The 57671-nt window shown below is 34.2% G+C and carries 49 protein-coding genes (1 of these 49 running past the window's edge); 19 read left to right on the top strand and 30 right to left on the bottom strand.

Annotated elements, in window-relative coordinates:
• The 9 genes from ACFX5F_RS06300 to ACFX5F_RS06260 all read left to right on the top strand — a co-directional run.
• Positions 1-568, top strand: the final stretch of a protein-coding gene (locus ACFX5F_RS06300; RefSeq protein ID WP_379850991.1) for a porin family protein. 1253 nt of this gene lie to the left of the window's left edge; only the last 568 of its 1821 coding nucleotides appear in the window; the start codon falls outside the window, past its left edge; the stop codon is at positions 566-568.
• A gap of 113 nt (positions 569-681) precedes the next feature.
• Positions 682-1131, top strand: coding sequence for a hypothetical protein (locus ACFX5F_RS06295; RefSeq protein WP_379850989.1), 450 nt, complete (start codon positions 682-684; stop codon positions 1129-1131).
• A gap of 200 nt (positions 1132-1331) precedes the next feature.
• On the top strand, positions 1332-3008 hold the full coding sequence (asnB, locus tag ACFX5F_RS06290) for an asparagine synthase B (RefSeq protein WP_379850987.1): 1677 nt from the start codon (positions 1332-1334) through the stop codon (positions 3006-3008).
• Positions 3009-3186: 178 nt separating this feature from the next.
• Entirely contained in the window at positions 3187-4812 is a 1626-nt protein-coding gene (locus ACFX5F_RS06285) for an amidohydrolase (protein WP_379850985.1), read from the top strand.
• A 380-nt stretch (positions 4813-5192) separates the two neighbouring features.
• Entirely contained in the window at positions 5193-7136 is a 1944-nt protein-coding gene (gene gyrB, locus ACFX5F_RS06280; RefSeq protein ID WP_379850983.1) for a DNA topoisomerase (ATP-hydrolyzing) subunit B, read from the top strand.
• 115 nt (positions 7137-7251) lie between these two features.
• Entirely contained in the window at positions 7252-8187 is a 936-nt protein-coding gene (gene mdh, locus ACFX5F_RS06275) for a malate dehydrogenase (RefSeq protein WP_379850980.1), read from the top strand.
• Positions 8188-8409: 222 nt separating this feature from the next.
• Positions 8410-11382, top strand: coding sequence for a protein translocase subunit SecDF (secDF, locus tag ACFX5F_RS06270; protein ID WP_379850978.1), 2973 nt, complete (start codon positions 8410-8412; stop codon positions 11380-11382).
• Positions 11383-11471: 89 nt separating this feature from the next.
• A complete protein-coding gene (locus tag ACFX5F_RS06265; RefSeq protein WP_379850976.1) occupies positions 11472-11588 on the top strand; it encodes an acyloxyacyl hydrolase in 117 nt (38 codons plus the stop codon).
• A 229-nt stretch (positions 11589-11817) separates the two neighbouring features.
• Positions 11818-13479: a T9SS type B sorting domain-containing protein gene (locus tag ACFX5F_RS06260; protein ID WP_379850974.1), complete on the top strand. Its 1662-nt coding sequence runs from the start codon at positions 11818-11820 to the stop codon at positions 13477-13479.
• A gap of 87 nt (positions 13480-13566) precedes the next feature.
• Here the strand turns inward: ACFX5F_RS06260 and lgt are convergent, their stop codons facing one another.
• From lgt to ACFX5F_RS06235, 5 genes are all read right to left on the bottom strand, one after another.
• Complete coding sequence (gene lgt, locus ACFX5F_RS06255; protein WP_379850972.1) at positions 13567-14493, bottom strand: prolipoprotein diacylglyceryl transferase; 927 nt, start codon at positions 14491-14493, stop codon at positions 13567-13569.
• Positions 14494-14559: 66 nt separating this feature from the next.
• Positions 14560-14799, bottom strand: a complete 240-nt coding sequence (yidD, locus tag ACFX5F_RS06250; RefSeq protein ID WP_379850970.1) for a membrane protein insertion efficiency factor YidD — start codon at positions 14797-14799, stop codon at positions 14560-14562.
• 70 nt (positions 14800-14869) lie between these two features.
• Complete coding sequence (cysS, locus tag ACFX5F_RS06245; RefSeq protein WP_379850968.1) at positions 14870-16348, bottom strand: cysteine--tRNA ligase; 1479 nt, start codon at positions 16346-16348, stop codon at positions 14870-14872.
• Between the two features lie 119 nt (positions 16349-16467).
• Positions 16468-17139, bottom strand: coding sequence for a GTP cyclohydrolase I FolE (gene folE / locus ACFX5F_RS06240; RefSeq protein ID WP_379850966.1), 672 nt, complete (start codon positions 17137-17139; stop codon positions 16468-16470).
• A 241-nt stretch (positions 17140-17380) separates the two neighbouring features.
• Positions 17381-18601: a pyridoxal phosphate-dependent aminotransferase gene (locus ACFX5F_RS06235; protein ID WP_379850964.1), complete on the bottom strand. Its 1221-nt coding sequence runs from the start codon at positions 18599-18601 to the stop codon at positions 17381-17383.
• Between the two features lie 125 nt (positions 18602-18726).
• Here ACFX5F_RS06235 and ACFX5F_RS06230 point away from each other — a divergent pair, with 125 nt between their 5' ends.
• Complete coding sequence (locus ACFX5F_RS06230; RefSeq protein WP_379850962.1) at positions 18727-20061, top strand: PDZ domain-containing protein; 1335 nt, start codon at positions 18727-18729, stop codon at positions 20059-20061.
• A 58-nt stretch (positions 20062-20119) separates the two neighbouring features.
• On the opposite strand, the gene ACFX5F_RS06225 is transcribed toward ACFX5F_RS06230, so the two are convergent.
• Positions 20120-20509, bottom strand: a complete 390-nt coding sequence (locus tag ACFX5F_RS06225) for a DUF1573 domain-containing protein (RefSeq protein WP_379850960.1) — start codon at positions 20507-20509, stop codon at positions 20120-20122.
• A 161-nt stretch (positions 20510-20670) separates the two neighbouring features.
• On the opposite strand from ACFX5F_RS06225, the gene ACFX5F_RS06220 reads away from it, so the two are divergent.
• Positions 20671-23304 (top strand): valine--tRNA ligase, encoded by a 2634-nt coding sequence (locus ACFX5F_RS06220; protein WP_379850958.1) that lies wholly within the window; start codon positions 20671-20673, stop codon positions 23302-23304.
• Positions 23305-23368: 64 nt separating this feature from the next.
• Here the strand turns inward: ACFX5F_RS06220 and ACFX5F_RS06215 are convergent, their stop codons facing one another.
• The 12 genes from ACFX5F_RS06215 to ACFX5F_RS06160 all read right to left on the bottom strand — a co-directional run bounded on the left by ACFX5F_RS06215 (position 23369) and on the right by ACFX5F_RS06160 (position 37778).
• Positions 23369-23677 carry a hypothetical protein gene (locus ACFX5F_RS06215; protein ID WP_379850956.1) on the bottom strand — a complete coding sequence of 103 codons (309 nt, stop codon included), beginning with the start codon at positions 23675-23677 and terminating at the stop codon, positions 23369-23371.
• Between the two features lie 172 nt (positions 23678-23849).
• Positions 23850-25166 (bottom strand): APC family permease, encoded by a 1317-nt coding sequence (locus ACFX5F_RS06210; RefSeq protein WP_379850954.1) that lies wholly within the window; start codon positions 25164-25166, stop codon positions 23850-23852.
• Positions 25167-25330: 164 nt separating this feature from the next.
• On the bottom strand, positions 25331-25879 hold the full coding sequence (locus tag ACFX5F_RS06205; RefSeq protein ID WP_379850952.1) for a PepSY-associated TM helix domain-containing protein: 549 nt from the start codon (positions 25877-25879) through the stop codon (positions 25331-25333).
• 61 nt (positions 25880-25940) lie between these two features.
• Positions 25941-28151 carry a TonB-dependent siderophore receptor gene (locus ACFX5F_RS06200; protein WP_379850950.1) on the bottom strand — a complete coding sequence of 737 codons (2211 nt, stop codon included), beginning with the start codon at positions 28149-28151 and terminating at the stop codon, positions 25941-25943.
• Positions 28152-28512: 361 nt separating this feature from the next.
• The gene (locus ACFX5F_RS06195) at positions 28513-30687 is read right to left on the bottom strand and encodes a TonB-dependent receptor family protein (RefSeq protein ID WP_379850948.1); all 2175 of its coding nucleotides are present in this window, start codon (positions 30685-30687) and stop codon (positions 28513-28515) included.
• Between the two features lie 26 nt (positions 30688-30713).
• A complete protein-coding gene (locus tag ACFX5F_RS06190) occupies positions 30714-31811 on the bottom strand; it encodes a cytochrome-c peroxidase (protein ID WP_379850946.1) in 1098 nt (365 codons plus the stop codon).
• Between the two features lie 190 nt (positions 31812-32001).
• Positions 32002-32481 (bottom strand): DUF6265 family protein, encoded by a 480-nt coding sequence (locus ACFX5F_RS06185; RefSeq protein WP_379850944.1) that lies wholly within the window; start codon positions 32479-32481, stop codon positions 32002-32004.
• Between the two features lie 242 nt (positions 32482-32723).
• Positions 32724-35015 (bottom strand): DNA topoisomerase 3, encoded by a 2292-nt coding sequence (locus ACFX5F_RS06180; protein ID WP_379850942.1) that lies wholly within the window; start codon positions 35013-35015, stop codon positions 32724-32726.
• Between the two features lie 330 nt (positions 35016-35345).
• Complete coding sequence (locus ACFX5F_RS06175) at positions 35346-35774, bottom strand: hypothetical protein (RefSeq protein WP_379850940.1); 429 nt, start codon at positions 35772-35774, stop codon at positions 35346-35348.
• Positions 35775-36033: 259 nt separating this feature from the next.
• Entirely contained in the window at positions 36034-36312 is a 279-nt protein-coding gene (locus ACFX5F_RS06170) for a hypothetical protein (protein WP_379850938.1), read from the bottom strand.
• Positions 36313-36529: 217 nt separating this feature from the next.
• The gene (locus ACFX5F_RS06165; RefSeq protein ID WP_379850936.1) at positions 36530-37114 is read right to left on the bottom strand and encodes a DUF4468 domain-containing protein; all 585 of its coding nucleotides are present in this window, start codon (positions 37112-37114) and stop codon (positions 36530-36532) included.
• A gap of 37 nt (positions 37115-37151) precedes the next feature.
• Positions 37152-37778: a DUF4145 domain-containing protein gene (locus tag ACFX5F_RS06160; protein ID WP_379850934.1), complete on the bottom strand. Its 627-nt coding sequence runs from the start codon at positions 37776-37778 to the stop codon at positions 37152-37154.
• 420 nt (positions 37779-38198) lie between these two features.
• Between ACFX5F_RS06160 and prfA the strand changes: the two genes are divergently transcribed.
• Entirely contained in the window at positions 38199-39275 is a 1077-nt protein-coding gene (gene prfA / locus ACFX5F_RS06155) for a peptide chain release factor 1 (protein WP_379850932.1), read from the top strand.
• 47 nt (positions 39276-39322) lie between these two features.
• Complete coding sequence (locus ACFX5F_RS06150) at positions 39323-39694, top strand: four helix bundle protein (protein ID WP_379850930.1); 372 nt, start codon at positions 39323-39325, stop codon at positions 39692-39694.
• Positions 39695-39748: 54 nt separating this feature from the next.
• On the opposite strand, the gene ACFX5F_RS06145 is transcribed toward ACFX5F_RS06150, so the two are convergent.
• From ACFX5F_RS06145 to ACFX5F_RS06105, 9 genes are all read right to left on the bottom strand, one after another.
• A complete protein-coding gene (locus tag ACFX5F_RS06145) occupies positions 39749-40018 on the bottom strand; it encodes a hypothetical protein (protein ID WP_379850928.1) in 270 nt (89 codons plus the stop codon).
• 271 nt (positions 40019-40289) lie between these two features.
• Positions 40290-40619, bottom strand: a complete 330-nt coding sequence (locus ACFX5F_RS06140) for a hypothetical protein (RefSeq protein WP_379850926.1) — start codon at positions 40617-40619, stop codon at positions 40290-40292.
• 10 nt (positions 40620-40629) lie between these two features.
• Positions 40630-40839, bottom strand: a complete 210-nt coding sequence (locus ACFX5F_RS06135; RefSeq protein WP_379850924.1) for a hypothetical protein — start codon at positions 40837-40839, stop codon at positions 40630-40632.
• A complete protein-coding gene (locus ACFX5F_RS06130; RefSeq protein ID WP_379850922.1) occupies positions 40839-41159 on the bottom strand; it encodes a hypothetical protein in 321 nt (106 codons plus the stop codon). The genes ACFX5F_RS06135 and ACFX5F_RS06130 overlap by 1 nt, the downstream gene beginning before the upstream one ends.
• A gap of 80 nt (positions 41160-41239) precedes the next feature.
• Entirely contained in the window at positions 41240-41542 is a 303-nt protein-coding gene (locus tag ACFX5F_RS06125) for a YtxH domain-containing protein (RefSeq protein ID WP_379850920.1), read from the bottom strand.
• Positions 41543-41570: 28 nt separating this feature from the next.
• Positions 41571-41714: a lmo0937 family membrane protein gene (locus ACFX5F_RS06120; RefSeq protein WP_139259973.1), complete on the bottom strand. Its 144-nt coding sequence runs from the start codon at positions 41712-41714 to the stop codon at positions 41571-41573.
• Between the two features lie 579 nt (positions 41715-42293).
• On the bottom strand, positions 42294-44078 hold the full coding sequence (locus tag ACFX5F_RS06115; RefSeq protein ID WP_379850917.1) for a CHASE3 domain-containing protein: 1785 nt from the start codon (positions 44076-44078) through the stop codon (positions 42294-42296).
• A gap of 1 nt (position 44079) precedes the next feature.
• Complete coding sequence (locus tag ACFX5F_RS06110; RefSeq protein WP_379850915.1) at positions 44080-44526, bottom strand: response regulator; 447 nt, start codon at positions 44524-44526, stop codon at positions 44080-44082.
• 11 nt (positions 44527-44537) lie between these two features.
• Positions 44538-45101 (bottom strand): helix-turn-helix domain-containing protein, encoded by a 564-nt coding sequence (locus ACFX5F_RS06105; RefSeq protein ID WP_379850913.1) that lies wholly within the window; start codon positions 45099-45101, stop codon positions 44538-44540.
• A 263-nt stretch (positions 45102-45364) separates the two neighbouring features.
• On the opposite strand from ACFX5F_RS06105, the gene pyrF reads away from it, so the two are divergent.
• Positions 45365-46204, top strand: coding sequence for an orotidine-5'-phosphate decarboxylase (pyrF, locus tag ACFX5F_RS06100; protein WP_379850911.1), 840 nt, complete (start codon positions 45365-45367; stop codon positions 46202-46204).
• 172 nt (positions 46205-46376) lie between these two features.
• Entirely contained in the window at positions 46377-47177 is an 801-nt protein-coding gene (locus tag ACFX5F_RS06095; protein ID WP_379850909.1) for an ABC transporter substrate-binding protein, read from the top strand.
• On the opposite strand, the gene ACFX5F_RS06090 is transcribed toward ACFX5F_RS06095, so the two are convergent.
• Positions 47172-47321, bottom strand: a complete 150-nt coding sequence (locus tag ACFX5F_RS06090) for a hypothetical protein (protein WP_379850907.1) — start codon at positions 47319-47321, stop codon at positions 47172-47174. The genes ACFX5F_RS06095 and ACFX5F_RS06090 overlap by 6 nt on opposite strands.
• Positions 47322-47426: 105 nt before the next feature.
• Between ACFX5F_RS06090 and ACFX5F_RS06085 the strand changes: the two genes are divergently transcribed.
• Positions 47427-48212: an alpha/beta fold hydrolase gene (locus tag ACFX5F_RS06085; RefSeq protein ID WP_379850905.1), complete on the top strand. Its 786-nt coding sequence runs from the start codon at positions 47427-47429 to the stop codon at positions 48210-48212.
• 585 nt (positions 48213-48797) lie between these two features.
• Positions 48798-49454, top strand: a complete 657-nt coding sequence (locus ACFX5F_RS06080) for a VOC family protein (protein WP_379850903.1) — start codon at positions 48798-48800, stop codon at positions 49452-49454.
• Positions 49455-49645: 191 nt separating this feature from the next.
• Here the strand turns inward: ACFX5F_RS06080 and purU are convergent, their stop codons facing one another.
• Both purU and ACFX5F_RS06070 read right to left on the bottom strand, forming a co-directional pair.
• Complete coding sequence (purU, locus tag ACFX5F_RS06075; RefSeq protein ID WP_379850901.1) at positions 49646-50500, bottom strand: formyltetrahydrofolate deformylase; 855 nt, start codon at positions 50498-50500, stop codon at positions 49646-49648.
• A 124-nt stretch (positions 50501-50624) separates the two neighbouring features.
• Positions 50625-51332 carry a DUF4197 domain-containing protein gene (locus ACFX5F_RS06070; RefSeq protein WP_379850899.1) on the bottom strand — a complete coding sequence of 236 codons (708 nt, stop codon included), beginning with the start codon at positions 51330-51332 and terminating at the stop codon, positions 50625-50627.
• Between the two features lie 289 nt (positions 51333-51621).
• Between ACFX5F_RS06070 and ACFX5F_RS06065 the strand changes: the two genes are divergently transcribed.
• The gene (locus ACFX5F_RS06065; protein WP_379850897.1) at positions 51622-55074 is read left to right on the top strand and encodes a methylmalonyl-CoA mutase family protein; all 3453 of its coding nucleotides are present in this window, start codon (positions 51622-51624) and stop codon (positions 55072-55074) included.
• Between the two features lie 881 nt (positions 55075-55955).
• Positions 55956-57671: SprB repeat-containing protein (locus ACFX5F_RS06060; protein WP_379850895.1), on the top strand; the 1716-nt coding region annotated here is incomplete at its 3' end.

The following is a 57671-nucleotide window of genomic DNA, read 5'->3' as shown; positions in this document are numbered from 1 at the left end:
TTATAATGTTAGAGGTTCTTATCTTAATGAAAGAAATAAAGCTTTGTTTAGAAGCAATGATTACACAGAAAGAAGCACAAATGAAAATTATGCATTTGGGAATTCCTTGCAAGTGGTTTATGATGATATGAGAACTTTGAGTTTTTATGGTGAGCTAAAAGCTGATTTTTCACAGAATGTGACTTTTGGAATCAATGGAACTTTTAGCACTTATACCAATGATTTAGAAAGCGAAGCTTGGAATTTACCAAAAATAAAAGTGAATTCAAACATCGATTTTGCTATAACTAAAAAATGGTTTGCTGGTGTCAATGTGTTTTATGTAGGGGAACGTAAGGATTATAAAACGAATACGGATATAGTTTATATCGTTGCTCCAAGTCAAAATCCAATTGTATTGAAATCTTATTTTGATTTGAATGCTAACGTTGGATTCAAATACAATGAAAGATTTACTGCTTTTCTAAGAGCAAATAATATTACTAACAAAGCCTATGAAAAATGGTTGAACTATTCTGTTCAGGGTTTTCAAATAGTGGCAGGAGTAAATTATAAATTTGATTTTTAATTTTTTTTTAATTGCAAATCGATTAAATAAAGCGCAGAGTTCACAAAGATTTTGATTTATTTTTTTGTGAACTTTGCGTAAAACTTTACGAACTTCGCGGTTAATCCCATCAAATGACTTTCAAACAAAAAATACATCAATATTACCTGCAATTAGTTCAAGACCGTATCGACATTTTCAAAGATATGATCGTAGCGCTTACCGAGGATTCTAAAAACGATGCTAAAGGTTCTGCCGGAGACAAACATGAAACCGCTTTGTCGATGATGCATATCGAGCAGGAAAAACTGAATACTAAATTAAGAGAAGTACTGGCTCAAAAAGCAGTTTTGGATAAAATAGACGCTGCTAATGTATCTAAAAATATTATTGTTGGAAGTTTGATTCGAGCAAATGGAATTTACTTGTACTTAAGTGTCGCGCTTCCAAAAATAACTGTCGATGAAATAAGTATTATTGCCTTGTCACCACAATCTCCTTTGGGCAATAAATTGTTGGGCAATGAAGTTGGATTTACTTTCGAAATTAATTCAACCAAATATCTGATTGAGGAAATTTCATAATCTTTAAGAACTTTAATTTGCCCTGAATTAAGAATTGCAATCAAATTACTATTTTGTACTTTGAAATAGTTGTATTTTTATAGTAAAAATCATTTTTTAGTTTTAAATTATAACTGAAATAACTATTAGTGTTTTTCAATTGTAACTGTTATTGCATCTTTGCCCTATCAAAATAAATAAAACATCAAAAATATATAGTTATGTGTGGAATAGTATGTGCCTTTGACCTAAAACAAAAAGCGGAAGTTTTAAGACCACAAGTATTAGAAATGTCTAAAATTATCCGTCATCGTGGACCGGACTGGAGTGGGATTTTCAGTAATGAAAAAGCGATTATGTCTCATGAGCGTTTGGCAATTGTTGATCCGGCTTCCGGGAAACAACCTTTATTCAGTGAAGATAAACAACTGATTTTGGCCGCAAATGGTGAAATTTATAACCACAGAGAACTGCGTAAACAATTTGAAGGTAAATACAACTTTCAAACCGAAAGTGACTGTGAAGTTATTTTGGCACTATACAAAGAAAAAGGACCTCATTTTATAGATGAAATGAACGGGATTTTTGGATTTGCCATTTATGATGTAGAAAAAGATGAGTATTTTGTTGCGCGTGATCATATGGGAATTATTCCGTTATACATTGGTTGGGATGAACATGGAACTTTTTATGTGGCTTCAGAATTGAAAGCATTAGAAGGCTATTGTACTAAAATCCAATTGTTTCCTCCGGGACATTATATGACCAGCAAAGACGGTGAGTTTGTACAATGGTATAAAAGAGAGTGGACTGAATATGATGCTGTAAAAGACAACGTAACCAGCATTGACGAAATTAAAGTGGCGCTGGAAGCAGCAGTTCACAGACAATTGATGAGTGATGTGCCTTATGGAGTATTGCTTTCTGGAGGTTTAGATTCTTCAATTACTTCGGCTGTAGCCAAAAAATATGCGCAAAAACGTATTGAATCCGGAGATGTTGCTGATGCATGGTATCCTCAATTGCACTCGTTCTCAGTGGGATTAGAAGGTTCTCCAGATTTAGCGGCAGCTCAAATAGTGGCGGATCATATTGGAACCATTCATCACGAAATAAAATTCACTATCCAAGAAGGATTGGATGCGGTTAAAGATGTGATTTACAACTTAGAAACGTATGATGTGACTACGATTAGAGCATCAACACCAATGTGGTTAATGGCAAGAGTTATTAAATCTATGGGTATCAAAATGGTGTTATCAGGTGAAGGAGCGGATGAACTTTTTGGAGGATACTTGTATTTCCACAAAGCGCCAAACGCTAGAGAATTTCATGAAGAAAACGTACGTAAATTAGGTAAATTGCACATGTACGATTGTTTGCGTGCTAACAAAAGTTTAGCTGCATGGGGAATTGAAGGACGTGTACCGTTTTTAGATAAAGAGTTTATGGATGTGGCGATGAGAGTTAATCCACAAGATAAAATGATCAATACAGAACACCCAATGGAAAAATGGATAGTTCGTAAAGCTTTTGAAGATATGTTACCGCCAAGTGTAGCTTGGAGACAAAAAGAACAATTTAGTGATGGTGTAGGATACGGTTGGATTGATACCTTAAAAGAAGTCGTAGCGGTAGAAGTTTCGGATGAACAATTAGCAAATGCGAAATACAAGTTCCCTTTACAAACGCCAACTTCAAAAGAGGAATATTATTATCGTTCTATTTTTTATGAGCATTTTCCAAGTGATGCAGCTGCTTTGTGTGTTCCACAAGAAGCAAGTGTGGCGTGTAGTACAAAAATCGCTTTAGAGTGGGATGAAGCGTTCAAAAACATGAATGATCCTTCCGGAAGAGCGGTGGCTAGTGTGCATGATGACGCGTATGTAAAGGCATAAGTAGGATTCATTTAAGATTTTATAAATAGACTGAGACGTTCTCCATTAGGAGAGCGTCTTTTTTTTGGAAAAATATCATTTGTCGGAAAATATGGAATTATAAAAAAATTTTTATAATTGTACATTATTTAAATAATTGGTTGCAGTTTTTTATATTAGCCTAATTAAACATCCTTCTATGAAACGCTATATTTTAATTATTGCTTTATTTTCACTTGTTTCTTGTCTTAAAAAAAATAAGACCACTGTTGATTTGATTGTTACAGGCGCAACTATTTATAAAGTGGATAATACATTTGGCACTGCAACTGCTATGGCTGTGAGTAATGGAAAAATTGTAGAAATTGGTTCCAATGAAGAGATAATAAATAGGTATGAATCTAAAAATACGGTGGATGGTAAAGGGAAATTTATATACCCTGGTCTGATTGATGCACATTGTCACTACTATGGCTTTGGACTCAGCTTGCAAGAAGTTGATTTGCGTGGGACGAAGAGTATGAAGGAAATAATTACGCGTATAAAGACTTTTCAAAAAGAAAAAAATCCCAATTTTATTGTTGGTAATGGTTGGGATCAAAATGATTGGGAGGTAAAGAAATACCCAACAAAAGCAGATTTAGATGATGAATTTCCAAATATTCCCGTTGTTTTAAATAGAGTCGATGGCCATGCAATACTTGTGAATACTAAAGCGTTACAATTAGCAGGAATTACAAAAGATACAAAAGCAGTTGGTGGACAGATCGAAATGGCAAATGGTGAACTAACGGGAATTTTAGTGGATAATCCAATGGACTTAGTTTTTAAAATAATTCCGAAGCCAAGCCGTAAAATACAAATTTCCGCTTTATTGGATGCCGAAAAAGTGATGTTTGATTATGGACTGACAACCGTAAATGATGCTGGTTTAGATCCGGATATTATTAATTTGATGGATAGTTTGCAAAAAGTAAAAGCAATGAAACTTAATGTGTATGCAATGATTAGTGCAAACAAAAAAAATATCGATTTGTATCTGAAAAAAGGAATTTATAAAACAAATAATTTAGATGTGCGTTCCTTTAAAATGTATGGAGATGGCGCTTTGGGTTCCCGCGGTGCTTGTATGCACAAGCCTTATTCAGATATGCCAAAACAATTTGGAGCGTTACTATCACCTATTTCAGAATTGAAATCTATTGCTAGACAAATTGCAGCTTCGCCTTTTCAACTGAATTCTCATGCAATTGGCGATTCGGCAAATACGGTTTTGTTAAAAATATACAAAGAAGTTTTGGCTGGTAAAAAAGACCGACGATGGAAAATCGAACATGCTCAAGTCCTACGGGAAGAAGATTTTGATTATTTCAAAGTAGGAATTATTCCTTCAGTGCAACCCACGCACGCCACTTCGGATATGTATTGGGCGCGAGATAGATTAGGAAAAGAAAGACTGAAAAATGCTTATGCTTATAAAAAACTACTTCATAAAGCAGGGATTATAGCTTTGGGTACTGATTTTCCTGTAGAAGAAGTAAATCCGATGCTGACTTTTCATGCTGCAGTATTCAGAAAAGATATTAACAACTATCCAAAAGGAGGTTTTCAGAAGGAAAATGCATTAACCAGAGAAGAGACTTTAAAAGGAATGACTATTTGGGCGGCCTATTCAAATTTCGAAGAAAAAGAAAAGGGAAGTTTAGAAGTGGGTAAGTGGGCTGATTTTGTTATGTACGATCAAGATTTAATGAAGATTAATGAGAATCAAATCGTAAAAATGAAGCCTGTAAGTACTTATTTAAAAGGTGAAAAAGTAAAGTAATACTTAAGTTTAAAAGAAAGACCTGTCATTTTTACGTATTCAATTATCAAAGCTACCTGTTTTTATAGATTATTATTTCAAAGTAATATTTTTAAAAGACGAATTCTAAATAGGTACAAAAACTACGATGTAACATGTGTCAAAAATGATAAAGAATTTCAAGGATAGGGTAAAATTGCAAAAGCAGGAATTATTGGGTAAAAGAATCGGATTACAAATAAATAAGAACGTTCTCTATTTTGAGAGCGTTTTTTTATGTTTAAAAGTCAACAATATGTTAATAACTTAACAGCTTAAAATTTGATTTTAACGGTTATATAAATTGTGTTTTTATATATTTGCGTGTTAGACAAAAATTACATTTTTTTAGATTAAAATATATGAGCGAAGAAATCAAGAAGGACAATTATTCAGCAGATAGTATTCAAGCATTAGAAGGAATGGAGCATGTAAGAATGCGTCCATCGATGTATATTGGAGATGTAGGTGTTCGAGGACTGCATCATTTAGTTTATGAAGTTGTAGATAACTCAATCGATGAGGCAATGGGAGGCCATTGTGATACGATAATAGTTGATATAAATGAAGACGGATCTGTATCTGTGGAGGATAACGGACGTGGTATTCCAGTAGGAATTCATAAAAAAGAAGGAGTTTCGGCTCTTGAGGTTGTAATGACAAAAATTGGTGCCGGAGGAAAATTTGATAAGGATTCTTACAAAGTTTCCGGAGGACTTCACGGTGTTGGGGTTTCGGTAGTAAATGCATTGTCAAATCATTTGATAGCAACAGTTCATAGTAGTGATGGTAAAGTATACCAACAGGAGTATGAAAAAGGGAAAGCACTTTATCCTGTTAAACAAATTGGGGAAACTACAAAAAGAGGTACGATAGTTACTTTTTACCCTGATGAAACGATATTTACTCAAACTACAGAGTTCACTTATGATACGTTGTCAGCGCGTATGCGGGAGTTATCATATTTGAACAAGGGAATCACAATTACTTTTACAGATAAAAGAGAATTAGATAAAGACGGAAATTTTGTTTCAGAAGTATTTCATTCTGATGAAGGTTTAAAAGAATACATCCGCTATTTAGATGGAAATCGTGAGCCAATTATAGCACACGTTATTTCAATGGATAATGAAAAAGGAGAGATTCCAGTTGAGGTTGCCTTGATCTATAATACGAGTTACACAGAAAATATTTTTTCTTACGTAAACAATATCAATACGCACGAAGGAGGAACGCATTTACAAGGTTTTAGAACTGGTCTTACCAGATCGCTTAAGAAATATGCAGATGCATCTGGAATGTTAGATAAATTAAAGTTTGATATTTCAGGAGATGACTTCCGTGAAGGATTGACGGCAATTATTTCTGTAAAAGTTGCTGAGCCACAATTTGAGGGACAAACCAAAACGAAACTAGGAAACAGAGAAGTTGTTTCACCAGTGAGTCAAGCGGTGAGTGAAATGATTGAAAATTATTTGGAAGAAAATCCAAATGATGCGCGGATCATTGTTCAAAAAGTTATCCTTGCGGCTCAAGCGCGTCATGCAGCTAAAAAAGCACGTGAAATGGTACAACGCAAAACCGTAATGGGTGGCGGAGGATTACCAGGAAAATTATCAGATTGTTCAGAACAAGATCCTGCAAAATGTGAAGTATATCTTGTCGAGGGAGATTCGGCAGGTGGAACGGCTAAACAAGGTCGTGATCGTGCATTTCAGGCTATTTTGCCATTACGTGGTAAGATTTTGAATGTCGAGAAAGCGATGCATCACAAAGTTTTTGAAAATGAAGAGATTCGAAATATTTTTACAGCACTTGGTGTAACGATTGGTACAGAAGAGGATAGTAAAGCTTTGAATATTTCAAAACTCCGTTATCATAAAGTAATTATTATGTGTGATGCCGATGTCGATGGTAGTCATATTTCTACTTTGATTTTGACGTTCTTCTTTAGATTTATGAAAGAATTAATCGAAGAAGGTCACGTATATATTGCAGCGCCACCTTTATATTTAGTTAAAAAAGGAAATAAGAAAGAATACGCTTGGAATGACGTGCAACGTGATCAGGCGAATGAAAGAATGGGCGGAAGCGCAGGAATTCAACGTTATAAAGGTCTTGGGGAGATGAATGCGGAACAATTATGGGAAACTACAATGGATCCAAGTTTCAGAACGTTACGTCAAGTCACTATAGACAGTTTGGCGGAAGCCGACAGAGTTTTCTCTATGCTAATGGGTGATGAGGTTCCGCCTAGAAGAGAATTCATTGAGAAAAATGCAGTTTATGCTAAGATTGACGCTTAATAAAGCTTAACTGTTTATTTGGTTAATTGTCTGGTGATAAACTAAGCGATTAATCGAATAAACAATTGAGCGATCAACCATAAAAATTAACTAATAACCGAATAAATTTTATAATATGAAAGTTACCATTGTAGGAGCAGGAAATGTAGGTGCAACCTGTGCAGACGTAATTTCTTATCGAGGGATTGCAAGTGAAGTAGTATTATTGGATATCAGAGAAGGTTTTGCTGAGGGAAAAGCTTTAGATATCATGCAATGTGCTACCAATACCGGTTTCAATACTAAAGTATCGGGTGTAACTAATGATTATTCAAAAACGGCAGGGAGTGATGTAGTGGTAATTACATCAGGAATTCCTAGGAAACCTGGTATGACACGTGAGGAATTAATAGGTATCAATGCTGGAATTGTAAAAACGGTTGCTGAAAATGTGCTGAAACATTCCCCAGATACTATTATTGTTGTAGTTTCTAATCCTATGGATACAATGACTTACTTAGCATTGAAATCTACTGGATTGCCAAAAAATAGAATTATTGGAATGGGTGGAGCGTTAGATAGTTCTCGTTTTAGAACCTATTTATCATTAGCTTTAGACAAACCTGCAAATGATATTTCGGCAATGGTGATTGGTGGACATGGTGATACAACCATGATTCCATTAACACGATTAGCTTCTTATAATGGAATTCCGGTATCTCAATTTCTTTCAGAAGAAGCATTGCAAAAAGTAGCTGCTGATACAATGGTTGGCGGAGCTACACTTACAGGTCTTTTAGGAACTTCTGCATGGTATGCTCCTGGAGCTTCTGTTGCTTTTTTAGTAGATAGTATTTTGAATGACCAAAAGAAAATGATAGCTTGTTCTGTTTTTGTAGAGGGAGAATACGGTCAAAATGATATTTGTATTGGTGTTCCTTGTATCATTGGTAAAAATGGAGTAGAAGAAATTCTTGATATTAAGTTAAATGACCAAGAAAAAGCATTATTTGCTAAAAGTGCTGATGCAGTCAGACAAATGAATGATGCATTAAAATCGATATTAGCATAATATTTTAATTATAAAAGAGGGAAGACTGCATTATTGCAGTCTTTTTCTTGAGATTAATCCATAAATAATTTGTTAATCTTAACCTAAATTATATATTTGCTCGGTTTAAAAAAATGATGTAGTTCGGGATATTCGTTTTTTGTATTAAAAATCGATGTCAGGGCTTATTTTATGGGGTTAAAACAAAAATAAATAAATAAAAATAATTAATTTTTAGTAATAATGCAGAATAAAGGACTTATTAAATTTTTCGCAATTCTATTTGCATTGGTAAGTATTTACCAACTTTCTTTCACTTTTGTTTCAAGCAAAGTAAAAAATGATGCAAAATCTTTTGCTGGTGGAAATCCTGAAAAAGAAGTTAAATATTTAGATTCCATTGGAAAAGAAAAAGTATTTAATCTTGGGTTTACTGATTTTACTTTCAATGAAGTAAGTGACAAACAAATCAATAAAGGTCTTGACTTAGAAGGTGGTATTAATGTAATACTTCAAATCTCTGTTAAAGACATATTGAAAGGATTATCTAATAATTCTAAAAACCCAGTTTTCAATAAGTCTTTGGCTGATGCTACTGCAGATTTACAAGGTAATAAATCGTACTTAGATAAGTTTTTTGATGCTTTTGAAGCAAATTCAAAAGGAACAGTAAAATTAGCTTCTCCTGATATTTTTGCGAACAGAAGTTTGCAAGGTGAGGGTGGAGTAGATTTTCAAATGACAGATGCACAAGTAAAAAAGGTAATCTCCAGAAAAGTAGATGAGTCTGTCGAAAGTGCTTTTGGCGTTTTAAGAAAACGTATCGATAAATTTGGTGTAACACAACCTAATATTCAAAAATTAGGAGAGTCTGGACAAATTCTTGTAGAACTTCCAGGGGCTAAGGATGTAGATAGAATCAAAAAATTATTGCAAAGTACTGCTCAATTAGAGTTTTGGGAAACCTACAAAATTGATGAAATTGGAAACTTTTTGATGGCTGCCAATGAGTCATTGAAAAAAACTGAAATTAATAAAGTTGAAACTAAAACGGTTGTTAAAGACTCTTTGAGTGCTTTGTTAACTGACGGTAAAGATTCTGCAGCGACAAAAAAAGGGAATAATCCTTTATTGGATAAAATGATAGGTCAAGGTGGTGGACCGGTTTTAGGTCTTTTCTCACCAAAAGATACTGCTGTTGTAAATGGATATTTAAAAAGAGCAGATATCAAAATTCTATTAGCAGGAGATCAACGTTATGCTAAATTTGTTTGGGGTATTCCTTCAGTTATTAAGGATGCAAAAGGGAAAGATGTTGATGCGGTAGAATTATATGCTTTAAAAGGGAACAGAGACAATATTCCTGCAATGGCAGGTGGCGTAGTTACGGATGCATCAGATACTTTTGATCAATCAGGAAAACCAGCTGTTTCTATGCAAATGAATGGCCAAGGAGCAAAAGTATGGGAAGAATTGACAGGTAGAGCTTATACGCAAAAAAGCAATATCGCTATTGTTTTGGATGATATTGTATATTCTGCACCAGGAGTTTCTAGTGGTCCAATTGCTGGCGGTAGATCTGAAATTTCAGGAACTTTTGATGTAACTCAAACTAAAGATTTAGCAAATGTTTTAAGAGCAGGTAAATTGCCAGCTGCAGCAGATATTGTTCAATCAGAAGTGGTAGGTCCATCCTTAGGTCAGGAAGCAATTGATAACGGAACAACTTCTGCACTTATTGGATTGCTTTTAGTATCACTTTGGATGATCGTTTATTATGGAAAAGCAGGTTGGTATGCGAATATTGCATTGGCAGTTAACTTATTATTCTTGTTCGGAATTTTAGCAAGTTTAGGTGCTGTACTGACATTGCCAGGTATTGCAGGTATCGTTTTAACGATGGGTACTGCGGTAGATGCGAATATCATTATTTATGAAAGAGCAAAAGAAGAATTACGAGAAGGAAAAACATTGAGCGAAGCAGTTGTTGCGTCTTACAGTTGGAAAGGTGCGATGCGATCTATTGTAGATGCAAACGTTACGCATATTTTAATTGGAACAGTATTGTTTATTTTTGGTTCAGGACCAATAAAAGGTTTTGCTACAACATTACTTATTGGTATTGTTACTTCTTTATTTACTTCAATATTTATTGCAAGAATTTTTATAGATAAGAATATTGCTGGAAAGAATGATTTGACTTTTACCACTAATTTTTCTAAAAATTTCTTCACGAACTTTCATTTTGATTTCTTAAGAGTAAAAAAATGGACGTATGCTTTTTCTACAATTGTAGTTGTTGTTAGTTTTATTTCTTTATTTACAAATGGTTTAGATCAAGGTGTAGACTTTGTGGGAGGAAGAACTTTTCAAGTTCGTTTTGAAAAACCAGTTAGTGCTGAAGTTGTAAAAGCGGAATTGTCTAATGTATTTGATGGAAGTGCCGAAGTAAAAATATTTGGTAATAATAACCAATTAAAAATCACTACTAAATATAAAGTAGAAGAACACGGAACTCAAGCTGATGAAGAAGTAAATAAATTATTATATAATAATTTAAAACAACATTTCTCTGCAGGTTTAACGTATGATAAATTTGTAAATGCTTACGAAGGTAAAAACTTTGGTATTTTACAAGCTTCAAAAGTGGGGCCAACTGTAGCAGAAGATATTAAAACTAATGCATACTGGGCGGTTCTTGGAGCGATGCTAATTGTATTTTTATATTTGTTTATCAGTTTCAGAAAATGGCAATATGGTTTAGGAGCGATTGCTGCTGTAGCGCATGATGTTATTTTTGTATTGGGAATCTATTCTTTATGCTACAAATTCATGCCTTTCGGAATGGAAATTGACCAACATTTTATTGCTGCGATTCTTACTGTTATTGGGTACTCTATGAATGATACTGTAATTGTATTTGACAGGGTTCGTGAATTCTTAGACGGGAAAACTAAAGGTAACTTTGGCGAAATTGTAAACAAATCAATTAATTCAACTATGTCAAGAACGATCAATACTTCATTAACAATGATTGGTGTTTTATTAATCATGTTTATTTTCGGAGGAGATTCTATTAGAGGATTCATCTTTGCAATGTTAGTTGGTATTGTTGTAGGAACTTACTCATCATTGTTTATCGCTACACCAGTATTGGTTGATACGATTTCTAAAGAAGATAAAAAGTTAATCGAACAGCATCATCAAGAAGTTTAATTTATTATTCAACTTATTATAATTGAGAAAGATCCAACGAAAGTTGGATCTTTTTTTTTGTTTAAATTGAAAAGTGTTTTAAATAAATAATGATTAATTTTAAAGTTAAAAGATTTGAATTTGATGTACGGCCTAATATCCGTCATGTTTCTAATGCAGGTCTTTCAAGTCCCAATATTGGGTTTAACACTAAAAATATTGAGTAAGGTGTTTCTTTGCATTTTTAGATCATTCGAGAATATTTGTTTATGTAATATTTTACACCATTTTTTAATTAAGATTACAGTTTATTTTGTTGTTAGTCAATGAATTGATTTTTGAAATTGAATATTTTTTTTAAAAATAAATCTTTAATAATTTCTAATTTTATATATTTACTAAGCTTTGTAGTATAGTCCCAATTGATATTTGAAGTTATTTTATAATGCTAAAACAATGGAAAAATTTACTAAACTATTATTATTGGTTTATTTGTTTATTAATGTTAATCTTTATGCTTTTGATATTAGTAATAAATTCAATTTTGTAAATGGGATTAGCACTGTTAATTGTAAGTTAGATAACACGACATATTCAGTTGAGAGTATGTTTAATCATGGAATTTTGCTAAAAGCAAATTCTAATTTGTTTCTTTCCAATATTGCTACTGTTCCTCCAACAGTTACTTCTCAAATTTATTTTTGCCAAAATAGTGTTGCAGCACCGTTAGCTGCAGCTGCCAGTGCAGGGGGAATATTGAATTGGTATGGAACCAATGCTATAAGCGGGACGGCGTCCGCAACAGCTCCAACTCCTTCAACAACTACGGTAGGGACTATTTCATATTATGTTAGTCAAACTGTGAGTGGAATAGAAAGTTCACGATCAAAGATTGATGTAATTGTAGTTGCTGATAATGGGGCAAATATTTTGAACTTTAGATGTGATCCATCGCAAATAGCAGCTGCTGATAAAGCTTCCTCCGTATTTTTTGATTGGGCAAATAATCCCCTAATCTCTAATACTTATAATTATACCTATACAATTCAAGGAGGCCCCCCAGTTACCGGAATCACAAATGTCTCACATGTTCAAGTATTTGGGATGGTGCCGGGACAATCTGCTACATTAATATTAACATCAGCAACACATCCTTGTGTCCCTTCAAAAACTTTAACGTGCTATGTGCCTTGTGGAGCAGTATCTATAATACCGACGTTTTCGGCAATCCCAACTTCCTTTTGTATAAATGAAGCGCCGCCAAGTTTACCCACAACATCTACAAATGGTCCTACAATTGCCGGAACGTGGAGTCCATCAGCGATAAATACAACAGCAGCGGGTACAACTAATTATGTCTTTACGCCAGATCCGGTTTTATCGCCATGTGCAAAGACTAAGACATTGAGTGTGACAGTAGGACCCGTTGCGCCTAATTTTAGCGATTTTTCAATCTGCTCTGGGGATGTAGTGGCTAATTTGAATTTTACTTCACCTAATGGTATTAGCGGAACTTGGTCTCCGTCAAATATTGTTAATACAACAACTAGTGCTTCCTATACTTTTACTCCAGTTGCAGGTCAACCTTGTGCGCCAACTGTTAAAACTATTAATGTCACTGTAAATCCTTCAAATGCAATTGTAAATTTAGATTGGACGGTAACAGATGCATTCGCCAAAAATAAAATAGTTACTGTCACAGACCCTGTGGGAGTTGATTATTTATATCGATTAGATGATGGGCCGTTTCAAGAAAGTCCTATTTTTGAATATGTTTCTTTGGGAACTCATGCACTTACAGTCGCAAATAAAAATGGATGTAGTACATTAACTGTAAATAATGTTTTAGTGATTGATTATCCTAAATATTTCACTCCAAATAGTGATGGTTTTCATGATACTTGGAACATCTTTAGTTTAGAAGATCAAACAGATTTCAGGATTCTAATATTTGATCGTTATGGGAAATTCTTAAAAGAAATTAGACCTAAAAGTTTGGGATGGGACGGCATGTATAATGGAAATCCTATGCCGGCAAATGATTATTGGTTTAGTGTTGAATATGCAGAGCAGAATATTTCTAAAATATTCAAATCTCATTTTTCTTTAAAGAGGTAGTAATAGAAATACCCCCAAATAGCATCTAGCTTTTTGAGGGCAGGTCAAGTTTGTTTTTATCTATTTTAACCGGTAATAGATTTTTTTTTAAATTCTAACAGGCTTTTCGGCAGTGAAAACAAAGTACAATCCGATTAATATAAATGGAATACTTAACCACTGTCCAGTAGATAGTAATCCTAAAGAATTTTCAAATCCGCCTTGGCTTTCTTTTACAGATTCCACAACAATACGGACGGAGAATAAAAGTACTAAGAACAATCCAAATAAAAATCCTGATTTTTTTCTGGCATCCGTTTTCCAGTATAAGAAAAACAAAATTGCGAAAACAAAAATATAGCAAAAGGCTTCATATAATTGTGTAGGATGCTTTGCAGGAACTTGTTCTAATAAAGCGGCAAATTTTGGGTCAGTAGCTATAGCATGATAAGCATCATTTGGGTTAGCTATCTGAGTTGCATTTGTGGCATCATTTGGACTAAATTTATCACGTATAAAACGGATCCCAAATGAAGAGGTAGTTTCTTTTCCAACAATCTCAGAATTGAAAAAATTCCCTAGTCTTACAAAAATAGCTCCACTCGCGACAGGAATCACGACTCTGTCTAAAATCCATAATTGCGGTCTTTTCAACACATTTTTACTATAAAAATACATCGCAATTATTATAGATATAGCAGCACCGTGACTGGCTAAACCCTGAAATCCTGTAAATTCAAAAGTAGGAGAGAATCGAAATGGCAGAAATATCTCCAGCAAATGATTGCGGAAATATTCCCAATCATAAAATAAAACATGTCCTAAACGGGCTCCGATTAATGTAGCCAGTACGGTCCATATAAACAATGAGTCTAATTTTTCTATCGATTCTCCTTCACGTTCAAATATATTTTTCATGATATACCATCCTAATCCAAAGGCGATTACAAACATTAAACTGTAATATCTAATTACAAAAAAACCTAAATCAATTCCTTCTGATGGATTCCAAATTATATTTAAAGCGTGTGTCATAGATGATTATTTTTTTTATGTTTTGTAAAAATAAAGAATTAAAGTAAAATCCGTACCAATAAAAGGTTAATGTTCGTGATTACATTTTTTTTCGGGAACAGGGTCATAGCCGGTTCTGCCCCAAGGATGACAGCTCAAAATTCTTTTCAATCCTAAATATCCCCCGTAAAATAATCCATGTTTTTGCAGCGCTTCAATCATGTAAGAAGAACAAGTAGGTTCAAATCTACAGGCAGAAGGTGTAAATGGGGATATTGCGGTTTGGTAAAAACGCACTAATAAAACAAAAGGCGTGGTTATTTTCATGATTAGATTAGCTAATATGTCAATTAGAAAATGGCTAATTAATTAATTTTCTAATTGAAAAATTATTCCATTATATTGTAAAAGTAGTGCCTTCCTTTCCGTCTTTCAACTGAATTCCTAATGCAATTAATTGGTCTCGAATCTGATCAGACAATGCAAAGTTTTTATTATCTCTAGCTTGTTTTCTCATTTCGATTAACATATTTACAGTTCCTTCTAATTTATCATTATTGCTGTCTGAAAGTTTCTCGTCTTCAAGACCCAAGACATCAAATACAAAAGCTTGCATTGCTATAGAAAAATCCTTTAAATCAGTTGCAGTCAACGTTTCTTTTCCTTCTTTTAGCAGATTGATAAATCGAACTCCTTCAAATAATTGGGCAATCAAAATCGGAGTATTAAAATCATCATTCATCGCATCATAACAAGACTGTTTCCAGCTCGAAATATCTAATGTGCTATTGGAGTTTGAATCTAATTCTTTCAATGATTCTGCGGCTTCCATCAATCTTTTGTATCCTTTTTCGGCGGCTACGATGGCATCGTCAGAGAAATCAAGAATACTTCTATAATGCGCCTGCAGCATAAAAAATCGAGCTACAGATGCGGAGAAAGCTTTGCTCAAAATGCTGTTGTCACCCGTTAAAATCTCTCTTGGCAAGATATTGTTTCCGGTTGATTTGGCCATTTTTTTGCCATTCAAGGTTAGCATATTGGCGTGCATCCAATAATTTACCGGAGTTTGGCCCGTACAAGCTTCATTCTGTGCGATTTCACATTCATGATGTGGGAATTTCAAATCCATTCCACCTCCGTGAATGTCAAAATGATTGCCCAGATATTTAGTGCTCATGGCAGTACATTCTAAGTGCCAACCCGGAAAACCATCACTCCACGGGGAAGGCCAACGCATAATGTGTTGTGGTTCGGCTTTTTTCCAAAGTGCAAAATCTTGTGGATTTCTCTTGTCAGATTGCCCGTCAAGATCACGCGTATTGGCAAGCATATCCTCAATATTACGGCCGCTTAATCTACCATAGTGATTGGTTTCATTGAATTTTACCACATCAAAATAAACAGAGCCATTGGCTTCATAACCAATTCCTTTGTCAATTATAGTCTTTATAATTTCTATTTGCTCAATAATGTGTCCCGTTGCTGTAGGTTCAATACTTGGAGGTAAAAAGTTAAAAGTATTCAAAATATCATGAAAATCCACCGTGTAACGTTGCACAACTTCCATCGGTTCCAGTTGTTCTAAACGTGCTTTTTTAGCAATTTTATCCTCACCCTCGTCGACATCGTCCACGATATGGCCTACATCCGTAATATTACGAACGTAACGCACTTTGTATTCTAAATATAAAAAATACCTAAATATCACATCAAATGACATAAATGTTCGCACATTACCAAGATGCACATTACTGTAAACCGTAGGTCCGCATACATACATCCCAACATTTCCTTCATGGATAGGCTTGAATGTTTCTTTTTCTCCCGAAAGAGAATTGTATATTTTTAGGGTTTGAGATTTGTATAATGGCATTTATGTTTGTTTTTTTGGAGCTATTTCCTGCTTTCCGTTTCAATCCACGCCAAAAAGCGTGGGATTTCCTCTTCAATCAGGGCTAGGGCTTTGTCGGTTAAATAGAATTTATTTGTATTTTAGAACTTCGTCTCTAACTTAATGTAATCTAGAAATTCTCTTCGCGTTTGATCATTTTTAAATTTACCGCCAAATTCAGAAGTTACAGTACTACTTTCAATATCACTTATTCCTCTTGAATTTACACAAAGGTGTTTCGCGTCAATTACGCAAGCAACATCCTCGGTACCCAAAGCAATTTGCAATTCTTGAACAATTTGCATAGTTAAACGCTCTTGAACTTGAGGTCTTTTGGCGTAATATTCTACAATTCGGTTCATTTTAGAAAGCCCAATTACTCTTCCATTAGAAATATAAGCTACGTGAGCTCTTCCTATGATTGGCAGTAAATGATGTTCACATGTAGAATAGACAATAATGTTTTTCTCTACTAGCATTTCGCCATACTTGTAGTTATTGTCGAATGTTGAAGCTTTTGGTTTTTTAGCAGGATTTAGACCTCCAAAAATTTCTTTTACAAACATTTTAGCAACACGATTTGGAGTTCCTTTTAAACTATCATCGGTCAAATCCATTCCAAGTGTTAGCAGAATATTTTCAACGTCTTTTTTTATTTTTTCTATTTTTTCTTCATCAGAAATAGCAAAAGCATCTTCGCGTACTGGATTTTTTGCTGATAAACCAATGTGATTGTCTCCTATTTCGTCTTGAAATTCTTCGTTATTTATCATTAAAAGCAACTATTATAGTGGGTGTATATATTTAAGCGGTAAAGATAATTAATAAAAATTAAAGAATTTCTATAGGTTATACTATTTAATGATGGTTTTATAGAGAGGATTGGTGATGTCAGATAGTTTTTTGTCCTTTAAAAACTAAAGGCAATAACTTTTTATCGTCATTGCCTTTAGTTAATTGTCTGGAAATCTTTGGTTGTATATATAAAGCAAGAGAATTTCCTAATTCATATTTTTATTGAGCAGCAATTAGTTTTTTAAGTCGGGTTGCATTATAAACAGGAATAGCTTCTTTTAGAACGCGTACGGCACTGATCAAATCTTCTTTTTTCAATACATACGCAATACGTACCTGATTTAAACCCATTCCGGGTGTCGAATAAAATCCAGCGGCAGGGGCAACCATAACGGTTTCACCATTTAAATCATAACTTTCTAAAAGCCACTGCGCAAAAATATCAGCATTGTCAACAGGAAGTTGTGCAATGCAATAAAATGCTGCCTTCGGTTTAGTGACTATGACACCTTCTATTTTATTTAATTCAGATATTAGTGTATCCCTGCGTTCTCTGTATTCCGAAATTACTTCGTCAAAATAACTTTGAGGAGTATCAATAGCTGCTTCACAGGCAATTTGTTCAACAGTAGGAGGGCTTAGTCTCGCTTGAGCAAATTTCATCGCAGTTGCCATCACTTCCTTGTTTTTTGACACTAGGCATCCTATTCTTGCGCCACACATACTATAGCGTTTTGAAACAGAATCAACCATGATTACATGTTCTTCGAGTCCAGGAATATTCATTACAGAATAATGAGTATCTCCATCATATATGAATTCTCGGTATACTTCGTCAGCAATAAGAAAAATATCGTATTTTTTTACGAGCGCTGCTAATTGCATGATCTCATTCTTTGAATATAAATAACCTGTAGGATTTCCGGGATTACAAATTAGAATGGCTTTTGTTTTTGTTGTAATTAACTTTTCGAATTCAGCAATGGATGGAAGTGCAAATCCAGTATCAATAGTTGAAATTACAGGAACTACGCTACCCCCTGATGCGGTCGAAAAGGCACTGTAATTGGCATAAAAAGGTTCGGGAATAATGATTTCATCACCTTGATCCATGATTGTACCTAATGCAAATAGTAAGGCTTCTGAACCTCCAGTAGTAATTATAATATCTTCAAATTCTACGGCAACATTTTGTTGTTTGTAAAATTGAGATAATTTTCTTCTGTAACTTTCATTTCCCGCAGAATGACTGTACTCTAAAATAGTTAAGTCAATATTTTTTATCGCATTAATGGCTATTTCAGGGGTTTTTATATCAGGTTGACCAATGTTCAAATGATATACTTTATGTCCTTTTTTCTTTGCGATTTCTGCAAAGGGAGCCAATTTACGTATTGGTGATTCGGGCATATTCTTGCCTTTGTTGGAAATTTTTGGCATGGTTCATTTATTGAAGTGCAAATTTGCATTTTTTTTTTGAAAATTTCTGTTAAACGCAATTGTAAATGTGACAGAAACTATACAAATAATCAATATTTTGTGTATTTTTATCAAAATGATTGTAAATGAAAAAACGAGTTTCTGTATTTTTTATTCTTTTTTGTGTTTGGCCTATTTTGGCACAAGATGGTTTTCAATTCGCTGAAAATGTTAATAAAGTAACTGTTCCTTTCAAACTTATTAATAATTTAGTTTTTATTCCAATTAAGGTTAATGGCATCGAATTAAATTTTTTGTTGGATTCAGGTGTTGAAGAAACTATTTTGTTTAGTTTGGAAGAAAAAAAAGAAATTGAATTTTCTAATGTCGAAAAAATTACTTTGCGTGGTTTAGGAAGTGAAGACGCCATCCAAGGATTAAAATCGACTAATAATATCTTGGAAATTAAAGGATTGAAATCTGTTAATCATTTGCTGTATATTGTTTTAGACCAGGAATTTAATCTTTCCTCTCATATTGGGATTCCTGTGAATGGCATTATTGGATATCAATTTTTTAAAAATAATCTGATTGAAATCAATTACGAAAAAAAAAGAGTAATTGTTCATAGGGATATTGAGAAAAATAGAAAAAAAATAGAAAAAAATTTTGAAAAGGTTGCTATTGCAATAGAAAGGCTAAAACCATATATAATAAGTACAGTAACTATAGATTCCGTAGAGTTTCCTGCAAAATTATTAATTGATATTGGCAACAGTGACGCAATTTGGCTCTTTGAAAATCGTTCAAAATTAATAAAAATTCCTTCTAAAAGTTTTGAGGATTATCTGGGAAAAGGATTCAGCGGAGATGTTGAAGGGAAACGTGCGCGAATTATTAAATTTAAAATGTCTGAATTTGAATTTAAAAATCCAATTGCTGCCTTTCCAGATTCTAGTTCATTACGAAGTGTAAAAATGGTTGCTGGTCGAGTAGGCTCAGTAGGCGGTGAGATTTTAAGACGATTTACAATTATTATGGATTATACTAACGGGCTTCTATATTTAAAGAAAAATAAGGAATTTAATGGGCCATTTAATTATAATAAAAGTGGAATCGAAATTCAGCAGCAGGGAATGCAATGGGTGCAAGAAACAGTATATCTACAAACGGTTCCTATTGTTGTTACCGAGGATCCTTATAAAACAAAAGCAGAAAAGAATGGTAATAATTTTAAATATAGCTTTAATCTAAAACCTGTTTACTCTATCGCAAATATTCGGAAAAACTCACCTGCTTTTGCCGCTGGTTTAGAGAAAGGAGATGTAATTGTGTCTGTAAACGGGAATCCAAGCTATAAGTATTCGTTGCAACAAATGAATTCCTTTTTGAAATCAGAAGAGGAACTTTGGATTACGATGGAAGTCGAACGAAATAACAAAAAACTTAAAATTAAGTTTCAATTGCAAAATGTTTTATAAAAAAAAAACGCTTTATGATTATTTTCATAAAGCGCTATCTATAATTAACTGCGGAAATTTAATTGCCAACAACTTCTCCTTTTATTTTTAGAGCTACTCTTCCTTCTTCGTAGTTCACGGCATTAGATTCAACCGTAATTGTTTTTCGAATTGGCCCTGCAGTCATATTGTATTTTATCTCAATTTTTCCTTTTTTACCTGGTAAAATAGGATCTTTTGTACTCGATAATATGGTGCAATTTGCTGTTGACTGAATTGAGGAAATAATCAAAGGTGCATTCCCCGTATTTGTAAATTCAAAAACCCGTATTCCATTGTCGTTTGATTTAGCTATTCTACCGTAATCGATAGTATTGTCTTTAGCTGAAAAATCAATTTTAGCTCCAGACTGAGCAAAACCCACACTGCTAACTAACAGGATTGCTATTAAAGTAATTATTTTTTTCATTTTCATTTTTTTAAATTCATTTTAGTAAAAGTACTTTGTTTTAATTAACGTACAAATATTTATTTCTCTTTTTATAGTGTACTTAATTATTTACTTTTGTTCCCACTATTAATTACAAATATCAGACCAAAGTATAATTTTGGTTTTAACAGTTGCTTTTTATGATAATTCCTGCACAATTTGACGCTAAAACTATTGAGAATAAGTGGTACGACTACTGGATGAAAAACAATTACTTTCACTCAGAGCCCGATCAGAGAACGCCATATACTATTGTAATTCCGCCACCGAATGTAACTGGAGTTTTGCATATGGGACACATGTTAAACAATACGATTCAGGATGTTTTAATAAGAAGAGCACGTCTGAAAGGTTTCAACGCTTGTTGGGTTCCTGGAACAGATCATGCTTCGATAGCTACTGAAGCTAAGGTTGTTGCTAAATTAAAAGCCGAAGGAATCAACAAAAATGATTTGACTCGGGAAGAATTTCTGGCTCACGCTTGGGAATGGACTGATAAATATGGTGGTGTAATTTTAGACCAATTGAAAAAATTGGGTGCCTCTTGTGATTGGGAAAGAACAAAATTCACTATGGATCCAAACATGTCAGCTTCGGTAATTCGTTCTTTTGTAGATTTATATAACAAAGGATTGATTTACAGAGGATACCGAATGGTAAACTGGGATCCTGAAGCAAAAACGACTTTGTCAGACGAAGAAGTAATTTATGAAGAACAAGAAGGAAAATTGTATTTCCTAAAATATAAAATTGAAGGAACTGAAGATTTTCTGACAATTGCTACGACGCGTCCAGAAACTATTTTTGGCGATACCGCTATCTGTATTAATCCAAATGACGAACGTTTTTCTCACCTGAAAGGGAAAAAGGCAATTGTCCCTCTTTGTGGAAGAGTGATTCCAATTATTGAAGATGTCTATGTAGATATCGAATTTGGTACCGGTTGTCTAAAAGTGACGCCTGCTCATGATATGAATGACAAGGCACTAGGGGAGAAGCATAATTTGGAGATAATAGATATTTTCAATGAGGATGCAACCTTGAATAGTTTTGGATTACAATACCAAGGGAAAGATCGTTTTGTGGTTCGGGAAGAAATTGCCAAAGAACTAGAAAGTATCGGTGCTTTGGCAAAAACGGAAATACACTTGAATAAAGTAGGAACCTCTGAACGAACCAAAGCAGTTATCGAGCCAAGATTGTCGGACCAATGGTTCCTGAAAATGGAAGATTTGGTTAAACCTGCAATTCAATCGGTATTGGTCGATGGTGAAATTAAATTACACCCTGCTCGTTTTAATAATACATACGCACACTGGTTAAATAATATACGTGACTGGAATATCTCCCGTCAATTATGGTGGGGACAGCAAATTCCTGCTTATTTCTATGGAGACGGAAAGGAAGATTTTGTAGTTGCTGAATCCATCGAGGAAGCTTTAGTTTTGGCTAAAGAAAGAACCAATAACTTACTACTTACAACTTCAGACTTAACTCAGGATGTTGATGCTCTCGATACATGGTTTTCTTCTTGGTTATGGCCAATGTCCGTTTTTGGGGGGATAATGGATCCAGAAAGCGAAGATTTTAAATACTATTATCCAACCAATGATTTAGTAACCGGTCCGGATATTTTGTTTTTCTGGGTGGCGAGGATGATTATTGCGGGTTATGAATATACGGGAAAAAAACCATTTACGAATGTTTATTTGACTGGTTTGGTACGGGACAAACAAAGACGTAAAATGTCTAAATCATTAGGAAATTCACCTGATCCTTTGGATTTAATCGAAAAATTTGGAGCTGACGGAGTTCGTGTAGGATTGCTTTTGAGCGCTTCTGCCGGTAATGATATTATGTTTGACGAGGAATTGTGTAACCAAGGAAAAGCGTTTACCAATAAAATTTGGAATGCCTTCAAACTTATAAAAGGATGGGAAGTTTCAGATGTTATTGCGCAACCGGAATCATCTAAAGTAGCAATTCAATGGTATGAAGCCAAATTGCAACAAACGCTTCTGGAAATCGAGGACAATTTCGAAAAATATAGAATTTCCGATGCTTTGATGGCGATTTACAAACTAGTTTGGGATGATTTCTGTTCTTGGTTCCTGGAAATGATAAAACCGGCATACCAACAACCAATTGACAGCGCAACTTTGGCGAAAGCCATAGAAATGTTAGAAAACAACATGAAATTATTGCATCCGTTTATGCCGTTCTTGACAGAGGAAATTTGGCAAATTCTTGCCGAAAGAACTAGTGAAGAAGCATTAATCGTTTCGACCTGGCCGGAAATAAAACCTTTTAACGCCCATTTAATTTCAGACTTCGAAAATACTATTGAAGTAATTTCTGGAATCAGAACGATTCGTAAAGACAAGAATATTCCTTTTAGAGATACCATTGAATTGAAAATCGTGAATAATGATAAAGCTTCAACCTATTTTGATTCGGTCGTGGCGAAATTAGGGAACATCACTTCATTGGATTATGTTTCTAATAAAGTGGATGGCGCTTTGTCTTTCCGTGTAAAATCAAATGAGTATTTTATTCCTATTACCGGAAATATAAATGTAGAAGAAGAAATTGCAAAATTAGAAGCGGAATTAGTTTATACGCTAGGTTTCCTGAAATCAGTTCAAAGCAAATTAGCAAACGAGAAATTTGTGGCTGGTGCGCCAGAAAAAGTATTGGCTAACGAAGTTCAAAAAGAAGCAGATGCTTTGTCTAAGATTGAAACCATCAAGCATAGTTTGGCTGGATTGAAATAAGGATTAGTTTTCTAAAATATGAAATCCCAATGCTGAAAATTTCAGGATTGGGATTTTTTTAATTTTATAGTTTAAGAAAATCATAAACTAAAAAACGAATAGAGTTTAATAATAAGTCTTCTTGAGTTATCAAATCTCCAGTATAGGTATAAATAATTTTAAACTGACCAACATTTAAACCAGTAGTCGTCGCTTCTTTAATCTTAAATCCATCATAAGTAAATGAAGTTGACAAACCGCTTGTGGAGCTTATCTCTTTTATTGTTTTAATTAGTGGATTTTTATTCTCATTTGTTGGTTCTTTGGTTTCATTTTCTGAACATGAGATAATGATTAGGAATAAAACTCCAATTATGGTCGTTAATTTATTCATTTAAATGATTTTTTTAAAGAAAGTAAATGATTGTCAGTTTTGCAATAGAAATCTTTAAAAATGAAAAAATATTCTTAGCTAATGTAATAAAAAACACATTGTAAATGATTGTGTTTATTTAAAAAATCTCTAACGTAGATCAATCTCAAATGTTTTTATATGTTTTATTTTCTTAATTTTTGTTTCGATTTATAAATAAAAAAACAGGATAGGAAAACAATGAAATAGCGAGAATAATTACAAAATTTTTAGTGTCGCTATAGGCAAAACCCATCAATAGGGCCACTGTAGCTATAATCACGAGTATTGTAGACCAAGGATAAGCCCAAGAGCGATAAGGTCTGGGTAAATCGGGTTCTTTATTTCTCAATTTTATAAGCGAACAATAGGCCAATCCCCAAACAATGACCGACATGAAGGTTCCAAATGAAAATAAGACTTCGAAGGAACCGATATAGATCAGTAGTAAACTAATTAAGGATGAGACCAAAAGTGCTACTATTGGAGTACCGCCTTTGTTAATTTTAGTTCCTTTTTGAATAAAAAAACCATCGCGACTTAATCCGAATAGGATTCGTGCCGGAATCATCATATAGGCATTGAGAATACTGATCAAAGAAAAAATGGCTATTACGGTTACTATAATTGCACCCTGAGTTCCAAACACCACTTTAGCAACATCGGCAGCTACCAATGGTGAATTGGCTAATACGGAAACAGGCAATACATAAAAGAACGCTGTATTTATTAATACATAAAGGACAATGACAATTATAGCGCCGGTATATAACGATTTTGGAATGTTTTTGCTGGGGTTTTTATCCTCTTCTGCAAAAAAGCAAACGGCATACCAGCCATCGTAAGTTCCAATTATTAATTGAAGTGATTTAAAAAATCCAAATAGTATTCCCATTTCAAAAAACGGGGTATCTTTCTCGATAGGATTAAACTGGACTCCCGAATACATAAAACAGGCGACGATTAAGGCTACAAAAACTCCAACTTTAATAATACTTGTCAGCTGCTGGAAGTAACTTCCATTTTTTACACCGCTGACATGAAGTGCGGTAAAGGCGATTAAAAAAGCAATGGCGATAACTGTAGTCTGACTTTCTAAACTTGGAAATAAAACAACAATATATTCGCTGATAACAATACAGTAAAAAGCGGGTGGAACTGAATTTGCGATATAGTCAAACCACCCTGAAAGGAAACCGGCGTAATCCCCAAAAGCTCTTTTTATATAATTGTACGATCCCCCCGCTTTTGGTAGCATTGTGGCTAATTCAGCATAGGAGTTTGCCCCAATTAGTATGTAAATTCCACCAAAAAGCCAACAAGCAAGAATAAGCCAATAATTATCTAACATACCTGCAATAATACCTGGTGTACGTAAAATTCCAACACCAATTGTACCGCCAATTAATACTGCAATACCAAAACCAAAACCTAGACTTTTCTTTAATTGGTTGTTGTTTGTATTTTTCATAATGACTTTTTCGCTTTCACTTTTTGATTAAAGGTGTGTTTTTCGATAGTTTGAGTTATTGGAAACCTATTATCCGTTCTCCAAATATAGTAAAACGCAATTTCTTTTTTTAAACAAAAAACCCCGTTTCGATACGAGGTTTTTATATTGTTGTTGAACGGGTTTTACCCAAAGAAAATCAAAAATAGTAAAGGAAATATAACTCCGGCAACTGCCAGTTTCCAGCCGCGTTGCTTGAAACTGAATTTTCCTCCTTTGATCATTATTGTTCCGGTTAATGCAATGGTAATTAGGCTTAAAGCAAAAATATCTGAATAATAAATCCAAAAATTGGAATCGTTTTTATGTAATTTCATCGATTGGCTGATGATTGGCGTTTTCATAAAAGAGACAATTTCTCCTTTTCCTGTTTTCATATCAATTTCGACATCGTGGTTTTCATAAGAAATTTTAAATGTTCCTTTTTTTACCGTATGACGTCTCATCTTATCATCGATACCTAATTTTTTTCCAAAATCTTCAGCAAATTTCTCGTTGATTTCGCTTTCTGCAGGAAGTTGTACTTCTATAGCTTTAGTTTCAGTCGTGTATTTTTCAGGATGCCAAGAATCTCTATGATTCATCATAAGTCCTGATAAAGCAAATGATACGATTAGTCCAATATAGAAATAGCCTAAATCTCTATGTAAATTTCTGAAAGTCTTTTTGTTCATGTTTTTGGTCTGTTAAAATGGTTTAAAAAAAATTAGACTTTTTTTTTAATAAAAGGTTTAATTAGAATTTATATTTTAAACTCGTCATTACTTGGCGCGGTGCAATAGGGTTCACGCTGTAGTTTTCATGAACGGTATAATTCAATTCATTTGTAATATTAGATAATTTGCAAAGGATTGAAAACTGTTTCCATTCGTACCCTGCAGATACGTCAATAGTGGTGTAATCGTTTAAAGGAATTTCTCGTATATTAATTCCTGAACGCAATGTGGTATCGATTTGATTGTTCCATCCTCCCATTCTTTTTCCGATGTAATTAGCTATGGTTCCTACAGAAAATCCTTTTAATATGCCTGCAGGTAATTTGTAGAATAAACTGAAGTTAGCAGTGTTGGCAGGCGTTCTAACCAAACGATCTCCTTCAATATTGCTTCCGTTTAATCCTGAAGTTTTAGTATAACGCATGTCATTGTAACTGTAACCAGCCATGATATTCAAACCATCCATTAGTTTTGCGGTGATGTCTATTTCTACTCCTTTACTTTTAGTTGCTCCGCTCAAAACTTTTACGTTCGAATCTGTATTTTGTGTAACACCATCCGTTTTAAATTCAGCAGTCTGAGCTAAATTGTTATTTGTAATTTGGTATAAAGTTACATTAGTACTAAATATTCCTCTCCAGAAATCTTTTTTAACTCCAACTTCATATTGATCTATAACCGAAGGTTTAATTACTTCATTGTTTACTGTAAATCCAGTATTTGGTGTGAATGAGTTGGCGTAGCTAGCAAACAAAGACGTGTTTTTTGCGGGTTGAAATACCAGTCCCAATTTTGGCGAAAAAGCCTCGTCAATACGTTTTTTCTCTTCCGTAACGGTCTTTTTTATAATGTCTGATGTTTCCGCTTGTGCTTCTTGCCAAGACCAACGTACTCCCGCCAAAACCTTAAATTGTTCGGTAACGGAAATTAAATCTTGTACGTAAATTCCAAAACGATTGGTATCTGTCTTTACTATTTTAGTGTTTTTTGAATTTGGTATAGCTCCACCTTGATCAAAATTATCAAAATCAAAAATAGTACCGCTACCATAAGTTGTTGGAGAAAAGGTAAAGGTATAGGCTTGTAAAAAGGAGTTTTCAAAATCCATACCAGTAAATAATTGGTGTTTGACTTTTCCCGTTGTAAAAGTTCCTTGCAAACTGAATTGTTCTCCTATGATTTGTTCTAAGTTTTTATTTTCTCCCAATGGTCGTTTCCAATCGCCATTAGTTGCAGGTACGATACGTTCCGTTCCTTTAGAAGTTCTGTTGTAATCTTGAATTGAAGTATTAAAATCTAATTTCCAGTTTTTATTAAAATCATGGCTTACCAATCCGGAAATAGATGCTGTTTTGGTTTGTCCATTAGACCAAGTTGCCCCTAAATAAAGACTACGAGGAAGATCGAGAATTTCTTTTCCAATGCTTCCCGTTCCAAAATCAGGTGTCCAATTGTCTTTTAAATAGTCTCCTTGCAAGGTAATTTCGGTTTTATTACTCACTTTGAAAAGAAAAGAGGGATTAATGTAATAACGTTCTTTTTTTACTACATCTCTAAAGCTTTCCGAATTTTCATAAGTACCATTAAAGCGGTAGGCGATAAATTTATTTAAGGGACCATAAATATCAATTGTTGGTTTGTAAAATGAATAACTTCCTATTTGCATCCCTATTTCTCCTCCCTTTTTGAATGAAGGCGCTTTGGTTACCATGTTCAAAATTCCACCCGGGGCTACGTTTCCGTATAATAATGCAACACTTCCTTTTAATATTTCTATTTTTTCTAATGATGTTACCTCTGGAATTGAACCGCCATTTAAACGAAAACCATTTTTAAACATGTTGTTAGCAGTCATATCGTAGCCTCTTGACCAGAAAGATTCCTGAGCTCCACCACGTGCAGAACCAACGTAAACGCCATTTACATTTTTTATTACATCGCTTAGTCTGATTGACTGTTGTTGTTCTATAATTTCTGCGCCAATTATTTGTACACTTTGTGGAATGTCCATAGGTTTCAAACCTGATCTTACCGCTGAAAATGATTTTTTTTGTTGATTTTGTGTTACAATAACTTCTTTAAGGATTCCCCCTTTTTTATTTTTTACGGTATCAGAAACGGTATCAAATGTTTCAATTGTATTTGATTTTTCAATGATACTTGCTGTTTCTTGGGCAGAGCCAGCCATACTAAATAATAAGGTTAAAGTAGGTAGTAAAATATATTTCATGATTGTTTATTTGGAATAATTAAAAATAACGATGCAAATATATAACCCACTTTTGATTTAACAAAACTTATTTAGACTAAATATTAATAAAAAATTAACTAATTTTTAAACTATTGATAATTAAGTTTTTACAATTTATCAACGTCAGAAAGTAATGGTGGTATTAATCCAAATCATTTCGATTTAATCTTGCTGTCTGTTCTTGTTATCAAAAAAAAACACATCTCAAAATGAAATGTGTTTAATTAAAAGTGGCGATTTGCTGATTTTATTTTATGATTATTCGTTTACTTATACTAAAAAAATTAGTCGCAAATTTGTCATAAATTTTTATCTTTAAAAAAGAAAAATTAAATATTATTTATTGAAATTTAGCTGTAAAACCTAAATAGAAGCTTCTTCCTACCGCAGGTATTATTCCTGGCCCAGGATATTCATCTGTTCTGCGGGTAAAGTATGATTTATCAGTTAAATTATTGGCACCTAACTTGATTGCAAAATTTTTCAATTTATAAGAAGCACTCCAGTCTAAAACTGTGTAAGCTGGAATATAACCCGCAACCGGATCTTCACTACTCATTGCATTTGAAGCATCACCGTAAGCATCTCCAACAGAATTAACCTGTAAAGTGGTCGATAATTTGCTAGTGCTAAAAATTAAACCCACACGATTTATAGTTTTAGCGGCGGCTTCGACTCTTTTTCCTTTAAATTCTCCTGTGGTGTATTTTGCATCTACATAGGCAAAGGAATTGAAAATACTTAAACCCAAACTAGATTGTGAATTCAAGTATTTTAGAATATTAAACTCAATATAACTTTCGATACCCTGGTGTACACTATTGGCAATATTCTTTCTAACAGAATAATAGTCCCCAGTGATAGGGTCTGTCGCCAAAGTCACTCCAATACGTTTGTTATATGCCATATAAAATCCACCAATGTCAAAATTCAGGTAGTTTCTAATCGTACCTCTGTAGCCTAAATCACTATTAAATCCTTTTGAATCTTTTAGGTTGGGGTCAATTTTAGAGCTAATTCCAAAAGGTTCTAATTGGCTATAATCTATCGGGCGATAAGCTTGACTAATATTGGCATAGATGCTGGTGTTTTTCCCATGTTTTAATTCCAATCCAAGTCCTGCTAATGCAAAAGTTCTATTTCTAACTTCATCTGTAATTTGAATGTCGCCTTCTACTTCTTTATGTCCTTTGGCAGTATTTCTTAAATATTCAAATCGAAAGCCAGGAGTAACAGTAAAGTTTTTGGAGACTTTAAAAATATTTTCTACAAACGGTGCTAGATTTGTGGTGCTAAAATCCAAATCATATCCCCAATCTCCCGAAATTGATAAATCAAAATCGCTATTTGTTGTTCCTTCTCCACCACCTTGACGCTTAAACCAAGCGTAGCTCTGGCGAACACCGCCTGCAAAAGTTGATTTTTGATTCCCTAAAGAATAATTTTGTGAAAAACGTATTTCGGTTGTGGTATTGTTCATTTTTTCAATACCCACTTCTCTTGGTACATATGCTCCCGTTATAGGGTCTATGTCGTCTGTAGCTGCAGCACCACCATCTTCATTTCTCCAAACTAAAGAACGGCTACTAAACAAAAAAGTTGACTTAACGCTCAAAGTGCTGTTTTCCGAAGGAGTATAATTGGCGTAAGCCGTTATGATATTCCATGGACTTTTTAGCCAGTTTCTTGCTCGTGTAGATGTTTTTGGATTTGCATTGAATAAGCTGTCGGTTAATCCTCCCGGCATTTTTATTTTATTTCGAAGTAAAGAATATTCAACTCCAAAATTTAATTTGTCGGAATGATTGTATTGTATTTTTCCAAATCCAGAAACTTGTGATTGCTGGCTGTTGGGTCTGTATCCGTCCATATTGCGGTATTGTAAAAAGCCATAGTAGCTTATTTTTTTATAATTCCCACCAACAGAATTGAAGGAATTATACAAACCATAACTTCCTATAGTTTGTGAAGTAATGAATTCAAAAGGTTTATTTTTTGGGACATCTTTGGTAACATAATTGACTAAACCACCAAACTGTGATCCAAATTGCAACGATGCTGCACCTCTAACCATTTCGATACGACTTACGGCTTCCATTGGTGGAATATAATAGGATTCATTATAACCATAAATATCAGCACTGATGTTGTAGCCATTTTGTCTCGTGTTCATCTCGACACTTTGGGACGGATTCAGGCCACGTGTTGCAATTCCGTTTGCTGTAAATCCACTACTTTCAGTTTCTACAATATTCAATCCTGGGATTCTTCCCAGTATTTGACGCGTATTATTGATGGCTTTATTGGCATCGAGACTGTCAACAAGAATGATTTCATTTTTTTTGCCAGCGTAAATGATTCCGTCTTTACTATCGGTCATGTGCCCCACACCATTTACGGTTTTGAACCCTTTTACAATAACTTCTTTCAGTTCATTTTTAATGTTTTCTTGTGCGTGTATGGTTTGTAGTCCAGCTAAAGCAACAAGAGTAAGTATTATTTTATTGAAATTCATATAACGGTTTTTGTATTATAAAAAAATTATTTTCGGTAATGATCGGTTAGTGTTCCAAGAAATGTTTCCAATTGACTTTCTTCTTCGGCTGTCATTTTTAAATTGCCCAATTCGTCTCTATTTACGTTTTCAAGCACTTCTGGAGCTCCGAATTCGCTAGGTTTTATATCTCGAACATTGTAAAAATGAATGACTTCTTTTAAGGTTTTAAACGATCCGTTATGAAAATAGGGAGCCGAAATAGCAATGTTTCGCAATGTTGGAACTCTAAATTTTCCGTTGTGTTCGGGTTGTGAAACGGCACCGCCAATACCTAAATCAATAAAGTTCACTCCCGCAGGATTTACAGTTGTTGATTGGTTATAAAATGGATTTTTTTCGTTTCTGGGCACTCCAATGTTATCATAGGTAAAATCAGTAAATAGAATTTTGCCCGTTTTAGCATCCGGTTCTAGAACATGACATTGTGCACATTTTCCTTTTCCCTGAAAAATGGCTAAACCTTTCTTTTCAGTATCTGAAAATTTTATTAATTGTTTAGAGAAATAATCAAATTTTGAGGTAAATGAGTTTACTTCTTTAGATGTTTCAAAAACGGCTAAAGCATCGGCAACATAAGACATTAATTCTTCGTCGGTCTTTGCTACTCCGTATTCTTTTTCTATTTCCGAAAAATAGGAAGCATTTTTTATTTTGGAAACAACATTTGCAATATCCGCATTGTTCATTTCTACTGGATTAATAAAAGGATGCCTGAGTTGCTCTTGTAAATTTGGGGAGCGACCATCAAGAAATAATCCGCCAATATAAGTTTCATCGGTTGTATTGTACATACGCTCCGGAGAAAATACATTGTAAGCTAAATTTGGAGAATTTCTATTGGCGAATGCCCCGCTTTTCGCACCTTCTGAAATGTCCCTGTGCAATGGATCGCTAAAACCAATTTCAGGCGCATGGCAAGAGGCACAAGCTTGACCGATAGGGTTTGAGAGGTTTTTATCAAAGAAAATCAGTTTTCCAATGGCTATTTTATTGCTAATGACGGGCACATATTCGGAATCATCGGTACAGCTGGATAGCATTATCGCAGCTACAAAGCCAATTAAAAAGTATTTCTTATTCATTTATTTGGAATAATTAAAAATAACGATGCAAATATATAACCCACTTTTGATTTAACAAAAATTATTTAGATTAAATATGAATAGCAAATTGAAAATAATTTTTACACGATTGAAATTCAGAGTTTTATGGGCCTAAAAAAACCTCGCTTTGTTATGGCGAGGTTTTCATTTATGGGGATATGTTAAAATTTTACTTGGTTTTATTCATTGCAAATTTCTCAGAAGTGGCTTTTCCTTCCAGAGTTCCGGAAATTTCAGCTACTAAGTGATCATCGTTTATTTGGGTATAAATGATCTTTTTTGGATAATCATGTTTTGGATTCTCAAAGATCAGTTGTTTTTCGGTTGAATTGGTGAGTTTGAAAGAAACGGGCTTGTCACTATTTTGTCCTTTTACGGTTGCATTATAACTCAATACTTCTCCATTTTGCTGGAGAGTAATGGATTCAAAGTGTAAGGTGTCTTTTTCTTTTATAAAGTACGATTGGGCTTGAAACGTACTATCATTAACTTTTTTCCAAGTTTCGGAGAGATTTCCGTCTGCCGATTTGCTTTCCCATACTCCCAGAATCCAACGGGCTTCTTTGATTTTATCTTTTTCGTTAGAACCAGAATTTTTGCAGGAAATAAGGACTAACAAAAGTAGTAGAAGAGTTGTTTTTTGAAACATTATATAGAATTTTATGATATTATTTTGAAATGCTAAATTAGGAAAAAATAAAACAGGTTTTTTTTTTAGATTTGTAATTCCAAAATAATGATGAATGTTCTTAAATACCACCTTCTTTTATAAAGCATAACTTTGTCAAAAACTTTACCATATAAGAAATATAAGATTATGTAAGTATTGCTTTTTACAGCTAGCTTCAATGATCTTATATTACTTATATGGTGGGAATTAATTTTATAGTCTTAAACACTCGCTTTCAAAATGTTATAAACCAATTCCTTCGTTGGTTTTTGATCTTTTAGTTTCATTCGAACCACATCAAAAGTCACTTTGAAATCACAACCCAATTTATAATTGCTGCAACCATAAGCAGTTTTACCTTTCAAGACTGTTCCTTTTTGACATTTCGGACAGGCCAATTCGTCAGGCACAGCTTTCGCCAACGTTTTTTTAGGTTCTAAAATGAGTTTGAAATTTTCATCAAAGCGAAGTAAACCTTCCACAACGCCGGCATTGGTTTTAAAGTCTTTCAAGTTTACAGTAGATCCTTTTTGAAGCAAACGCAAGTATTGGTTTTCGGATATTTTTTTGTCGGCAAAAGTATAGGGTAATAGGAATGAGCAACCTGTTTTATAATCGGTACAACCATACGCTGATTTTCCTTTGATGAGCATTCCTTTTTTGCATTTTGGACAGGCTTCCGCCAAAATGCCTGCTGCTTTCTTTTTCTCAACAACAGCTTCTTGTTTTTGGACACTTCCTGCATGCGAAATATTGGCGCGTCTGGTTTCACTCCGTACTTCATACACCAGAACTTCTACCATGTTTTTCATGTTCTTAATAAATGCGGCGGCGGTAAAGGTTCCTTTTTCAATATCTTTCAACTGCTTTTCCCAGGAACCCGTAAGTTCTGCCGACTTCACCAATTCATTTTGAATCGTATCAATCAATTGAATCCCTGTTGGCGTTGGTAAAACCTGTTTTTTGTTTCTTACGATGTACTGGCGTTTAAAAAGGGTTTCAATAATATTAGCCCGAGTTGATGGACGACCAATGCCGTTTTCTTTCATCAATTCGCGTAAATCTTCGTCGTCAACTTGTTTGCCAGCGGTTTCCATCGCGCGCAATAAGGTTGCCTCTGTAAACTGATTCGGTGGTTTGGTTTCTTTTTCTAAAAACGAGGGTTCGTGTGGTCCTTTTTCACCTACAACAAAACTTGGCAATATATCTGCTTCTTTTTCTTTGACGTTCGGGTCTTCAAAAACTACGCGAAATCCTTTTTTTAAGATCTCTTTTCCGGTAGTTTTGAAAGCTACATCAGCAGCTTTCCCAATTACTGTGGTATTGGCCACCAAACAATCATCATAAAAAACAGCAATAAAACGTCTTGTAATAATATCATACACTTGCTGCTGATTGTATTGCAAATTGTTTTGTACGCCCGTTGGAATAATCGCGTGGTGATCGGTTACTTTTTTATCATTGAAAACTTTGGGTGATTTTTTAATCTTCTTTTCCAAAAGCGGTTGCGTCAACGCAGCATAATTCGTCAAATTTTTCAGAATTCCGGGTACTTTAGGATAAATATCATTAGGTAAAAACGTAGTGTCAACTCTCGGGTAGGTGACCACTTTTTGTTCGTACAAAGTCTGTACAATTTTAAGCGTTTCATCTGCGGTAAAACCAAACTTGGTATTGCAATACACTTGCAAACCTGTTAAATCAAACAGTTTTGGTGCAAACTCATTGCCGTTCTTTTTTTCGACAGAGACAATTTCGAACTCACTTTCCTTGACTTTATGGGCCAAAATTTCGCCATCTTCTTTTTTCAAAAAGCGTCCTTCCTCATAGCTAAAACGCATCTCTCTGTATAAAGTTTGTAACTCCCAATACGATTGCGGTTTGAAATTCTCAATTTCTTTAAATCGGTCCACGACCATTGCCAAAGTTGGGGTTTGCACCCTTCCAATAGACAAGACCTGTTTGTATCCGCCATGTTTTACGGTGTACAAACGGGTGGCATTCATGCCCAGTAACCAGTCACCAATGGCTCTGGAAAATCCGGCGTAGTATAAATTATCGTAGTTGGCAGATGGTTTTAAGTTTTCAAAACCTTCTTTGATAGCTTCGGTGGTTAAGGATGAAATCCACAAGCGTTTTACCTCGCCTTTGTACTGTGCTTCGTTCATAACCCAGCGCTGAATCAGTTCTCCCTCTTGCCCGGCATCCCCGCAGTTTATGACCAGCTCTGCTTTGTCGAACAAACTTTTTATGATTCGGAATTGCTTTTGAATACCCGAATTTTCCACCACTTTGGTTTCGAATTTGTCGGGAAGCATAGGCAGATTGTTCAAATCCCAACTTTTCCAATGGGGTTTGTAATCGTTCGGTTCTTTCAAGGTACATAAATGCCCAAAAGTGTAGGTTACCTGATAGCCATTGCCTTCGTAATACCCATCGTGCTTGGTATTGGCTCCTAAAACGGATGCGATTTCGCGTGCTACACTTGGTTTTTCGGCAATACAGACCTTCATTTTCTCCTTCTAATTTAAGGGTGCAAATTAGGAATTTAGAAATTGGTATTAAAAAGAAATTTTATGGAGTTATGAACGGGTGTAAGTAATGTCGTGAGTGGTTGCGGGGAACGACTTGTTAGTTTTAGTTAATACATTCCCATCCAGTGTGTCATTGCGAGGTACGAAGCAATCACATTTAGCATATCCGTTTAAATAATTTGTTGGGTTTGCTTTTGCTAGTGAGATTGCTTCGTTCCTCGCAAAGGACTTTGATAGTGGATTTGTATTGGTTGCTCAGCGTGTGTGGCGAAGTCGGGAGACTTCTCAGAGTAGGGTTATAATGCGTAATTAAATTTTAAAAACATCCAGTCTTTGCATCCAGGGAATTTCGGACTCTACAAACGTAAGTTTGGTCTTGATTATTCGCTCCGTTTTATCTCTAGAATTTTTAGTTACAAATCTCGCCTTGGAATTATTAAAATCCAACGTATATTTTGCATCAAAGTCTTCTTGTTTATTGGAAGAAAAAGTAAGCACATTGTCTTTCGCAGTCCATTTCCCTTTTCCGTATTTATTTACTTCAGGTGGAATTCCGTTTTTTATTTTAGAACAGTAATGAAATAGGAATGTCCCATCAGGGTTTAAAGTCAATTTATAGTCGAACATATCATTTCCTGTCGTATTAAGTGTACGATTATAATCACCAGCAAATGAATTTGATTGCGCGAATACTGTCAAGTTGGAAATTAAAAGGAATGTGGCAAGTAGTAGTTTCATCGGTATGTTTTATAACTTTTTTGCTGCTTGGGATTGGTTGCGTTGGATCGAGCAGGTGTTTACAAAGTCTCTCGACTTCATCTTGCTGTGCGAAGTCTCCCGCCTTCGTACCCATTGCTATATGCAGTTCTAACTTTAGCAACCTTTATTTTCCTGTGTTTGTAGATTATTGGAATTGCTACGAAGTCACGAGACTTCGCAGAGCTATCACGATTATATTTTGTTGTTGCGACTTATTTATACTTCGCAGAGCTGGGAGCTATCGATTGTGTAAGTCTGAGCGATTGGGTTCTAATAATCCATATAGAGAATAAAATAATATTTTATATTCCCAATTTTCTTTTTCCCAATATCCTTTGTCATATTTTAGCATTCGGGAAATTATTTTTTTTAAAATCTTCTCATTTGATTTGTCAATTGTTAATTTTTCGTCATTATATTTATGAACTATTTGTCTTAAGTGAAAACCAATTTGTCCTTTTTTTTCGTTTGAATTGAAATGATCCATTAAGTGACCTAAATGATAATGCATATTCATATTTATCGTAATTTGTATAGTCGATGTAATTTTACTTTTTTTGAAAAGTATGTGTCTTTTGAGAATAACCATAACTTTGAAACTACTTAAACAAGCATCAATTATTGATAAATGTCTATATCGAACAGAACTCCAAATTCTATTGTAAGCATCTTGCTCTTACACACAATAATAGAACAACCTCCTTGCTGATGGCTCTAATGAATTTATATGTATTTTACCAATCGTTTTTATTCCTATTTGACATATCTATTTTAATTGAACCAATAAGTCCATTTACACATGCTATCATTTCCGCCTTGTAAAGCTCCACTTGTTCTTTCATGGCTGTCATTTGCTTTTCATTCAATTTAACAACTTTATCAAAGTAATGAATATCAAATATTTCTTCTGCATTAGTTACTGTAGAAGGGTAATTGCCAATAGGATAGCTTTTAAAATATAAATCATAAATTTCATATTTATACCTGCCATCCTTACATTGAATCTTGATAGTAAACCATAATTGAGTTTTAAATGAGGATACTTTAGATTTAATAGAAATGTCATTATATCCTTTACCAACAACTACAGTACTTTCTTTATCATCCAACTGAATAACATCATTTGTAGATTTAAACTTATTCGCAAAAAAAAGTTTCGCGTTGGAGTATAATTCTTGTTTAACTATACTGTCAGTTTTAACTATATCATTATAATTTAACTTACCACTTTCGTTAGTCGGTAACTCAGGGATTACTTGTCCTCTAATAGATTGAGAAATAATGATTCCAAAAAAAAGTAATTTCAATGATTTTTTCATAGTTGCATGTTTATTTTTGTTTTAGTAATAGTATCTATTATGAGTCCGTTTTTTTTAAATTAATTTCATCACTTTCCTTAATTCCTTTTTCAATTCTTGCCGGTAATACAAATAAAAATTGAGCTAATGCTGTTGTGAAATCTATTAATTTTTCCGCATCTTTAAATGTCGGTAATTCCGCATCTTCGTCCGCATGTCTTTCATCGTTTGCACCAAGTCTTACCTGATGTGCCCACTTCGCAATTTCTACAGTTATTAAATGATCTTCTACTGCTTTTTCAATTCTTTTATATAAACTACCTTCTTTATATCCTTTAACTTTTAACATTGCGTCAATTGCACTAGCTGAAAGCATAATTGAACCTGAAGGCGAATGAATAGTTTCATTTGCTTGGTGCAAAAATGCTCGAGCTTTAGTTGGAATTGAACTGTCTACAATTCTATTTGATGGATATAATTCATTTACTCCATTTGTCCAACTATAACCTCCTGCACTAATCACTCCTCCACAATTATTACAAACATATATTCCCCAAATTCGTTTATGTTCTTTGTCATAAGACTCGGTTTCAAAATTTGTTTTCAATACAATATTTGGTTTTGATACGCTACAATGTGGACATCTATCCATTTTTAGTTGTTGATCTAAATTTAAGTCAAACATATTTTTTATAGTTTTGTTTTTTAGAATTTGTATCGTTCAGTTAAAATGAAGTACAACTTGAATGTTGGGTCGCTTGTCTGATAAACGGCAGTGTTTATTTATTTTCAAATATATAAATTAATACCGAAAAAACTGATAAAAATAGTTTGCTCAAAACTACTTCCTTTTGCTTCAGCAATTTTACGGAAAACCGTAAATGTTGTTTTTTTACACAAATGACATAGCCCTGATAAAAGCGGCATCCTTTTTCTGGTCTCGTTAGAAAAACGAGACCAGAAAAAGATACAGCGAATAGCAGGAAATAGCTCCTGATTGCCACACAATTCGTTCCTCATTGTTCGCAATGACAATCTCAAATGGGAACCTTGCAAACTGAATACTTTTTTCGTATTTTTGCACTCCAAATAAAGGACTAAGAATATGTTAGATAGACTTCAAATAGTAAAACAACGTTTCGATGAGATTTCGGATTTGATTATTCAGCCGGATGTGATCTCAGATCAGAAGCGTTATGTGCAATTGAATCAAGAGTATAAAACTTTGAAAGCTTTGGCTGAAAAGCGCGATGAATACGTGCTGATCATGGCAAATATTGAAGAAGCAACCGAAATAATAGCAGATAACAGTGATGCAGATATGACCGAAATGGCCAAAATGCAACTGGAAGAAGCAAAAGAAAGATTACCGGAACTGGAGGAAGAAATCAAGTTTATGTTGATTCCTAAAGATCCCGAAGATGCTAAAAATGTTATGGTGGAAATTCGTGCCGGAACGGGTGGGGATGAAGCGAGTATTTTTGCAGGGGATTTATTCCGTATGTACACTAAATATTGTGAAAACAGAGGCTGGAGAACTTCTGTTGTGGATATGAATGAAGGAACTTCAGGTGGATTTAAAGAGGTGATTTTTGAAGTTACCGGAGAGGATGTTTATGGAACCTTGAAGTTTGAAGCGGGTGTTCACCGTGTGCAACGGGTACCACAAACGGAAACGCAAGGACGTGTTCACACATCAGCAGCTACTGTTATGGTATTGCCGGAAGCAGAGGAATTTGATGTACAGATTGATATGAATGATGTACGTGTAGATTTTTTCTGTTCTTCAGGACCAGGTGGACAATCGGTAAATACAACCAAATCAGCGGTTCGTTTGACGCACATTCCTACAGGATTAGTGGCGCAATGTCAGGATCAGAAATCGCAACACAAGAATAAAGATAAAGCTTTTGGGGTTTTGCGTTCCCGTTTATACGAGCAGGAATTAGCCAAAAAACAAGCGGAAGATGCTACAACACGTACTTCTCAAGTAAGTTCTGGAGACCGTTCTGCTAAGATTCGTACCTACAATTACGCACAAGGTCGTGTAACGGATCACCGTGTAGGTTTGACATTATACGATTTAGGAAATATAATGAATGGCGACATTCAGAAAATTGTTGACGAGCTAGCGTTAGTCAACAACATGGAGAAACTTAAAGAAGCAAGCGAAGTATTTTAAAATAGGTGTTGGGTGTTGGGTTTTAGGTTTTAGTAAAACTAAAATATATGAGAAACTTTAGGGATTTAGAAGTCTGGCAAAGCTCTGTTTTATTTGTTAAACAAATTTACATTATTACTGCTTCTTTCCCGAGCGAAGAAAAATTCGGATTGGTTTCTCAAATTAACAGATGTGCAGTTTCAATTCCTTCGAACATAGCCGAAGGTTGTTCCAGAACTTCTCAAAAGGATTTTTCACGATTTTTACAGCTAAGTTTAGGTTCGGCATTTGAATTAGAGACTCAAATTGAAATAGCTAAAGAGATCGGTTTTCTGGATGTAATTTTACAAACAGAACTTATTTCCGAGCTTAATGTAATTCAAAAAAGAATTCAATCATTAAAAAAGTACGTTGATTTAAAAGTACAGGACGAACCTTGAAAGGAATGTATTTTTATAAAAATAAGCTATTGAAGCCTATATTTAGTTTAAAGACTATCTATAGGCTTCAATAATTTTATAGCTTACGAAGTCATTTGCAGCCATTAATTTTACGGTTTTTTTAGCTTGAGCTTGTGAAATCGTGTAACCACTTGCATAACCACTTGCAGTATTTATTTCCCAGAAATAAACCGTTTTGTCTGTTTTCTTGATAATTTCAATTCTTTTTTGTTTTGAAATTGTAGTAGCTTCTGTTTTCTCTTTTGTGTGTGCAGAAATTATTGTCGTTGCAATTAATGCAGCTGATAAGATAAAGTTTTTCATGGTTTTTATTTTTTAATTTGTTAGATTTATACTGCAAAGATGAGACAGCTCTGGATTTTATTTGTTATATAAATTTTTGTTTTTCTTATATAATTAACGCTTATTGATTTGGATATCAAGCACTTTTGATGAGTAATCGTTTTTCAAGTCAGCCTATTTTCTCGCGAAGGCTAATGAAACTGGCGGTTCTTAAAATAAAAAGCGCAGCGAAATAATTTTCGCTGCGCTTTTTGGATACACTAAAACTATCCATGTAGTAAGTTACTGCTTTCTAATAACGTGAAGCCTGAATTTTTTGTAAAATAACTGAAATTTTGAAAGTTTCGTATTTAGCTGTCGCCGAATCAATTTTGGCGTCAAAGTCACGACTGTCCTCTAGTTTGTCAATTTCAATGTTGAGTTGACTCATTTTTTTCTCAAAATCCTTGTCAATTCTATTCCAATTTGCTCGAGCAGAATCAGTATTTAGATTTACAATTGAATCAACAAAATGTACATAATTATCTGTTACTATTTGGGCTGTTTTTTCTCGTTCACTTGTACAAGAAGCGAAAGGTATTGTTATTAAAAAAAGCCCTAATAGTGGTATTGAATATTTCATTATTGCTGTATTATAATTTGAATCCGTAAGCCAATCGCAGTGATACTTGTCCTAAACCATCTTTAGCAACATCATTTTTAATTACAGGAAAGTCGTTGAAATGCTCGTATCTTAAACTGATATCAAAGTTCTCATTTGCATATCGTATAGCTGGGCTCAATAGTAAAGAGGTTTGATTATATCCGTTTGTTACGGCAAATGCAGCCACTACTTCTCCCATTAAATCAATTGGTCTTTCAGTACGAAAGCTTTGAAACCTGCCTTTGCAGGAATATAACCAAGATCATTGTTGTCGCCTGATACAAACATATTGCTGAATCCTGTAGTAAGTGTCAACGAGTATCTTTGTGAAAGGTTGTATTGTAATCTGGCATCGGCACCTAAATTGAAATCATACGGATCATTAAGCGGAAGTCCTCCGTTTAATCCAAATCCAAGACGAAATCCCTGATCGTAATTCTTTACTTCCTGTGCGCTTGTTGTTGCAACTCCTAATACTATTGCAGTAATTACTGTTTTTAGATTGATAGTATTTTTCATGTGATGGTGTTTTAATTACTAATTTTCTTGAAATAAGTGATTTTTGGAACTTATTTTCAAACCGTTTTTGTAACGGCTTACTATCCTAAAATCACTGCTTTATTGATGTCTTTTAAGTTTTCTAAATTTGCTCTTTCTTCTTCCTGTATATTTTTCGTATTTCCCATCCATTTTTGGGAATCATTTTTAAGTTCACTGATAGTTTGAGTAATTTTATCAGATAATTTGCAAACGGAGTCTTTTAGGTTGTCATTGAGTTCTGAACCTTTGTCAGCGATTATTTTTCTGGTTTCGCTACCTTTTGCAGGAGCGAATAAAATTCCCAAAACAGTTCCTGCTGCAATACCCCCAAGAAGTCCTAATACTAAATTGCTATTTTTCATAATTATTGTTTTTTAAAAATTAAATTCTTTATCCTCTTATTACCCTTAATAAAATGGCAATAACTGCTATTACTAATAATATGTGAATGATACTGCCCACGCTATAAACGAAGAATCCTAAAGCCCAGAGTATTACTAATACGACTGCGACTATGTACAGTAAATTTTGCATGATGTAAATATTTTGTAGTTAATAATTAAAATTTTAAGGTTGCGTAAATATTCAGTACGCTATTTTTTTGATTGAATTATATTTGTTCTCATACAGCTAATAAAGGAGCTGTTCGTTCATTAAATTTAAGTTTAGTTTGTTATTTTATTTTTACAAAGATGCAAAGCTCATCGTAAATCGCTGTTACATCAATTTCAAATTTTATTACACAATTCAATGGTATTGTTTGAAATGATGGCCGTAATTGACAGGTTGTGTTTTTTTTCTTAGTGAATTTTTGCTGTTTCACAATCCAGTATTTACGAAGATGAATAGGTGGTTTAGGTATTCAATAGCTTGTTTAACCAGGAATCACTTTTATACTATTCTGTCGCAAAATTGAGATTAAAGAGCATACATTAAAGATCGCGAACCTGCAGGCGGAACACTATTTATACCTCTTGAAGATATGGTGGATTTTGAAAAAAAAGTAATTTGGAGGTTAGTAATTCGCTGTTAAATAGTGGAGGAATCAATTATCGCAGCGAATATAATATGATTTGTAAGCGTATCTAAAAATGCTATGACAAATAATAATAATTAGTCAGCACGAAGATAAATGCTAAAAATTGCGCCTTCGTTCAAGACTCCTTGTGCGAAGATAAAACCGTTATGGTTTTCGACTATTTTTTTGCAAATAGCAAGTCCAATTCCAGTACCTTCATACTCGTTTTTGTTGTGAAGTCTATTAAAGAGGATAAAAATCTTTTTTGCATATTCTTGCTCAAAACCAATACCATTATCTTCAAAAACAATTTTGTAATATCTATGATTGTTTTGTGGCAATAATTCTTCATCAGTAGCAATAATTGTCGAGCAATTTATTTTGATTATTGGCGTAATGCTCTCTTTGCTGTATTTCAAAGAATTACCTATTAAATTAATAAACAACTGCTGAATCTGGAACGGAATTACTTTAAGAGTTGGCAGTTCAGTACTTTCTATTATTGCTTTTTTCTCATCTATAATTTGAGTCAGTTCGTGTTTTGATTTTTCAAGTAAAACATTCAAATTTGCCTCTTCAAAATTCTTCTCGTTTTTATTTGTTCTTGAAAATTGTAATAGATCTTCAATAAGAATTCGCATTCGGTTTGCTGAGGATTGAATACTGGAAACATATTGTTGCCCGGATTTGGATAAGTTATCGTAATCTTTAGTTACTAATCTAGAAAGAAAAGTTTCGATTTTTCGCAGCGGTTCTTGCAAATCATGACTGGCAATGTAATTAAAAGCAGTTAATTCTTTATTGTTATTTTCCAATTCTCTGTTTCGATCTTCGATATAATTTTTAGCATGCACTTCTTCCGTAACATCACTTGTGGTTCCGATATGGGTTCTTCCACCAGAAGTAATTGTAACGACTCTTCCCAGAGCTCTAAAATATCGTATTTCCCCATCTTTTCTGATAACTCTATAAGTAAATGCCGGTAAGGTGGAATTGATGGGGATGTTTTTTTCGTTATCAATTACATATTGTAAATCATCAGGATGAACAAATTTGGAAAATTCCTCAATGCTTGCTTTAAAAGACTGCGGTTCACATCCCAATAATCGATATTCATTATCAGAGAAAGTGTACTCGTTAGTTTCTAAATTAAATTGCCAGCTTCCAAAACCACCTACAATTTCTGCAAGATTATTGGCTTCATTAGCTACAGATAAAGTGTAAATTGTCTTTTTCAGGGTAACTAAATCCCGATTCATTTTAATAAAAGCAATCGTGATTAAAATTAAGGTTACGATTAGGGTTAAATAAATGAGCAAAGGGGTATAATTCATGGTTGATTCATAGTCGTTTTGCCTGTTTTTCAAAAGATTTTTTTGTGCAATCATCATGCCTTCTATTTTCACCCGAATAGAATCCATTGCATTTTTACCAATGATTAAATTGTTTCTTAATAGTGTTTTATCATAATTTTCTTGTTCTGTTAGATATAATGTTTTTGAGAGGTAGTTTTGTCTTTTATTGATGTAAAACAATAAATTTTTTAGGTTGGCCTGTTGTGTTCTGCTATGAATAGTTAGTTTCGAAACTTTCTTATAAGAGTTTTTAACTAAATCCTTTGATTTTAAGTAAGGTACAAGGAAACTTTTATCTCTGGTTAAAATGTAACCTATTTGTCCAGTTTCGGCATCTTTAATGTGCGAAATCAACCGCTCAAGTTCCTCATTCACTTCATGGCTATTACTAACCCACGCTGAGGTTTTTTTTAAAACCGTAATATGCTTAAAAGTTATACCGCCAATAAAGAATATAACAGCTACTGATATAATAAAAATTATTTTTAATAATAAGGTTGAATTATGAAGTTGATTTTCTTTCATTTTACATTCTCATTAAAAAATTATCTTTATTTAATCCAGAGGTATGGTATTGCCAGTTTATGGTCACTACTTCTGAAAGTATTTTTTTTAAAGTCTCAAAATCATTTGGTTTTTTAATGTAAATATTGGCTCCATTTATAAATGTTTCTTCAATATGTTCTTCTGAAGAGGAGGTCGAGTATATGGCTATGGCTATATCATTGAATTTTTCATTTCTTTTGATTTCCGACAAACATTCTACGCCGTTCTTTTTCGGCATATTTAAGTCTAAAAATAAAACGTTCGGTAAAATTGAATCTGCATTATTGAGGTAATTCATCAATTCTGCACCATCATTAAATGTGCTTACCTTTGTTTTTATTTTCAATTCATCAAAAGCATCGGTAAAAAATAGTCGGTCATCCTGGTCATCATCAGCCAAGCAGATGTTTATGTAGTCTTCTGTCATGTTATATAGGATTAGCTATTGTTTTTATTTGTAAATTCTTTTCTTTTTAATATAATCCTCTGAAACGCTGATGGTGTCATTCCTGTATTGTTTTTGAACTGCGTGCTTAGATGCGCTACGCTGGAGTAATTTAATTGTATCGAAATCTCCGTCAAATTCATATTGGTGTTGATGATCAGGTGTTTTGCTAATTCAATTTTTTGAATTATAATGTAATTTTCAATTGAGGTGTAGGTGACTTCAGAGAAAACACCAGATAGATACACGTAGCTTAGATTTAATTTTTCGGCTATGTATACGGAGCTTTTTACATTCGGAGGCGTGTCGCTGGTCACCATTTCTACTATGGTATCTTTTATTTTTTGAACCAATACACTCTTTTGGTTTTCAACGATTTCAATTCCATATTCTTGAAAATATTCTGTTAGTTCTACGAGTTTTTCATTAGGTACTTTTTCTAAAAAATTGAACTCACCAAAACCAACAATCTTAAATTTATATCCCAATTCGGATAATTTATCTTCAATGATTTTTTTAGTTAATTGCGGATAATTGTACTTTAAATATACTTTCATATTAGCTTGCCTGATTTTTTAATAAATTTATGAAATAAATTTATGAAATAAATGATTGAATGATTTTTTGTTGACTTGGCACATTATTGAATTTTGTATTTGTAGGTGATTTCATTCCTAATCAGCTCTGTAAAAAAAGCGTAGCCGTAAATTTATTATTTATGTTTTTTTTAATTGTTATGAAATTTTACATTTTTATAACAGCATTTTAGCCAATATTGATTCTATGTTTGTAATTTTGCCCGACAACTACAAAAATAACAATGACTACACAACAACTTATTGACCAAATTAGAATTAAGAAATCATTCCTATGCGTAGGATTAGATGTTGATTCGAAAAAAATTCCGCAGCATTTATTAGAACTGGAAGATCCTATTTTTGAATTCAATAAAGCCATAATCGATGCCACTCATGATTTGGTGGTTTCCTACAAACCTAATACTGCTTTTTATGAGGCATACGGAATAAAAGGATGGATGTCGTTGCAAAAAACAATCAATTATATCAATGAAAAATATCCGGATATCTTTACGATTGCTGATGCAAAGCGAGGTGATATAGGAAATACTTCGTCCATGTATGCCAAAGCTTTTTTTGAAGATTTGAATTTTGACAGTGTTACTGTTGCTCCTTATATGGGAAAAGATTCAGTAGAGCCTTTTCTTGCTTTCGAAAATAAACATACCATTATGTTGGCCTTAACTTCAAACGAAGGTGCTTTTGATTTCCAGACGTTAAACGTTCCCGACGCTTCGGGAGGAAAAGAATTGTACAAACAAATATTAGAAACGTCTAAAACTTGGAGAAACAGTGAAAATTTGATGTATGTTGTAGGGGCTACAAAAGCGGAATACTTTACTGAAATTCGTAAAATTGTCCCTGATAGTTTCTTGCTTGTTCCTGGAGTGGGCGCACAAGGCGGAAATCTGGCTGAAGTTTGTAAATACGGTATGAATGCCAATGTAGGATTGCTGATTAATTCTTCTCGTGGAATTATTTATGCTTCAAACGGAACTGATTTTGTTGAAAAAGCAAGAGAAGAAGCGTTTAAAATGCAACAGGAAATGGAAGGGATTATGAGTTTAAAGTTTAATCTGTAATAGTTTAAGGTTTAAGGTTTAAAGTTTTTTGGATTGTGAATAAAAAAATAAAATCATTAATTTTATTTTTTCTTAATGCCTAAATGGTTAAAAAGCTTTGTACTCCTTGTGAAAACTGATGCTACCATTGCAGTTAAACTTTTAAACTTTAAACAATTTAAACATATCTCTTTTGAAACAAAAAACGTTAATCGATCAACTCGGAACTTCCCATTCTTTTGAAACTTCGCCCAAGCGAATTATTTCACTGGTTCCATCGCAAACGGAATTGTTGTATGATTTAGGTTTGGAAGCTCGCATTATTGGAATTACCAAATTCTGTGTGCATCCGTATCATTTGAAATCTACCAAGAAAATTGTTGGGGGAACCAAGAAAGTGCATTTTGAAAAAATTAGATTGTTGCAACCGGATATTATCATTTGCAACAAAGAGGAGAATACACAAGAAATTGTTGAGGAATTAAGTAAAATTTGTCCGGTTTGGGTAACGAATATCATCACCATTGAAGATAATTTCCAAATGATTTCTGATTTCGGTCAACTTTTCAATTGCAGGACTGAAGCTCAGAAATGGAACGATAAATTGGCTTTTGCCTTGAGCGATTTTAAAAACTTCATCAAAGATAAACCAGTTAAAAAAGCGGCTTATTTTATTTGGAAAAATCCTTTTATGGTCGCTGGTTCAGATAATTTCATTAATGAATTACTGAAACTGAACCACTTTCAGAATATTTATGACAATAAAGGGCGTTACCCGGAAATCGAACTCAAAAAAATGCGTTTAGAGGGCGACCCGGATTTGGTTTTTCTGTCTTCGGAGCCTTATCCCTTCAAGGAAGAAGATGCTTTTGAGATTGGGCGACATACGCACCATGCAAAAACGGTATTTGTAGACGGTGAGATGTTTTCCTGGTACGGAAGCAGGTTGCTGAAAGCGTTTGAGTATTTTAAGAGATTACATTTAAAATTATAATTCGCATTCCTCAAGGACTAATTCTTCTGCGGTAACTATGTTTTTTGTAGGCGTTTTTTCAATATTAAAATTTTGATCAGCAAGTATTTGGTATTCTTTTTTAAGCTTTTCTATTTCATTTTTCTCTTTCAATAATCCTATCATGGGTGTAATTTTTTGCAAATTTACGTTTTGTAAATAATAATTCCGCAATATTATTTGTTAAGAATTGAATTTAAAATTAATGTCATATTTTTGCAATAAAAACAAGTGATCAATTACACCATTTACAAGAACGAAAATAGCGAGCAGTGGGTAACTTTTGTTCATGGCGCTGGTGGAAGTTCTTCCATCTGGTTTAAACAAATTCGGGATTTTCAAAAACACTATAATGTACTTTTGTTGGATTTACGAGGACATGGCGAATCAAAACCGACCTTGAAAACTGCTTTCAAACAGAAATATACATTTTCGGCTCTTGCCAATGATATTCTGGAAGTTTTAGATCATCTTAAAATCGAAAAGTCTCATTTTGTAGGGATTTCATTAGGAACAATTCTAATCAGACAATTAGCAGAAATGTATCCAGAACGAGTACAAAGTATGATACTTGGTGGTGCAATCTTAAAAATGAATTTCCGATCGCAGGTTTTAATGCGATTGGGGAATATGTTCAAATATGTATTGCCATATCTGGTTTTATATGAATTTTTTGCTTTTGTGATTATGCCTAAAAAGAGCCACAAGCAATCGCGAATACTTTTTATCAACGAGGCCAAAAAGTTATACCAAAAAGAATTTATAAAGTGGTTTAAACTTACTGCTGAAATAAATCCGGTGTTAAGATGGTTTCGCCAAGTGGAATTAAATATCCCAACGCTCTATGTTATGGGAGAAGAGGATTATATGTTTTTACCTTCAGTCCGTAAAGTAGTGGAAAAGCATTATAGATCTTCAAAACTCTTTGTGATCGAAAAATGTGGACATGTGGTAAACGTGGAGCAGCCTATTGCTTTCAATGATGCTGTGCTTTCTTTTATAAATACTACCAAATAAAAAATGCCTGCATCCTATAGATGCAAGCAATTCTTTAACTAACCAAAACCAAAATAATAAATAACCAGTTTATTACTCTGCAAAGATCAGTAATATATGAATATTTTGCTGTTAAGATTATGTTATTACTTTGTTGTATATAAGTTAAGTTTTATGATTTTTCTAAGTAATTGTTTTATAGTAGATTAGGTGCCTTTAAAAATTGTATCTTTAGTTTCCTATTTTTTTATTGGTCACAGCAATAGTTAAAACTATGCACTTTAGTGCATTTCGCTTTAGCTTCTAAAAAATGTGTGGCCACAGATTAAATGGATTATCACTGATTAATCTGTGTGAATCTTGTTAATCTGTGGCATATTAAAAAGCTTTAACCTTGCAGACTTTAAGTCTGCCAAACCAAATCTATGGACTTCAAGTCCAAAGTGGTTTAGTTGATGTGTAAAACGCAATTTTTTGATTTTTTTCAAAACATAAAATTGTCAATTCTACAACTGTTTATGATAATCGAATCGTAGCAGTAATCGCTGCAGGATTAGAAGTTGAGGTTGATTTGTTAGAAAAATTAAAATTTTCAAATAATACAGGATGAATATTCTCGAATTTGAATTGTTAACAGATGATATCAATGAAACCGAGTTGTTTTACAATGCTGTTATTGGGTTAAAGACTATTTCGAAAACCAATTCGGGTATTTCTTTTATAGCTGGTTCCACAAAACTGACATTTAGGACTTCGGAAAATATAGAGCCGATATATCATTTTGCTTTTGATATTCCAAACAACAAATTGATAGAGTCGTTTCTTTGGATAGAAAATAAGACCGAGATTTTGGATGTAATTCCGCCAGATAAAATTGCAAACTTCTATAATTGGAATGCAAAGTCCTTCTACTTTTATGATAATAATGGAAATATCTTAGAATTCATTGCTAGGTATGATCTAGATAATGCATCGGAGAAACCGTTTGATGGTTCGTCTGTTTTATCCATTAGTGAAATTGGTTTGGTTACCAAAAATGTTTCGCAGTTAAGTGATGAATTTTGTAAAAAGTATAATCTTTCGATATTTCCAAAGCAGCCTAAACTAGATAAATTCATTGTTTTAGGAACGGATACTGGACTTTTCATCCTTGTGGAAGAAAACAGAGATTGGTATCCAACGTATAAAAAAGCAAAATCATTCTGGACAAAAGTACTATTTGACAATAAGGGGAAAACGAGGGAAATTGAAAGTTTAAGTTAAAATAAATGCTCACTTGAGATACAAAAACTGATAGGATAGTAAACACGAATTTCACTAATTTGCAGGAATTAATTCGTGCAAATTAGTGAAATTCGTGTTTAATTTTTTAAATGTCAACTTAAAAAAACAGAGTGTAAAGTTGTGTTCACATTGTAGTTAAAAGGGATCTTTTTTAAATAGGAGTGGGGATCCTAAGAAAACACCACCGTTTTGTTATTATACACCATCGTTTTTCGTTCTGCATGCAATTTTACAGCTCTCGCCAAAACAGAACGTTCCAGATCGCGTCCTTTCATAATAAAATCGTCTATGGAATGACTGTGAGTAACTCTTGAAATATCCTGCTCAATAATAGGTCCTTCATCTAATCCTTCCGTAACATAGTGGCTGGTTGCCCCAATAATCTTAACGCCACGTTTAAAAGCCGAATGATAGGGCTTCGCGCCAGGAAACGCAGGTAAAAAAGAATGATGAATATTGATGATTTGGTTCTTGTAAAGTGCAATCAAATTGGGCGTTATTATTTGCATATAGCGCGCCAAAACAATAAAGTCGATAGCATATTCTTTCAATAATTCCATCTGTTGTTGCTCGCCTTCCGTTTTAATTTCTTTAGTAAAAGGAACATAATGAAACGGAATATCAAAACGTTCCGCAACGGATCTTAAATCTTCGTGATTACTAATGATTAAGGGAATTTCAAGTGGCAATTCACCGGCGCTATATCGTCCTAAAATGTCATACAAACAGTGATCATATTTAGATACAAATAACGCCATCTTAGGTTTGTGCTCTTGCGTATAGATTTCCCAAGACATATTAAACGGAGTCGCTAAATTAGTTTGAAAGTCTTTTTTTATAACCTCCATATCCCAATTTTGAGAACTGAATTCACATTCCAATCGCATGAAAAATACATTTTCATCGGCATCAACGTGTTGGTCTAAATAAATAATGTTTCCTTCAATTGAAGCAATGTAGCTGGTTACAGAGGCAATAATCGCCTTTTGATCTTCGCAATGTATGAGTATGGTAATCTTTTGCATTTTTATTTTGTTAGTGGGCTGAATTTGTAAAGTTCAAAAGTTTATTCTCAAAACTAATCTTATATTTTTTTATAAAAAAACCTAATTAGGGTATTTAATGTTCTAAAAAAGGGGTTTCTTTAGACTAGTTTTTGTCCTGCATCGCAAAAACTTTTTGCAATAAAATAGAAGTTCTTGAAGCGATATTTGTTCTAATGTTTTTTTCTTCGACCGCAACCATTTTAAAAACGCCATTCAACGCTTGATTCGTTACGTAATCAGTTAAATCAGGATTTACTTTGTTGATTAATGGAATACTGTTGTATTTAGTTATAATGTTTGCCCAAACTTTATCTGCGCCCACTTTAGTAAATGAATTTTTAATCACCGGATTGAATTTTCCGTATAAAGCCGTCGAAGTACTGTTTTGTAAATAAGTAGTCGCCGAACTTTCATTTCCCATCAAAATCGATTTGGCATCCATAAAAGTCATGTTTCTAACGGCATCAACAAATATTGGAGTTGCTTCCTTCACCGCGTCTTCGGCAGCACGATTCAACACTTTCAACCCTTCATCAGCCAATGAACTCAAACCAATTCTTCTCAAACCGGTATCTACTTTTCTTAATTCCTCCGGCAATAAAATTTTTACGGCTTCATTTCTGTAAAAACCATCGGTAGCCGTCAATTTAGTAACTTGCTTTGAAATTCCATTGTTCAATGCTTCCTTTAATCCTCCGGCAATATCAACCCCTCCGATTCCCTGCGTTTGTGGTAATTGATTCAGAACCTGTTGCATTTCGGCACAACTGGAAAGAGACACCGCCACTATTAAAATTAAAATTTTTTTCATCTTAAATTGTTTTTATAGATTTAATTCGTCTGTTTGCCATGCGACTTGTGTAAAAATACTACTTATTCAAAAACAAAGCCACAATTATTTTTAGGAGCACAAATTTTAGGATTTATTAAGGAACAGTTGTCCCGCTTTCGCCTTTATCTCTTCGTTTCACTGCGAGGATATCGGCTCAATCGGGGCTAAATAACAAAATCCTTGCTTATTTATCAACAACTATGACTGACATTAAATAATTTTTAAAATAAAATCGTAAATTGCACACTTAAATTATCATATTCATAAAATGGAACCCGTAAAACCGTATATCCCTGTTAATAAAGTAAGAATTGTAACCGCAGCAGCCCTTTTTGATGGTCACGATGCAGCAATCAACATCATGCGTAGAATTATTCAATCTACTGGTGTTGAGGTGATTCATTTGGGTCATGACCGTAGCGTGGAGGAAGTAGTCAATACTGCGATTCAAGAAGATGCCAATGCCATTGCAATAACATCGTATCAAGGAGGTCACAACGAATATTTCAAATATATGTACGACCTGCTTCAAGAAAAAGGAGCCGGGCAAATCAAAATATTTGGAGGAGGAGGAGGAGTGATCCTACCTTCTGAAATAGCAGAATTACAGGCTTATGGAATCACCAGAATTTATGCACCAGATGATGGGCGTGCCATGGGATTGCAAGGAATGATAAATGATTTAGTACAACAATCTGATTACGCTATTGGAGATAAATTGACTGATGAAATTAATCATTTGGAAGAAAAAAATCCAAAAGCAATTGCCAGAATAATCTCTTCTGCTGAGAATTTTCCTGATGTAGCGGCTGCAACTTTAGATGCAATTCATAAAAAAAATGCCGATTGTAAAACGCCGGTTTTAGGAATTACTGGGACGGGTGGAGCAGGAAAATCATCTCTGGTAGATGAATTAGTACGTCGTTTCCTTATCGACTTTCCAGAAAAAACTATCGGATTAATATCTGTAGATCCATCAAAACGAAAAACAGGTGGTGCACTTTTAGGAGATAGAATCCGTATGAACGCCATCAATAATCCTCGTGTTTATATGCGCTCTTTGGCAACACGTCAATCTAATTTGGCTTTGTCTAAATATGTAGCCGAAGCTATCCAAGTAATCAAAGCGGCAAATTATGACATCATTATTCTGGAAACTTCTGGAATTGGGCAATCTGATACGGAAATCATGGACCATTCTGATGTGTCCTTATATGTAATGACACCTGAATTTGGTGCTGCAACGCAATTGGAAAAAATCGACATGCTTGATTTTGCTGACTTGGTAGCAATAAACAAATTTGACAAACGCGGTTCTCTTGATGCGTTAAGAGACGTGAAAAAACAATACCAACGCAATCATAATCTTTGGGATGCTAATTTAGATACACTTCCGGTTTTCGGGACCATTGCTTCGCAGTTTAACGACCCGGGAATGAATACGCTTTACAAAGCGATTATGGATAAAGTCCATGAGAAAACGAATTCTGATTTGAAATCAACTTTCAAAATCACTCGTGAAATGAGCGAGAAGATTTTCGTAATTCCGCCACACAGAACCCGTTATTTATCTGAAATTGCAGAAAGCAACAGAAAATATGATGTTACAGCGGTTAGTCAGGAACAAGTTGCGCAAAAATTATACGGGATTTTTAAAACACTTGAAAGTGTTTCTGGCAAATTCCCAGTCATAAACAAAACGGGAATCGATGATGATTCGGTTTTGCCAACGGCTTTAGAAACAGAAAAACAAGGAGTTGCTGAAAATAAAATTTTCCTAAATCTTTTACTGAATCAGTTTGATAAAGTAAAAATGGACTTAGATCCGTACAATTGGGAAATCATTTTGACTTGGAACGAAAAAGTAAATAAGTACAAAAATCCGGTTTATACCTTCAAAGTTCGTGATCGAGAAATCAAAATGGCAACGCATACAGAGTCGCTTTCACATTCTCAAATCCCGAAAATTGCATTGCCAAAGTATAAAGCTTGGGGTGATATTTTACGTTGGTGTCTGCAGGAAAATGTTCCTGGAGAATTTCCATTTACTGCAGGATTGTATCCTTTCAAACGTGAAGGGGAAGATCCTTCTCGTATGTTTGCTGGAGAAGGTGGACCGGAAAGAACTAATAAACGTTTTCATTATGTGAGTGCAGGATTGCCTGCAAAACGATTATCTACGGCTTTTGACAGCGTAACTTTGTACGGAAACGATCCGCATGTACGTCCGGATATTTATGGGAAAATTGGTAATGCCGGAGTTTCCATTTGTTGTTTGGATGATGCTAAAAAGCTATATTCTGGTTTCGATTTGGTTCATGCGATGACTTCGGTGAGTATGACTATTAATGGACCAGCACCAATGTTATTAGGCTTTTTCATGAATGCGGCTATTGACCAACAATGTGAGTTTTACATCAAAGAAAATGGTCTTGAGAAAGAAGTTGAAGCAAAAGTCAACAAAATATATGCAGCAAAAGGAGTTGAAAGACCGCATTATCAAGGGGATTTACCGGAAGGAAATAACGGTTTAGGATTGATGCTTTTGGGCGTTACCGGAGATCAGGTTTTACCTTTGGAAGTATATAATGATATCAAAGCAAGAACCTTGTCTCAAGTTCGTGGAACGGTTCAAGCAGATATTCTTAAAGAAGATCAGGCGCAAAACACCTGTATTTTCTCAACTGAATTTGCTTTGCGATTAATGGGTGACGTACAAGAATATTTCATTACTAAGAATGTAAGAAACTTTTATTCGGTTTCTATTTCAGGATATCACATTGCCGAAGCAGGAGCAAATCCGATCACACAATTAGCTTTCACACTATCAAATGGTTTCACGTATGTGGAATATTATTTGAGTCGTGGGATGAATATCAATGATTTTGGACCAAATTTATCGTTCTTCTTTTCGAATGGAGTAGATCCTGAATATGCAGTTATTGGTCGTGTAGCACGTAAAATTTGGGCAAAAGCCATGAAAAACAAATACGGAGCTAACGAACGCGCTCAAATGTTGAAATACCACATTCAGACTTCTGGACGTTCACTTCACGCACAAGAAATTGATTTCAATGATATTCGTACTACTTTGCAAGCTTTGTATGCCATTTATGATAATTGTAATTCATTGCATACTAATGCGTATGATGAAGCAATTACCACACCAACAGAAGAGTCGGTGCGTCGTGCGATGGCAATTCAGTTGATTATCAATAAAGAATTAGGTCTTGCCAAAAACGAAAACCCAATTCAAGGAGCTTTCATAATTGAAGAATTAACAGACTTGGTAGAAGCTGCAGTTTTACAGGAATTCGACAGAATAACCGAACGTGGCGGGGTGCTTGGTGCTATGGAAACCATGTACCAACGATCAAAAATTCAGGAAGAAAGCTTGTATTATGAAACCCTGAAACATACAGGTGAATTCCCCATCATTGGTGTGAATACATTCTTGAGTTCCAAAGGTTCTCCAACGGTGATTCCAGCCGAAGTTATTCGTGCCACCGAAGAAGAAAAGCAATACCAAATCGATATGTTGAACCATTTACACCAGTCCAATCAGGATTTGGTAAATGAGCATTTAAATGCACTTCAGGAAGCAGCTATTAAAAACGAAAATTTATTTGAACATTTGATGGAAGCAACTAAGGTTTGTTCTTTGGGACAAATTACTTCGGCGTTGTTTGAAGTGGGTGGTCAATATAGAAGAAATATGTAATTAAATAACGACTTTTTTGCCCGGCAGAAAGTGGGTGAATCGCTTATTATTTTTTTAAAATATTTAAAAAAACCTTTCAGAAATGGAAGGTTTTTTCTTTGTATTCAATTAAAAAATAGTAATTGAAGTAAGAAAATGATTCTTAATTTTAATAGTCATTTTTAACACGTAAGAAGCTGTTAATCAATTATTTATAAATAAAATTATTTTTATTTGCATATTTATTTTCTTACTTTACGATGTTAATTATCGGCTAAATAAGCATTTTGTCGATTTTGCTGTAGCTTTTTTTTTATCTTTTTATTTTATGATTAGTTTTATGTAAGAAAAAGTTAATTCGTTTTTTTTTATGGCTTTAGGATTCTATTAGGAAATAGATTTTTGTTCCCCACATTTAATATTTCCTGTGTTTGAACGTTGACTTCAATACCTTTTTTATTGAAGATGACTCAGTAACGGTAAGTCGCATTTCCCCGATGTGTATTATTCCAGTAACAACCTTTTTATCTGTTTAATTGAATCGTTTTGAAATTAATCTAATCCATTTTTACAAATCGATTTTGGTAAATGATAAAGATATTTTTATTGTCCTGATAAAAATATTCTTTTGATGATGGTTGACTTCATGATTTTTATCTGAAGAGATGTCTTCGCCCTTAATCCTTGAACTTCCTATTAAATCAAATCTATGGTGTTAAAATACTATTATTATGAAAAAGAATACAATTTTTAAGTTTTTCGATTTCTTATACAACAAAATAATATGTTGCTTTTTAACGAAAAACACTATTTCTAAATTAAATTTTATAAAATTTAATAAGAGAAATTATAGCGATTATCTATCGAGATTATGGTGCCTTTATGGGCACCAATGGCTTACAATGTCACTTTTATTGGTGACAATTTTAATGACCGGCATTAGTGCTAATGCACAGGGGTCCATTAGAGGTATAGTACCTGTGATATCCCCTAAGAGCGGTTCGGGAGTTGATGGCGATGCTTATGCTCATTCTCCGGCCGGATATGAAAATGTAGGCGACTTGTTTGATTCGCAGCACCCTGACATTAATGGTCATGGTGTGATTAACCCATTTACAGGGGAACTACTTTATCCTGGCCAAACTTTTTTCCTGCAGGATAGGTATGAAAATGATTTGAGCATTTTTACTATGTCCAATAAAATTAATGACAATCCCAATACTTATACCTGGGGTCCAGGGAATTCACCAAACAAAAATGAAATCGAAAATGCTGGTGCTCATTTTAGTTATGGTGATCCGGCTTTGGGTGGATTAGCAACGGATTTATGGTGTTTGTTTGCCGGCGACCGTCAGGTTACGACCGGTAGTAGTTATATTGATTTTGAATTTTTACAGAAATCATTGACCATAACTGGTGCAACGACTGACGCTGCTGGAAATATAACTGGAGGTAGTGGAAGTTTTACTACTTTGGGAACCGAAGGCGGTCGCACAGTTGGTGACATTCTGATTACGATTGAGTTTACCAATGGTGGCGGTGATGCAAATGCAGTAATTAGAGTATGGACAGCTAAAGCTGGAGGTGGTTATGAATATGTAATTCATCCTAACTCAGAGTTTTTAGGCAGAATTTTTATCACTAATAATACCTCGCCGACCCATGTACCCTTTGATGTATATGGCAGCGATCCCAATGGTACCGGCGTTGGAGGTGATTATGGTGTGAATCAATGGGCAGAGGGTGCTATCAATCTCAGTCAAGTGTTCGCAGCTGCAAAAGATCCTTGCTTTTCACTCAGTACTTTATTTATTAGAACTAGATCTTCTGGAAATTCACAACAATCTGAATTGAAAGATTTCCCAGGAGCTCCTATTCAATTCAAAGTAGATTCTAATCCAAAAGCCGTTGCAGTTGCTACTAATCCAGTATGTAATGGTGGATTTGGTTCAGTTAATATTACTGTAACAGGAGGCACTGCTCCCTATACTTTCTCATGGACCGGTCCAAATAATTTTACGGCAAGCACTGAAGATCTTACTAATGTTTTAGCAGGAACTTATCAGTATACAGTTACAAGTTCAAACGGATGTTTAACAACCGGATCTGTAATTGTTGGTCAGCCACCGGCAATAGTAGTATCATCAGCAACACTAGTTAGTCCTAAATGTAATGGCGGAACCGACGGTTCGATTACCATTACCGCTTCAGGAGGAACAGGAACGTTGATGTATTCTGCCAATGACGGCACAACGTACCAAGCATCGAATGTATTCAGCGGACTAGCTGCTGGAAGCTATTTATGGGCGGTAAAAGATTCCAATAATTGCGTGTTGAAAGGAACAGTTACCATAACTCAACCAACTATTTTGTTGGCGACAGACGCTCATGCTGATTTGAAATGTAACGGTGGATCTGATGGTTCAGTTACGGTAACATTCTCAGGCGGAACAGCTCCTTATATGGTAAACTTCAATGGCGCAGGTTATGTGGCTCAAACTTCTCCAAAAGTATATGCAGGTCTAGCGGCCGGTACCTATACTTGGATGGTTAAAGATGCCAACGGTTGTATCACGCAAGGATCAGAAGTAGTTGGACAACCAACTATTTTGGTAGCG

This window comes from Flavobacterium zhoui (assembly GCF_042787235.1).
GTDB classification, from domain to species: Bacteria; Bacteroidota; Bacteroidia; order Flavobacteriales; family Flavobacteriaceae; genus Flavobacterium; species Flavobacterium zhoui.
This window is presented reverse-complemented; position numbering and strand designations above follow the sequence as displayed.

What these genes read in the sequence shown, in the direction of transcription:
- ACFX5F_RS06295 (WP_379850989.1), top strand. Translation starts at nt 682, where the DNA reads ATGACTTTCAAACAAAAAATACATCAATATTACCTGCAATTAGTTCAA.
- asnB (WP_379850987.1), top strand. Translation starts at nt 1,332, where the DNA reads ATGTGTGGAATAGTATGTGCCTTTGACCTAAAACAAAAAGCGGAAGTT.
- ACFX5F_RS06285 (WP_379850985.1), top strand. Translation starts at nt 3,187, where the DNA reads ATGAAACGCTATATTTTAATTATTGCTTTATTTTCACTTGTTTCTTGT.
- gyrB (WP_379850983.1), top strand. Translation starts at nt 5,193, where the DNA reads ATGAGCGAAGAAATCAAGAAGGACAATTATTCAGCAGATAGTATTCAA.
- mdh (WP_379850980.1), top strand. Translation starts at nt 7,252, where the DNA reads ATGAAAGTTACCATTGTAGGAGCAGGAAATGTAGGTGCAACCTGTGCA.
- secDF (WP_379850978.1), top strand. Translation starts at nt 8,410, where the DNA reads ATGCAGAATAAAGGACTTATTAAATTTTTCGCAATTCTATTTGCATTG.
- ACFX5F_RS06265 (WP_379850976.1), top strand. Translation starts at nt 11,472, where the DNA reads ATGATTAATTTTAAAGTTAAAAGATTTGAATTTGATGTACGGCCTAAT.
- ACFX5F_RS06260 (WP_379850974.1), top strand. Translation starts at nt 11,818, where the DNA reads ATGGAAAAATTTACTAAACTATTATTATTGGTTTATTTGTTTATTAAT.
- lgt (WP_379850972.1), bottom strand. Translation starts at nt 14,493, where the DNA reads ATGACACACGCTTTAAATATAATTTGGAATCCATCAGAAGGAATTGAT.
- yidD (WP_379850970.1), bottom strand. Translation starts at nt 14,799, where the DNA reads ATGAAAATAACCACGCCTTTTGTTTTATTAGTGCGTTTTTACCAAACC.
- cysS (WP_379850968.1), bottom strand. Translation starts at nt 16,348, where the DNA reads ATGCCATTATACAAATCTCAAACCCTAAAAATATACAATTCTCTTTCG.
- folE (WP_379850966.1), bottom strand. Translation starts at nt 17,139, where the DNA reads ATGATAAATAACGAAGAATTTCAAGACGAAATAGGAGACAATCACATT.
- ACFX5F_RS06235 (WP_379850964.1), bottom strand. Translation starts at nt 18,601, where the DNA reads ATGCCAAAAATTTCCAACAAAGGCAAGAATATGCCCGAATCACCAATA.
- ACFX5F_RS06230 (WP_379850962.1), top strand. Translation starts at nt 18,727, where the DNA reads ATGAAAAAACGAGTTTCTGTATTTTTTATTCTTTTTTGTGTTTGGCCT.
- ACFX5F_RS06225 (WP_379850960.1), bottom strand. Translation starts at nt 20,509, where the DNA reads ATGAAAAAAATAATTACTTTAATAGCAATCCTGTTAGTTAGCAGTGTG.
- ACFX5F_RS06220 (WP_379850958.1), top strand. Translation starts at nt 20,671, where the DNA reads ATGATAATTCCTGCACAATTTGACGCTAAAACTATTGAGAATAAGTGG.
- ACFX5F_RS06215 (WP_379850956.1), bottom strand. Translation starts at nt 23,677, where the DNA reads ATGAATAAATTAACGACCATAATTGGAGTTTTATTCCTAATCATTATC.
- ACFX5F_RS06210 (WP_379850954.1), bottom strand. Translation starts at nt 25,166, where the DNA reads ATGAAAAATACAAACAACAACCAATTAAAGAAAAGTCTAGGTTTTGGT.
- ACFX5F_RS06205 (WP_379850952.1), bottom strand. Translation starts at nt 25,879, where the DNA reads ATGAACAAAAAGACTTTCAGAAATTTACATAGAGATTTAGGCTATTTC.
- ACFX5F_RS06200 (WP_379850950.1), bottom strand. Translation starts at nt 28,151, where the DNA reads ATGAAATATATTTTACTACCTACTTTAACCTTATTATTTAGTATGGCT.
- ACFX5F_RS06195 (WP_379850948.1), bottom strand. Translation starts at nt 30,687, where the DNA reads ATGAATTTCAATAAAATAATACTTACTCTTGTTGCTTTAGCTGGACTA.
- ACFX5F_RS06190 (WP_379850946.1), bottom strand. Translation starts at nt 31,811, where the DNA reads ATGAATAAGAAATACTTTTTAATTGGCTTTGTAGCTGCGATAATGCTA.
- ACFX5F_RS06185 (WP_379850944.1), bottom strand. Translation starts at nt 32,481, where the DNA reads ATGTTTCAAAAAACAACTCTTCTACTACTTTTGTTAGTCCTTATTTCC.
- ACFX5F_RS06180 (WP_379850942.1), bottom strand. Translation starts at nt 35,015, where the DNA reads ATGAAGGTCTGTATTGCCGAAAAACCAAGTGTAGCACGCGAAATCGCA.
- ACFX5F_RS06175 (WP_379850940.1), bottom strand. Translation starts at nt 35,774, where the DNA reads ATGAAACTACTACTTGCCACATTCCTTTTAATTTCCAACTTGACAGTA.
- ACFX5F_RS06170 (WP_379850938.1), bottom strand. Translation starts at nt 36,312, where the DNA reads ATGAATATGCATTATCATTTAGGTCACTTAATGGATCATTTCAATTCA.
- ACFX5F_RS06165 (WP_379850936.1), bottom strand. Translation starts at nt 37,114, where the DNA reads ATGAAAAAATCATTGAAATTACTTTTTTTTGGAATCATTATTTCTCAA.
- ACFX5F_RS06160 (WP_379850934.1), bottom strand. Translation starts at nt 37,778, where the DNA reads ATGTTTGACTTAAATTTAGATCAACAACTAAAAATGGATAGATGTCCA.
- prfA (WP_379850932.1), top strand. Translation starts at nt 38,199, where the DNA reads ATGTTAGATAGACTTCAAATAGTAAAACAACGTTTCGATGAGATTTCG.
- ACFX5F_RS06150 (WP_379850930.1), top strand. Translation starts at nt 39,323, where the DNA reads ATGAGAAACTTTAGGGATTTAGAAGTCTGGCAAAGCTCTGTTTTATTT.
- ACFX5F_RS06145 (WP_379850928.1), bottom strand. Translation starts at nt 40,018, where the DNA reads ATGAAAAACTTTATCTTATCAGCTGCATTAATTGCAACGACAATAATT.
- ACFX5F_RS06140 (WP_379850926.1), bottom strand. Translation starts at nt 40,619, where the DNA reads ATGAAATATTCAATACCACTATTAGGGCTTTTTTTAATAACAATACCT.
- ACFX5F_RS06135 (WP_379850924.1), bottom strand. Translation starts at nt 40,839, where the DNA reads ATGGGAGAAGTAGTGGCTGCATTTGCCGTAACAAACGGATATAATCAA.
- ACFX5F_RS06130 (WP_379850922.1), bottom strand. Translation starts at nt 41,159, where the DNA reads ATGAAAAATACTATCAATCTAAAAACAGTAATTACTGCAATAGTATTA.
- ACFX5F_RS06125 (WP_379850920.1), bottom strand. Translation starts at nt 41,542, where the DNA reads ATGAAAAATAGCAATTTAGTATTAGGACTTCTTGGGGGTATTGCAGCA.
- ACFX5F_RS06120 (WP_139259973.1), bottom strand. Translation starts at nt 41,714, where the DNA reads ATGCAAAATTTACTGTACATAGTCGCAGTCGTATTAGTAATACTCTGG.
- ACFX5F_RS06115 (WP_379850917.1), bottom strand. Translation starts at nt 44,078, where the DNA reads ATGAAAGAAAATCAACTTCATAATTCAACCTTATTATTAAAAATAATT.
- ACFX5F_RS06110 (WP_379850915.1), bottom strand. Translation starts at nt 44,526, where the DNA reads ATGACAGAAGACTACATAAACATCTGCTTGGCTGATGATGACCAGGAT.
- ACFX5F_RS06105 (WP_379850913.1), bottom strand. Translation starts at nt 45,101, where the DNA reads ATGAAAGTATATTTAAAGTACAATTATCCGCAATTAACTAAAAAAATC.
- pyrF (WP_379850911.1), top strand. Translation starts at nt 45,365, where the DNA reads ATGACTACACAACAACTTATTGACCAAATTAGAATTAAGAAATCATTC.
- ACFX5F_RS06090 (WP_379850907.1), bottom strand. Translation starts at nt 47,321, where the DNA reads ATGATAGGATTATTGAAAGAGAAAAATGAAATAGAAAAGCTTAAAAAA.
- ACFX5F_RS06080 (WP_379850903.1), top strand. Translation starts at nt 48,798, where the DNA reads ATGAATATTCTCGAATTTGAATTGTTAACAGATGATATCAATGAAACC.
- purU (WP_379850901.1), bottom strand. Translation starts at nt 50,500, where the DNA reads ATGCAAAAGATTACCATACTCATACATTGCGAAGATCAAAAGGCGATT.
- ACFX5F_RS06070 (WP_379850899.1), bottom strand. Translation starts at nt 51,332, where the DNA reads ATGAAAAAAATTTTAATTTTAATAGTGGCGGTGTCTCTTTCCAGTTGT.
- ACFX5F_RS06065 (WP_379850897.1), top strand. Translation starts at nt 51,622, where the DNA reads ATGGAACCCGTAAAACCGTATATCCCTGTTAATAAAGTAAGAATTGTA.